59 protein-coding genes (1 of these 59 only partly in view) are annotated in these 55467 nt (G+C 60.9%); 33 read left to right on the top strand and 26 right to left on the bottom strand.

The window, feature by feature from the left end:
- Positions 1-83 carry the end of an ATP-binding protein gene (locus BFP90_RS22985; RefSeq protein ID WP_065898053.1) on the top strand. 808 nt of this gene lie to the left of the window's left edge, so 83 of the gene's 891 nt are visible here — the last part of the coding sequence; the start codon falls outside the window, past its left edge; the stop codon is at positions 81-83.
- Positions 80-562, top strand: a complete 483-nt coding sequence (locus tag BFP90_RS22980; protein WP_065894712.1) for a GAF domain-containing protein — start codon at positions 80-82, stop codon at positions 560-562. Before BFP90_RS22985 ends, BFP90_RS22980 begins: the two co-directional genes overlap by 4 nt.
- A gap of 150 nt (positions 563-712) precedes the next feature.
- Here BFP90_RS22980 and BFP90_RS22975 read toward each other — a convergent pair whose 3' ends face one another.
- The 7 genes from BFP90_RS22975 to BFP90_RS22945 all read right to left on the bottom strand — a co-directional run bounded on the left by BFP90_RS22975 (position 713) and on the right by BFP90_RS22945 (position 8344).
- Positions 713-4348: a transporter substrate-binding domain-containing protein gene (locus tag BFP90_RS22975; protein ID WP_065898052.1), complete on the bottom strand. Its 3636-nt coding sequence runs from the start codon at positions 4346-4348 to the stop codon at positions 713-715.
- An 8-nt stretch (positions 4349-4356) separates the two neighbouring features.
- A complete protein-coding gene (locus tag BFP90_RS22970; RefSeq protein ID WP_065885160.1) occupies positions 4357-4983 on the bottom strand; it encodes a response regulator transcription factor in 627 nt (208 codons plus the stop codon).
- Positions 4984-5247: 264 nt separating this feature from the next.
- Positions 5248-5634: a response regulator gene (locus BFP90_RS22965; RefSeq protein ID WP_065894808.1), complete on the bottom strand. Its 387-nt coding sequence runs from the start codon at positions 5632-5634 to the stop codon at positions 5248-5250.
- Between the two features lie 166 nt (positions 5635-5800).
- Positions 5801-7132, bottom strand: coding sequence for a deoxyguanosinetriphosphate triphosphohydrolase (locus BFP90_RS22960; protein WP_065885161.1), 1332 nt, complete (start codon positions 7130-7132; stop codon positions 5801-5803).
- Positions 7133-7300: 168 nt separating this feature from the next.
- Complete coding sequence (locus BFP90_RS22955; protein WP_065885162.1) at positions 7301-7639, bottom strand: hypothetical protein; 339 nt, start codon at positions 7637-7639, stop codon at positions 7301-7303.
- Positions 7636-8025 (bottom strand): phage holin family protein, encoded by a 390-nt coding sequence (locus BFP90_RS22950; RefSeq protein ID WP_057722765.1) that lies wholly within the window; start codon positions 8023-8025, stop codon positions 7636-7638. Before BFP90_RS22950 ends, BFP90_RS22955 begins: the two co-directional genes overlap by 4 nt.
- 4 nt (positions 8026-8029) lie before the next feature.
- Complete coding sequence (locus BFP90_RS22945) at positions 8030-8344, bottom strand: DUF883 family protein (RefSeq protein WP_065885163.1); 315 nt, start codon at positions 8342-8344, stop codon at positions 8030-8032.
- 314 nt (positions 8345-8658) lie between these two features.
- On the opposite strand from BFP90_RS22945, the gene BFP90_RS22935 reads away from it, so the two are divergent.
- The 3 genes from BFP90_RS22935 (at position 8659) to BFP90_RS22925 (ending at position 10270) form a co-directional block, all read left to right on the top strand.
- On the top strand, positions 8659-8895 hold the full coding sequence (locus tag BFP90_RS22935) for a glutaredoxin family protein (RefSeq protein ID WP_065885165.1): 237 nt from the start codon (positions 8659-8661) through the stop codon (positions 8893-8895).
- Positions 8896-8969: 74 nt separating this feature from the next.
- A complete protein-coding gene (locus tag BFP90_RS22930) occupies positions 8970-9305 on the top strand; it encodes a transcriptional regulator (protein WP_065898050.1) in 336 nt (111 codons plus the stop codon).
- A 74-nt stretch (positions 9306-9379) separates the two neighbouring features.
- On the top strand, positions 9380-10270 hold the full coding sequence (locus tag BFP90_RS22925) for a pseudouridine synthase (protein WP_065898049.1): 891 nt from the start codon (positions 9380-9382) through the stop codon (positions 10268-10270).
- Positions 10271-10325: 55 nt separating this feature from the next.
- Here BFP90_RS22925 and BFP90_RS22920 read toward each other — a convergent pair whose 3' ends face one another.
- Together BFP90_RS22920 and mobA are read right to left on the bottom strand one after the other, a co-directional pair.
- On the bottom strand, positions 10326-10547 hold the full coding sequence (locus BFP90_RS22920; RefSeq protein WP_005786486.1) for a YgdI/YgdR family lipoprotein: 222 nt from the start codon (positions 10545-10547) through the stop codon (positions 10326-10328).
- 79 nt (positions 10548-10626) lie between these two features.
- A complete protein-coding gene (mobA, locus tag BFP90_RS22915) occupies positions 10627-11229 on the bottom strand; it encodes a molybdenum cofactor guanylyltransferase MobA (protein WP_065898075.1) in 603 nt (200 codons plus the stop codon).
- A gap of 76 nt (positions 11230-11305) precedes the next feature.
- Between mobA and moaB the strand changes: the two genes are divergently transcribed.
- On the top strand, positions 11306-11845 hold the full coding sequence (gene moaB / locus BFP90_RS22910) for a molybdenum cofactor biosynthesis protein B (RefSeq protein WP_065885168.1): 540 nt from the start codon (positions 11306-11308) through the stop codon (positions 11843-11845).
- Positions 11829-13055, top strand: a complete 1227-nt coding sequence (glp, locus tag BFP90_RS22905; protein WP_065898048.1) for a molybdopterin molybdotransferase MoeA — start codon at positions 11829-11831, stop codon at positions 13053-13055. Before moaB ends, glp begins: the two co-directional genes overlap by 17 nt.
- Before the next feature lie 183 nt (positions 13056-13238).
- Here the strand turns inward: glp and BFP90_RS22900 are convergent, their stop codons facing one another.
- Both BFP90_RS22900 and BFP90_RS22895 read right to left on the bottom strand, forming a co-directional pair.
- Positions 13239-13568 carry an EscU/YscU/HrcU family type III secretion system export apparatus switch protein gene (locus BFP90_RS22900; RefSeq protein ID WP_065885171.1) on the bottom strand — a complete coding sequence of 110 codons (330 nt, stop codon included), beginning with the start codon at positions 13566-13568 and terminating at the stop codon, positions 13239-13241.
- Positions 13565-15142 (bottom strand): flagellar hook-length control protein FliK, encoded by a 1578-nt coding sequence (locus BFP90_RS22895; protein WP_065898074.1) that lies wholly within the window; start codon positions 15140-15142, stop codon positions 13565-13567. Before BFP90_RS22895 ends, BFP90_RS22900 begins: the two co-directional genes overlap by 4 nt.
- A gap of 200 nt (positions 15143-15342) precedes the next feature.
- Between BFP90_RS22895 and ccmA the strand changes: the two genes are divergently transcribed.
- From ccmA to BFP90_RS22845, 10 genes are all read left to right on the top strand, one after another.
- On the top strand, positions 15343-15978 hold the full coding sequence (ccmA, locus tag BFP90_RS22890; protein WP_065885172.1) for a cytochrome c biogenesis heme-transporting ATPase CcmA: 636 nt from the start codon (positions 15343-15345) through the stop codon (positions 15976-15978).
- The gene (gene ccmB / locus BFP90_RS22885; RefSeq protein WP_065885198.1) at positions 15975-16643 is read left to right on the top strand and encodes a heme exporter protein CcmB; all 669 of its coding nucleotides are present in this window, start codon (positions 15975-15977) and stop codon (positions 16641-16643) included. Before ccmA ends, ccmB begins: the two co-directional genes overlap by 4 nt.
- A gap of 84 nt (positions 16644-16727) precedes the next feature.
- A complete protein-coding gene (locus BFP90_RS22880) occupies positions 16728-17483 on the top strand; it encodes a heme ABC transporter permease (protein WP_065898047.1) in 756 nt (251 codons plus the stop codon).
- Positions 17480-17656 (top strand): heme exporter protein CcmD, encoded by a 177-nt coding sequence (ccmD, locus tag BFP90_RS22875; protein WP_065885174.1) that lies wholly within the window; start codon positions 17480-17482, stop codon positions 17654-17656. The genes BFP90_RS22880 and ccmD overlap by 4 nt, the downstream gene beginning before the upstream one ends.
- Complete coding sequence (gene ccmE, locus BFP90_RS22870) at positions 17653-18108, top strand: cytochrome c maturation protein CcmE (protein ID WP_065894757.1); 456 nt, start codon at positions 17653-17655, stop codon at positions 18106-18108. Before ccmD ends, ccmE begins: the two co-directional genes overlap by 4 nt.
- A 3-nt stretch (positions 18109-18111) precedes the next feature.
- Positions 18112-20097: a heme lyase CcmF/NrfE family subunit gene (locus BFP90_RS22865; RefSeq protein WP_065894758.1), complete on the top strand. Its 1986-nt coding sequence runs from the start codon at positions 18112-18114 to the stop codon at positions 20095-20097.
- Positions 20094-20630 carry a DsbE family thiol:disulfide interchange protein gene (locus BFP90_RS22860; protein WP_065885177.1) on the top strand — a complete coding sequence of 179 codons (537 nt, stop codon included), beginning with the start codon at positions 20094-20096 and terminating at the stop codon, positions 20628-20630. Before BFP90_RS22865 ends, BFP90_RS22860 begins: the two co-directional genes overlap by 4 nt.
- Positions 20627-21100: a cytochrome c-type biogenesis protein gene (locus BFP90_RS22855; RefSeq protein WP_057722736.1), complete on the top strand. Its 474-nt coding sequence runs from the start codon at positions 20627-20629 to the stop codon at positions 21098-21100. Before BFP90_RS22860 ends, BFP90_RS22855 begins: the two co-directional genes overlap by 4 nt.
- A complete protein-coding gene (ccmI, locus tag BFP90_RS22850; RefSeq protein WP_065898046.1) occupies positions 21093-22277 on the top strand; it encodes a c-type cytochrome biogenesis protein CcmI in 1185 nt (394 codons plus the stop codon). Before BFP90_RS22855 ends, ccmI begins: the two co-directional genes overlap by 8 nt.
- 15 nt (positions 22278-22292) lie before the next feature.
- On the top strand, positions 22293-22688 hold the full coding sequence (locus tag BFP90_RS22845; RefSeq protein ID WP_065898045.1) for a hypothetical protein: 396 nt from the start codon (positions 22293-22295) through the stop codon (positions 22686-22688).
- 164 nt (positions 22689-22852) lie between these two features.
- On the opposite strand, the gene BFP90_RS22840 is transcribed toward BFP90_RS22845, so the two are convergent.
- Positions 22853-23128, bottom strand: coding sequence for a DUF6124 family protein (locus tag BFP90_RS22840; protein ID WP_065898044.1), 276 nt, complete (start codon positions 23126-23128; stop codon positions 22853-22855).
- A 622-nt stretch (positions 23129-23750) separates the two neighbouring features.
- Here BFP90_RS22840 and phnN point away from each other — a divergent pair.
- The 3 genes from phnN (at position 23751) to BFP90_RS22825 (ending at position 25050) form a co-directional block, all read left to right on the top strand.
- The gene (gene phnN, locus BFP90_RS22835) at positions 23751-24317 is read left to right on the top strand and encodes a phosphonate metabolism protein/1,5-bisphosphokinase (PRPP-forming) PhnN (RefSeq protein ID WP_065898043.1); all 567 of its coding nucleotides are present in this window, start codon (positions 23751-23753) and stop codon (positions 24315-24317) included.
- A 128-nt stretch (positions 24318-24445) separates the two neighbouring features.
- Complete coding sequence (locus tag BFP90_RS22830) at positions 24446-24634, top strand: type II toxin-antitoxin system HicA family toxin (protein WP_065894764.1); 189 nt, start codon at positions 24446-24448, stop codon at positions 24632-24634.
- 11 nt (positions 24635-24645) lie between these two features.
- Positions 24646-25050 carry a type II toxin-antitoxin system HicB family antitoxin gene (locus BFP90_RS22825; RefSeq protein ID WP_065894766.1) on the top strand — a complete coding sequence of 135 codons (405 nt, stop codon included), beginning with the start codon at positions 24646-24648 and terminating at the stop codon, positions 25048-25050.
- Here BFP90_RS22825 and BFP90_RS22820 read toward each other — a convergent pair.
- The 9 genes from BFP90_RS22820 to gcl all read right to left on the bottom strand — a co-directional run bounded on the left by BFP90_RS22820 (position 25047) and on the right by gcl (position 35821).
- A complete protein-coding gene (locus BFP90_RS22820) occupies positions 25047-26243 on the bottom strand; it encodes an MFS transporter (RefSeq protein ID WP_065894768.1) in 1197 nt (398 codons plus the stop codon). The two genes, BFP90_RS22825 and BFP90_RS22820, sit on opposite strands and share 4 nt — an antisense overlap.
- Positions 26244-26417: 174 nt before the next feature.
- A complete protein-coding gene (locus tag BFP90_RS22815) occupies positions 26418-27422 on the bottom strand; it encodes a sulfate ABC transporter substrate-binding protein (RefSeq protein WP_065898042.1) in 1005 nt (334 codons plus the stop codon).
- A gap of 96 nt (positions 27423-27518) precedes the next feature.
- Positions 27519-28343 carry an ion transporter gene (locus tag BFP90_RS22810; RefSeq protein WP_065885187.1) on the bottom strand — a complete coding sequence of 275 codons (825 nt, stop codon included), beginning with the start codon at positions 28341-28343 and terminating at the stop codon, positions 27519-27521.
- A 31-nt stretch (positions 28344-28374) separates the two neighbouring features.
- Positions 28375-29250 (bottom strand): urea transporter, encoded by an 876-nt coding sequence (locus BFP90_RS22805; RefSeq protein ID WP_065898041.1) that lies wholly within the window; start codon positions 29248-29250, stop codon positions 28375-28377.
- 138 nt (positions 29251-29388) lie between these two features.
- Entirely contained in the window at positions 29389-30804 is a 1416-nt protein-coding gene (gene pyk / locus BFP90_RS22800; RefSeq protein ID WP_065898040.1) for a pyruvate kinase, read from the bottom strand.
- Positions 30794-32074: a glycerate kinase type-2 family protein gene (locus BFP90_RS22795; protein WP_065898039.1), complete on the bottom strand. Its 1281-nt coding sequence runs from the start codon at positions 32072-32074 to the stop codon at positions 30794-30796. Before BFP90_RS22795 ends, pyk begins: the two co-directional genes overlap by 11 nt.
- Positions 32075-32189: 115 nt before the next feature.
- Positions 32190-33080, bottom strand: a complete 891-nt coding sequence (locus BFP90_RS22790; RefSeq protein ID WP_065894777.1) for a 2-hydroxy-3-oxopropionate reductase — start codon at positions 33078-33080, stop codon at positions 32190-32192.
- A gap of 172 nt (positions 33081-33252) precedes the next feature.
- Positions 33253-34035, bottom strand: a complete 783-nt coding sequence (hyi, locus tag BFP90_RS22785; protein WP_065898038.1) for a hydroxypyruvate isomerase — start codon at positions 34033-34035, stop codon at positions 33253-33255.
- A 10-nt stretch (positions 34036-34045) separates the two neighbouring features.
- Positions 34046-35821: a glyoxylate carboligase gene (gene gcl / locus BFP90_RS22780; RefSeq protein WP_065894779.1), complete on the bottom strand. Its 1776-nt coding sequence runs from the start codon at positions 35819-35821 to the stop codon at positions 34046-34048.
- Positions 35822-36078: 257 nt separating this feature from the next.
- On the opposite strand from gcl, the gene BFP90_RS22775 reads away from it, so the two are divergent.
- Complete coding sequence (locus BFP90_RS22775; protein WP_065898037.1) at positions 36079-36519, top strand: GlcG/HbpS family heme-binding protein; 441 nt, start codon at positions 36079-36081, stop codon at positions 36517-36519.
- 135 nt (positions 36520-36654) lie between these two features.
- Here BFP90_RS22775 and BFP90_RS22770 read toward each other — a convergent pair whose 3' ends face one another.
- On the bottom strand, positions 36655-37260 hold the full coding sequence (locus BFP90_RS22770; protein ID WP_065894780.1) for a TetR/AcrR family transcriptional regulator: 606 nt from the start codon (positions 37258-37260) through the stop codon (positions 36655-36657).
- Positions 37261-37395: 135 nt separating this feature from the next.
- On the opposite strand from BFP90_RS22770, the gene BFP90_RS22765 reads away from it, so the two are divergent.
- Positions 37396-38310, top strand: coding sequence for a DUF808 domain-containing protein (locus BFP90_RS22765; RefSeq protein ID WP_065898036.1), 915 nt, complete (start codon positions 37396-37398; stop codon positions 38308-38310).
- A 157-nt stretch (positions 38311-38467) separates the two neighbouring features.
- The gene (locus BFP90_RS22760; RefSeq protein WP_256097507.1) at positions 38468-38815 is read left to right on the top strand and encodes a DUF805 domain-containing protein; all 348 of its coding nucleotides are present in this window, start codon (positions 38468-38470) and stop codon (positions 38813-38815) included.
- 217 nt (positions 38816-39032) lie between these two features.
- Here BFP90_RS22760 and BFP90_RS22755 read toward each other — a convergent pair whose 3' ends face one another.
- Positions 39033-39821 (bottom strand): MlaA family lipoprotein, encoded by a 789-nt coding sequence (locus BFP90_RS22755; RefSeq protein WP_065898035.1) that lies wholly within the window; start codon positions 39819-39821, stop codon positions 39033-39035.
- The gene (locus tag BFP90_RS22750; RefSeq protein ID WP_057722697.1) at positions 39814-41112 is read right to left on the bottom strand and encodes a serine/threonine protein kinase; all 1299 of its coding nucleotides are present in this window, start codon (positions 41110-41112) and stop codon (positions 39814-39816) included. Before BFP90_RS22750 ends, BFP90_RS22755 begins: the two co-directional genes overlap by 8 nt.
- A gap of 235 nt (positions 41113-41347) precedes the next feature.
- Here BFP90_RS22750 and BFP90_RS22745 point away from each other — a divergent pair, with 235 nt between their 5' ends.
- A complete protein-coding gene (locus tag BFP90_RS22745) occupies positions 41348-41716 on the top strand; it encodes a hypothetical protein (protein WP_065898034.1) in 369 nt (122 codons plus the stop codon).
- A gap of 80 nt (positions 41717-41796) precedes the next feature.
- Here the strand turns inward: BFP90_RS22745 and BFP90_RS22740 are convergent, their stop codons facing one another.
- The gene (locus BFP90_RS22740; protein ID WP_065898033.1) at positions 41797-43350 is read right to left on the bottom strand and encodes a glycoside hydrolase family 17 protein; all 1554 of its coding nucleotides are present in this window, start codon (positions 43348-43350) and stop codon (positions 41797-41799) included.
- A gap of 332 nt (positions 43351-43682) precedes the next feature.
- Here BFP90_RS22740 and BFP90_RS22735 point away from each other — a divergent pair, with 332 nt between their 5' ends.
- The 3 genes from BFP90_RS22735 to BFP90_RS22725 all read left to right on the top strand — a co-directional run bounded on the left by BFP90_RS22735 (position 43683) and on the right by BFP90_RS22725 (position 46755).
- Positions 43683-44534, top strand: coding sequence for a glycine betaine ABC transporter substrate-binding protein (locus BFP90_RS22735; RefSeq protein WP_065894784.1), 852 nt, complete (start codon positions 43683-43685; stop codon positions 44532-44534).
- A gap of 254 nt (positions 44535-44788) precedes the next feature.
- The gene (locus BFP90_RS22730; RefSeq protein WP_057014105.1) at positions 44789-45100 is read left to right on the top strand and encodes a DUF485 domain-containing protein; all 312 of its coding nucleotides are present in this window, start codon (positions 44789-44791) and stop codon (positions 45098-45100) included.
- A complete protein-coding gene (locus tag BFP90_RS22725; protein ID WP_065898032.1) occupies positions 45097-46755 on the top strand; it encodes a cation acetate symporter in 1659 nt (552 codons plus the stop codon). Before BFP90_RS22730 ends, BFP90_RS22725 begins: the two co-directional genes overlap by 4 nt.
- 252 nt (positions 46756-47007) lie before the next feature.
- Here the strand turns inward: BFP90_RS22725 and gltA are convergent, their stop codons facing one another.
- Positions 47008-48297: a citrate synthase gene (gltA, locus tag BFP90_RS22720; protein ID WP_003233249.1), complete on the bottom strand. Its 1290-nt coding sequence runs from the start codon at positions 48295-48297 to the stop codon at positions 47008-47010.
- Between the two features lie 365 nt (positions 48298-48662).
- Here gltA and sdhC point away from each other — a divergent pair, with 365 nt between their 5' ends.
- The 6 genes from sdhC to BFP90_RS22690 all read left to right on the top strand — a co-directional run.
- On the top strand, positions 48663-49037 hold the full coding sequence (gene sdhC, locus BFP90_RS22715; protein WP_065884229.1) for a succinate dehydrogenase, cytochrome b556 subunit: 375 nt from the start codon (positions 48663-48665) through the stop codon (positions 49035-49037).
- The gene (sdhD, locus tag BFP90_RS22710) at positions 49031-49399 is read left to right on the top strand and encodes a succinate dehydrogenase, hydrophobic membrane anchor protein (protein WP_065884231.1); all 369 of its coding nucleotides are present in this window, start codon (positions 49031-49033) and stop codon (positions 49397-49399) included. The genes sdhC and sdhD overlap by 7 nt, the downstream gene beginning before the upstream one ends.
- Before the next feature lie 3 nt (positions 49400-49402).
- A complete protein-coding gene (sdhA, locus tag BFP90_RS22705) occupies positions 49403-51175 on the top strand; it encodes a succinate dehydrogenase flavoprotein subunit (RefSeq protein ID WP_065884233.1) in 1773 nt (590 codons plus the stop codon).
- An 11-nt stretch (positions 51176-51186) separates the two neighbouring features.
- Positions 51187-51891 (top strand): succinate dehydrogenase iron-sulfur subunit, encoded by a 705-nt coding sequence (locus BFP90_RS22700; protein ID WP_003172807.1) that lies wholly within the window; start codon positions 51187-51189, stop codon positions 51889-51891.
- A 261-nt stretch (positions 51892-52152) separates the two neighbouring features.
- Positions 52153-54984: a 2-oxoglutarate dehydrogenase E1 component gene (locus tag BFP90_RS22695; protein WP_065894785.1), complete on the top strand. Its 2832-nt coding sequence runs from the start codon at positions 52153-52155 to the stop codon at positions 54982-54984.
- A 44-nt stretch (positions 54985-55028) separates the two neighbouring features.
- A partial coding sequence (locus BFP90_RS22690) for an E3 binding domain-containing protein (protein WP_176718066.1) occupies positions 55029-55467 on the top strand: 439 nt, incomplete at its 3' end.

Genomic DNA, 55467 nt, shown 5'->3' with positions numbered 1-55467 from the left:
GCCGCGGTAACCGTAACGGCCGCTGTGCCTATCAGTTCGCCCGTTACTGGGTGGGTCTCAAATTGCTGGAGCGTCAACCATGATCGATTTGCAACAGACCGGCACCGGTCTGGATGGCTATGCGCTGCTGTGCGCGCAACTGGAATCGCTGCTGGCCGATGAGCGGGATTTCATCGCCAACAGTGCGCAATTCTCCGCGTTCCTGTTCAATCAACTGGACGACCTGAACTGGGCGGGTTTCTACCTCAATCGCAATGATGAGCTGGTGCTTGGCCCATTCCAGGGCCAGATTGCCTGTGTGCGGATCCCTTTCGGTCGTGGTGTGTGCGGCGCCGCCGCCGCGACCCGGCAGACCCAGCGAGTGGAAGACGTGCATGCGTTTGCCGGGCACATTGCCTGTGACAGCGCCTCAAACAGCGAATTGGTGGTGCCGCTGGTCAAGAACGGCCAATTGATTGGCGTCCTTGACCTCGACAGCCCGTCGCTGGCTCGTTTTACCCCCGAGGACCAGTTGGGTATCGAACAGCTGGCGGCTATTTTCCTGCGCTTGACCGATTGCTGAGCGAGCGAGGCGGGGAACGCCAGTCAGTTAAGCGTATACCGCCCTTGTAGGAGGGAGCTTGCTCGCGAAAAATGTCAACGATAACGCGTGCTTCCTGAATGAACGCGGTGCCTGTGAGTTTTTCGCGAGCAAGCTCGCTCCTACACTGACTTATTGGCTGTCCAGTTCATGCAGTTGAACTTGCAGCGCCCGTTCCAGCTCGAGCATGAGCTTTTCCAGGGATTTGATCCCCGCCTCGACCACTCGCCGATCATCGTCGCGGGAACAGGCTTGTTCCAGGGCTTCGCATTGCCCGGCCAGGGCATTGGCTTGGACGATGCGTGCGGCCCCCTTGATCTTGTGGGCTTGTTCGATGATGTCCATGGGCGACGCCTTGCGCTCCAGTAGCGCGGTGAGTGCCTGACGATCATGAACGCTGCTGGTCAGCAGTTCTTCGAGCAACCGTCGGCTCAATTGCGGATCGCCTCCCGTCAGCGCGTCCAGGCACGCCAGGTCCAGGCGCTGGCTCGTGGGCTGCGGTGTGATCTGCGCCAGTTGCCGCTCCAGTATCGTGAGACTGATGGGCTTGAACAGGCAGTCGTCCATGCCCGCTTCCAGGCAGCGTTGTCTTTCTTCCGGCTGGGCATTGGCGGTGAACCCCAGTACCACGCAGGGTGCCAACTGTTCGCGTTGCTCGTACTCACGAATGGAACGGCTTAACTCGTAGCCATTCATGATGGGCATGTTGCAGTCGGCGATCACCAGGTCGAACTGTTCCTGGCGCCAGGCCTGGAACCCGGCGGCACCGTGCTCGGCGGCGGTGAACTGATGGCCCAGGTAGCCCAGTTGCTGGCACATCAGCAGGCGGTTCGCCGGGTGGTCGTCTACCACCAGCACATTGAGTACCGGGGTAGAGGCCGGCTTGGCGGGTGCATGCTCGCCCACGGTCGTCACCGGGTGCAGGCGCGGCATTTTCAGGTTGACGTGCACCTGGGTGCCGACCATGGGCACGCTGCTCAAGCTTAACTGGCCGCCCATCATTGCGCAGAGGCTGCGGCAGATCACCAGGCCCAGGCCGGCGCCACTTCTGGCCAGATGCCCGGAGTTGTCGGCCTGGGCGAATGGCTCGAACAGGCGCTGCTGGTCTTCCCGGTTGATGCCTATGCCGGTGTCCTCCACCACCAGCTTCAGTTCGACCTGTTCCGGTGTCTGGCTCGGTTGCACCTCAACCTTGATCTTCACCTGCCCATGTTCGGTGAACTTGATGGCGTTGCTCACGAGGTTGGACAGCACTTGCTTGAAGCGCAGCGGGTCGATCAAGACTTCGATGTCGCTCGGATCGGGCTTGAATTCCAATAGCAGGCTGAGGGTTTTCTGGCGGGCAAGCCCATCGAAGACACGCACCACCGACTCAATCACCTCCCGCAGATTGACGCGCTCCGGGGCCAGGCTTAGGCGCCCGGACTCAATACGCGCGATATCGAGAATATCGCCGATCAGCTCCAGTAGATCCTTGGCCGAGTTGTACGCGACTTCTATCGCCGGACGGTCGAGATGGCCCTGGTCGGCGCGCTTGAGCGTCAGTTCCAGCATGCCGATCACCGCGTTCATCGGCGTGCGTATCTCGTGGCTCATGGTGGCAAGAAAGGTGCTTTTGGCGCGGTTGGCCTCATCGGCGCGTTCTTTGGCGGCACGCAGTTCATCAAACAACTGGCGCCGTTCACTGATGTCGATCCAGCCGCCAATGATGCCCTGGACTTCGCCGATGGAGTCGCGGTAGGGCAGGATCCAGTGGTAGATCGTCAGCTTCCTTTCATGGATATGCAGGGTGCGGTCCAGGATCAAGGGCGTGCCCTCGGCCACCACCCGCAGGTAATCGGCATGGTACTGCGCCGCTTCGGGCGCCAGGGCCATGTTCATCTGGGTCACGCTTTTGCCGATCACCTCCTCTCGCTTGACGTCGAATGTCTGCAGGTAGCTGTCATTGCAGGTTTGCAGCAAGCCGTTACGATCGCGTACATAGATGGGGTGTGGCGTTTCGTTGACCAGCGCGCGCATGAACTCGAACTGGTCGTTGAGGGCGCGCTCGGCCATTTTTCGTTGCCTGATCTGGCGGCGCATGTAGGCATTCCAGGTCAGCGAAACCAAAAGCAACAACCCGGTTCCGATGACGATCCTGGCAATCAACTGGTTGTAATTGCGCCAATAGCTGTCGGACTCGACGGTGTAGCCGCGCCAGCGGCTGTTGATCACGCCCATTTCATCCGGGGCGATACTGAGCAGCGCTTTGTCGAGGATCGAGCTCAATTCGGTGGCATGGCGGGATGTGGCCAGGGCGAACGTCGCCGGGCTGGTGCCGATGGTGGTAGTGATCTGCAACTTGTCCCGGAAAACCTTCGAGGACAGGAAGTAGTTGGCGATCAGCAGCGTGTTCACAGCGCCGTCCACTTGCCCTTGTGCGAGCAACTCGGATGCCCTGAAGGTATCGCCGGTTTCCACCAGTTGAATCCGGGGATAGTCCTTGCGCAAGGTATCGGCCAGTGGGGTACCTTGGGTCACCGCCAGGCGCTTGCCCGTCATCTGCTCCAGGTTCAGGGGCGCTCCAGGCTCTTTGCGGGTCAGCAGCACATAGGAGTTTTCCAGGTAGGGGCGGCTGAAACTCAACTGCGCCTCCCGTTGGTTACTCGGCACGATGGCCCCGATGATGTCGATATTCTGTGCGGCGACCTGCTCGATCATATCGTCGACCTCACGCCCGCGCTGAACCGCGAAACGCAAGCCCGTCCGCAAGCGAATGAGTTCTAGGAGGTCGGCGGTGATACCGCGAAAGTTGCCCTCTGCGTCGAAGAAGGTGAGGGGGGCAAAGGTTTCATTGACGACAACCTTCACAACCGGATTGGCCTTCAACCAGCGTTCTTCGCGCGGAGTCAGTTGCAGTTTCTTGTCGGTCAGCAGGATATCGCTGCCGGCGCTCCAGCGCTTGGCGATGCTGTCGCGTTCGTTGATGGGCACAGCCGCCAGCACCGTGTCGACAATGCTCAAGAGAATCAGGTTGTCGTGGCGCAGGGCGAAGCTGAAACCGTAAGCCTCATGCTTGCCGAAATTGGCCATGCGAATGTTCTTGAGGTAGCCCTTGTTAATCATGAAATGGGTGGAAATGGTGTCGCCCAGAAACACATCTGCCTGGTCGAATGCCACGGCATTCAGCGCATTCTGATAAGAGGGATAGGGGCGGATATCTGCCTTGGGGTACAGCTTCTCCACCTCGTCGAGGGGCAGGTAATGGTAAACCAGGCTCAAGCGCAACCCTTCCAGGCCATTGCCGAGACTGCGGGTTTCTCCTTCGCGAGTGACCAGTACCGGCTGGTCCACGGCATAAGGGGCCGACAGTGTGAGATGGGGGTTTGCGGCCTCAAAGCCATTGGAGGAGCCCAGCAAGTCAATGTCGCCGGCTTCAAGGGCTTCAATGGCGGACAAACGGGAAGGGTAACGCAGGACCTTGACCGGTATGGCGAGCGCCTTGGCCAGTAGACCCGCATAATCTGCCGTGAGCCCCTCGTAGTCGCGGCCACTGGAGGTGAGGTCGAACGGCGGGTAGTCAGGCGCAGCAGTACCCAGTACCAGCTCGCGCTTGTACTGCAGCCACTGGCGCTGGGTTCTGTCCAGTCGAGTGTCCAGTTGAACGGTTCCCGCGCGACTCAATAAGGTGAAGTGCTGTGGGGGGATGGAGGAGTCCGCGAGCACGGCAGTGCTGAAGTACAAGCTGGCACTCAATATGATCAAATAGTCCTTGATACGGCTGGGCATCCGTTTTCTCACACTAGCGCGTTTCGTTTTGCCATCTCGATGAGCTCAACTAAAGATTGAGCTTTTAGTTTTTGCATTAAACGCTTTTTATAGGTGCTGACTGTTTTATTGCTCAGGAACATGCCTTTGGCTATTTCCTTATTAGTGCGACCTTGTGCAAAAAGTTGCAGGACCATGAGTTCCCGGTCGTTAACGGCTTTGAACAGTTCCAGCTCCTGAGTGTCCGCGCCTTCGGTTCCATTTGCATTTAATGCCTGGCTGGGGAAGTAGTTGTAACCGGAAAGTACGGCACGAATGGCGCTCAGCAGTTCGGTCAGGTCGCCTTCCTTGCAGACATAACCGTCAGCGCCGGAACGCATGCAGCGCGTGGCAAACAGGGTTGGGCACTGGGCCGTGAGCACCAGGGTTTTCATCGAAGTGTTCATGGCGTTGAATCGGCAGAGCACTTCGAGGCCGTCAAGTTTCGGGATGCTGATATCCAGGACTACCAGGTCGGGCAGGCATTCGCGGACCATTTGTATGGCATCGCATCCGTTATCCGTTTCTCCAACGACTTTGTAGCCTTCGTGTTCCAGTAACATTCTGATGGCAAGCCGTATAACGGGGTGGTCGTCGATAATAAAAACGGTGTTCATAATCAAATTCCATGCAGGTGCAAATAAAGCGGTCACATTAGCTCAGAAGAAGCGGCAGCAGCATGAAGCGAGGGGTGAACAAGTACAAAACAGGAAGTTTCCTACGTCAAAAAAGGTAGAATCCTACAAGTCGATCGGTAATTGTGAAACTTGATGTTTGGGCTTTCAGGGTGTCTGGCATGGCCAGCGGTCAAAAGCGTTTTGCGACGATGATTACGTTATTTTTCGCAGTTGATAAGGTTAAAGTTCTTACTTTGACAGGGGTTAAGTCAAGACCATTAAACTTGCAAGTTCATCTCTGTTTAACGGTTTTGACAAACAGCCCAGCAGTGGAAGGTTGCGCTGCGCAGCTTGTGTGGTCAGTTTGAGCAGTTCCGTCGCTGGGAGACTGCTCAATAGAATCGCACTGGTAATAAATTGACCGCGGCTGGCGATTTCCACCAGTTCCAGACCGGGCAGGTCAGGCAGGCATTGGTCGCATAACATCAAGTCGTAAGAGAACTTGCACTGAGTCATTGTGCGTATGGCCTGCTCCGCATTTTCCACGGGGGTGAGCTGGTCGAAACCAAAGCTTCTCAGCAGGCACTGGGTGGCCAGGAGTTGAAAGGGATGATCCTCCACCAGAAGAATACGAAGGGGGTGTCTGGGCATAAAGAGCACACAGTAAGTCAAGCATCGATGGGAGCGTGGGGGTTGCTCGTCTGGTTCACGGCGGCGTGCGTGATTATTCCTCGGGAATATGTACGAATTCGATCAGGCCGCTCTGTTCCCATCGTAGGGCAATTCCTTTAGGGCGCAGGGCGGCGTGGTCAGGACGTTATTGAGGACTGGAGCGCCCGGTCATTTCCCGCGCCATCTCGGTGGCATAGCTGTCGGTCATGCCGGCGATGAAGTCGATCATGCGCAGGAACGAGGCATGTAACGACCAGGCGGGGTCCGGCGCGCTGTTGCCCAGCAAGTCGAGGATGCGCCGGTTCTTGAACGACGGCGTGCGCCCGCCGTGTTGCTCCAGGGCCGCACCGCAAAATGCGTTCAGCAGAATCTCCAGGGTGGTGTAGGCGCCGATTTCATGCAGGGTCTTGCGCTTGTCCTGGAAGATTTTCTTGCGCGCCATGTCCTTGGCATCCAGTACGCAACGCTTTGCCGGACCGTGCATGTGTTCCACCAGATCGCCAGGCAGGGTGCCGGCAAGCAGCGCGTCCTGCTGTTCGACGAAGGCACGCGCCGCCGCGTTGGTCAGGTGCTCAATGGCCTTGCCGCGCAGGATTGCCAACTTGCGACGGCGGGAGTCCGACGCGCCTAATTGTCGATACGTCTGCGGCAGGTCATCACCCACCAGGTCGAGCAGCAGTGACTCGACTTCGGCGTACTCGAGCAACTCCATTTCCAGGCCATCTTCCAGGTCGATCAACGCATAGCAGATGTCGTCGGCGGCCTCCATCAAGTACACCAGCGGGTGGCGCGCCCAGCGTTGTTCCTCCAGTTGAGGCAGGCCGAGTTTTTGCGCGATCTGCTCCAGAATCGGCAACTCACTCTGGTAGCAGCCGAACTTGTGTTTCTTGTAGCCCAACGAGTCCGCGTGGCGGGCAGTCCAGGGGTACTTGAGGTAGGTGCCCAAGGTGGCATAGGTCAGCCGCGTGCCGCCGTCGAATTGATGATACTCAAGCTGGGTCAGTACGCGGAAACCCTGGGCATTGCCTTCGAAGTTGAGGAAGTCATTGCGCTCGGCACCGCTCATGTCATCCAGCCAGCCGCGCCCGGCGGCCTGCTGGAACCAGTGGCGAATCGCGTCTTCGCCGGAGTGCCCGAAGGGCGGATTGCCGATGTCATGGGCCAGGCAGGCCGATTGCACCACCATGCCCAGATCGCTCGGATCGCACCAGTCGGGGAGGGCACCGCGCAGCGTTTCGCCGACGCGCATGCCAAGGGAGCGCCCCACACAACTGACTTCCAGCGAGTGGGTCAGGCGCGTGTGGATATGGTCGTTGCTCGTCACCGGATGCACTTGGGTCTTGCGGCCCAGGCGCCGGAAAGCGCCAGAGAAAATAATGCGGTCATGGTCTTTGTGGAAAGGGCTGCGGCCCAGTTCTTCAGGGCTGTGCAGCGGCTTGCCAAGACGTTCGCGGGTCAACAGGGTGGGCCAATCCAAGGCGGGTACGCTCCGTACGGTAAATGACAGTTGCAGCTTCCCGTTTCCACGCAGGCGGGGCAAGCGCAAATGTTGAAGTCGATTGTTTCGATAGCGATGAACAACAAGTCCCGGCCGCCGTTGCGCAAATGGCCCGGCGGTCAGGACGTGGTGTTGAACGAGCGGGGCTTATCGTTTGCGCGAGGCGCCTTGCATGGCCAGCTTGATCAGCGGAATCAACCCGGCCCCCAGCCGTACCAGGCGCGTTACGCTGCTGATACTGCCGCCCTTGGCGCCTTTGCCGGTAAAGAACCCCATCAGGGTCACCGCCGCCACGCCCCACAGCGGCGCGTGCTTGATGCCCAGGCTGTCCTGCCAGTTGTGACGCATGTCGCGCACTCTGTGCAGGGGCGCCATGAGTTGCTGGGATTCATGACGGATTTCCTGACGGTGCATTTCCATGCGCAGGCGAATCAACGCCTTGCGCATTTCCCGACGGGACGTGTTTTGCGGTTCAGGCAGGCTCATGGCAACAGGCGCTCCCGGTCATTGGCCAGTTCTTCGAGGGTGGCATGGAAAGGCGTGGACTCATCGAACACCGCCGCTTTCAAGCGTACCCCGCAGAACGCTGCGGCCAGGGTGTAGAACACACACAGACAGATGATGCCGGTGAGGCGGTAGCCGGTGTCCCACACCAGGATCATCACCAGTGTCGATAACCCTACCAACAGCAGCAGGGCAAACACCAACGCAAGGCCGGCGAACAGCAGCAGGCTGACAGTGCGTGCCTTCTGCTCCTGCAACTCGATGCCGAAGAGTTCGACATGGCTGTGCAATAAGCCGAGGACGGCAGCGCCCAGTCGGCGGGAAGTGGTACCTGCGCCCTTTGACGAGCTGGATTCGTCGATAGCCATGATATTAGCGCCTGGTAGCCAGCAGACCGATCAAAAAGCCTACGCCGGCAGCGATGCCGACGGACTGCCACGGGTTGGCCTGCACGTAGTCTTCCGTTGCAGTGATAGCCGCCTGGCCGCGCTCACGCAGAGAGTCTTCGGTCAACTGCAGGGTTTCGCGAGCCTTGAGCAGGCTTTCATGGATCCTGGTACGCAGCTCATCGGCCTGGTCACCGGCCAGGACGGCGGTGTCGTCGAGCAACCTTTCGGTATCGGCGACGAGGGTCTGAAAATCCGCCATCAGTATTTCTTGAGCAGTCTTTGCTGATTTACCGGCCATGGTTATCTCCGTGTGGCTGTTCTGTACGTGTGGTTTCGAGTCGCGGGGTTTGCCGAAGGTTCACTGCGATTGTGTGGTACCGCTTTTGCTTTGCCCTGGTGCGCACGCCCTGGGGCTGCGCTCAATCCGGGCGGTCGCGGCGCAAGCCTTGAAAAACCTTACCCTAATTAACTCAAACTCGCGCAAATAGGTACCGCCTTTGGCGTCGCCGTCGCGCTGGTCGGCGGCCTGCGGGTATATGGCGTGATCAAGCGCCTTTGCGGGCCGCGTTGGGCTTAGAATGGTGAGGTGTTTTCCATCCGAGTGCATTTGCCATGCTTGCTGAATGCCAGCTGTTCGGCACCCTGGGTTGCCATCTGTGTGAAATTGCCGAAGCCGAAATCATGCCGCTCGTCGAGCACGGGTTGCTCGTGGAGCTGGTGGATATCACCGATCCCGACGACCTGACCGAGGTCTACGGCCTGCGGATTCCGGTGCTCAGGCGGGTGGACACGGGGGCTGAGTTGGACTGGCCGTTCGACACCGAGCAGGTGGTTGCCTTCCTGCGCTGACGTTTATGCGATGGCGAGTTTCCGAATATTACGTTACTGTATGTTTGTACAGCGATTGAATAGAGGGAACGCCCGTGGTGAATGTCGAACAACTGAAAAGCAGCGTCAATCGCATGTCCGCCGACATCGTGCGCGATGCGGTGAACGAGCTGCGCCTCGATGGCCTGGTCACGGAAGGCAAGACGCCCTTCAACAAGGTGCATTTCAACACCTGTTTCGCGGAAATCGAAGCGCTGTTCCAGCGTGCCGGTTATCACAAGCAGCTGGATGTGGTGGGCTATCAGGGCCTGCTCTACGCACTCTACGACCCGGGCCGTTGGGAGGCCGTGGACGTACTGCGCTGGCTCAAGGAGTTTACCGAGGCGGCGAGCGCTTCACCGGTTTTGCGCGTGCAACTGGCCAAGGCCTGAGATCTCTCCTAGGCTCAATCCCGCGCCATGCGGGATAATGCCCGCCTGTTTATTTCCAGGCCTTGAGCATCTGCATGTCCACTTCCGGTTTTTCCCCGTCACAGCACCAAGCCAGCACCTTGTACCTGCCGCCTGGTCCGTGGGCAACGGTGCTCGATTGCCTGTGCGAGCATTTCCCGGCGATTGCCCGTGAACAATGGCTGGACCGCATTGCCCGTGGCCGGGTGCTCGATGGCAATGGGCAGCCCATCAGCCTGGGTCTGGCTTACAAGGAAGGCCTGTGCATCCATTACTTTCGTGAAGTGCCCAACGAGAAAGTGATTCCCGTAGAGGAAACCATCCTGTACGCCGATGAGCATCTGGTGGTGGCCGACAAGCCGCATTTCCTGCCGGTGACCCCTGCGGGCGAGTATGTCGAGCAGACGCTGTTGCGCCGTTTGATCCGGCGCCTGGACAACCCCGCCCTGGTGCCCCTGCATCGCATTGACCGGCATACCGCAGGGCTGGTGCTGTTCTCGGCCAATCCCGCCACCCGCGCGGCTTATCAGCAACTGTTTCCCACGCGGCGTATCGATAAATTCTACGAAGCCATTGCCCCGGCCTTGCCTGACCTGACGTTCCCGCTGGTGCACAAGAGCCGGCTGGTGGACGGTGAGCCTTTCTTCCGCATGCAGGAAGGCCCCGGTGCCAGCAATACCGAAACGGCGGTGCAGGTGCGCGAAAAACACGGCGATCTATGGCGCTATGGCCTGTTCCCGGTCACCGGCAAGAAGCACCAGTTGCGTGTGCACATGACCGCGCTCGGCGCGAGTATCTGCAATGACCCGTTCTATCCCGAGGTGATCAAGGACGCCAGGGACGATTACGCCAACCCGCTCAAGTTGCTGGCCCAGGGCGTGCGTTTCATCGACCCGGTCAGCGGCCAGGAACGCAGCTTTCGCAGTGAACTCAGCCTGGACTGGTAAGCGCCGCAAACGACAAGGCCCGCGCGAGGCGGGCCTTGTGGGCAAGCGGTAAGGCTTACAGGTCTTTAACGGTGCGAACCTGATCCTTGTTGATGCGGGTGCGCTTGCCGTCAAGCTGTTGGAATTCATAGAAGCCCGAATCTTCGTCAAATTTCGGGGTGTCGACGGCCTGGATTTCGCGACCGTCATTCAGGGTGATCACTGTCGGCGAGGCGCAACCGGCGAGGGTGGCGAGGCCCAGTGCAAGCATGAGAGCGGCGATGGTCCGTTGAGTCATGAGTTTGTCTCCGAGAGAATGCTTTTAAAATGCTGACCTTGTGACGTGTGCAACGCCGGCAAAGTTCCTGATGCAAGACTCATTCTGACACGCCAGGCCTTGTGTGCAACAGGTCCGGTGTATTGAGGTTGGCCAGGCGTGGGTCATCGGCCGCGCATTCCAGGCCCACGGCGCCCAGCTGCAGCAGGATTTTACGCGGGCTGCGTTCGCCAGCTTGCCAGGCCTGCTCCACCTGATCCTTCAAGGCGACAGGGATGATGCACAGCAAGGGTTCCCAGAACTCGCCATGGCGGACCATCACCGGAACCTGCCGGTTGAGTCGTGCTGTCGCACGCAGGTCGGCCAGCAATCGCCCATCGATGTGCGGCACATCGCAGGGCAGGATCAGCAGATACCCATGGCGTGCGGCGAAGAGTCCCGCGCGGATACCGGCAAGTGGTCCGGGAAAATCCGCGCTGTCGTCGCTCACTAACTGATCGGCATAGGCGGCATACCGCTCATGATTGCGGTTGCACGAGATGATCAGGTCGTCCGTGAGCGGCCGTGCCAGGCGTTGCAGGTGCGCAATCAAGGGCTGGCCGTGCCACTGCAGCAGGCCTTTGTCCTGGCCGCCCATGCGCTGGCCACGACCGCCGGCCAGCAACAGAATCGAGCAGGGCAGGGGTAAGGATTCAAGGGGCATGAGGGTTCCGCTGCGGCAGGTAAACAGAGGCTTGTGATATAACATCGGGCTGTTCCTTCGACAACCGGACCGTGCCATGAAAGCCAAGGCTGATGCGCCTTTCGTACCTCTGAATATCGCTGTATTGACCGTCAGCGACACCCGCACCCTGGACACAGACACCTCGGGCCAGGTCTTCGTCGACCGCCTGACCGCCGCCGGCCATACCCTGGCCGAGCGCGTGCTGCTCAAGGACGACCTTTACAAAATCCGCGCCCAGGTCGCCCACTGGATCGCCGAAGACGTGGTGCAGGTGGTGCTCATCACCGGCGGCACCGGCTTTACCGGCCGCGACAGCACACCCGAAGCGGTGAGCTGCCTGTTGGACAAGCAGGTCGATGGGTTTGGCGAGCTGTTCCGCCAGATCTCGGTGGCCGATATCGGCACCTCCACCGTGCAATCGCGCGCCCTGGCCGGCCTGGCCAATGGCACCCTGGTGTGCTGCCTGCCGGGCTCCACCAATGCCGTGCGCACCGGTTGGGACGGTATTCTGGCTGAACAATTGGACAACCGTCATCGGCCGTGCAATTTCGTGCCGCACCTGAAGCAGGCCCAGCCCTGTGAAACCCGTGGATAAGCCCGGCAAAACCGGCGCCTTGATGCCGGTGGAAGCGGCTTTGCAGCGTTTGCTGGACATGGCCGACGCCGCGCCGATCCGCGAGCACGAAACCGTGCGCCTGGCCGAGTGCGATGGCCGCGTATTGGCACAGGACCTGGTCTCCACCCTCGACCTGCCACCCTGGCCCAACAGTGCCATGGATGGCTATGCCCTGCGCGTCGCGGACTGGGCCGGCGCGCCGTTGCCGGTCAGCCAGCGTATTTTCGCCGGCACTGCGCCTGAGCCGTTGGCGCCCGGCACCTGTGCGCGCATCTTTACCGGGGCGCCGGTGCCTCCGGGCGCGGACTGCGTCGAAATGCAGGAAAACGCAACCGTTCACAGCGACGAGTGCGTTAGTTTCAGCGAGCCGTTGCAAGCGGGTCAGAACATCCGCCCGCAAGGCCAGGAAACCACGGTCGGCGAGTTGGTACTGGCCGCAGGTACGCGCCTGGGCCCGATCGAGCTGGGCCTGGCTGCTTCGCTTGGGCGTGATCGCCTCGAGGTGGTGCGACGTGCGCGGGTGGCGGTGCTGTCGACCGGCGATGAGCTGATCGAGCCTGGATTGCCCCTGGGGCCGGGCCAGATCTACAACAGCAACCGCCGCGTGCTGTGCAGTTGGCTGACGCGCATGGGCTGCGAAGTGATCGATGCTGGCATCCTGCCGGACGACCTGGAACAGACCCGCACGCGGTTGGCCGGACTGGGCAGCGTCGACTTGATTCTGTCCACGGGCGGAGTGTCGGTGGGCGAGGCGGATTTTTTGGGCATTGCCCTGCGTGAAGAGGGCGAGCTGGCGCTGTGGAAACTGGCGATCAAGCCGGGCAAGCCGCTGACCTTCGGGCATTTTCGTGGCGTGCCGGTGATCGGCCTGCCCGGTAACCCCGCGTCGACCCTGGTGACGTTTTCGTTGTTGGCTCGGCCTTACCTGCTGCGCCGCCTGGGTGTGGAGGATGTGCAGCCATTGCGTTTCGACGTGCCGGCCGGGTTCGTCTGGGCCAGGCCCGGCAACCGTCGCGAGTACTTGCGCGGGCGCATCGAGCAGGGCAAGGCGATCATCTACCACAACCAGAGCTCCGGTGTGCTGCGCAGCGCGGCGTGGGCTGAAGGGTTTGTGGAAGTGGTGGAAGGGACCACGTTGGCCGTCGGCGACCGGGTCAATTTCATTCCCCTGAGCGAAGTTCTGAACTGACCTGGATCTGAATGTGGGAGGGGGCTTGCCTTAAGGCTTTTTGTAGGAGCGAGCTTGCTCGCGAAAAACTCACAGGCGCTGCGTTCATTCAGAAAGCACGCGTTATCGTTGAGGTTTTTCGCGAGCAAGCTCGCTCCTACAGACGGCGATGTACGCTTGACTGGCTGGTAGCTTGTGGATTACTCAGTAATCATCCCCACGCTCGGTGACATCGCGCTCCACCGGCCCCGCATCCGGGTCGTACCCCACCGGGAACTTGCCCTTCAGCGTCCACGCGAACGCAATGATCTCCGCCACTGTGCGGTACAACTCCTCTGGAATACTGTCGCCCAGCTCCATGCGCGCCAGCAGCTTCACCAACTCGGCATTTTCATAGATGGGCACTTCGTTTTCCCGCGCCAGCTTGAGGATCGCTTCAGCCAGGGCCTCGTCGCCCTTGGCGGTCAGGGTGGGCGCTTGTTGGCCATCGTACTTGAGGGCAATCGCCTGGCGGGGAGGGGCAGCGTTCTTCATGCGGTTTCATCCACCCAGCGTTGTTCCAGTCCGGTTTTTGGCCCGCGCGGCGGGCTGCCGAGGTGGCAATCCAGGTCGCCGACGTTGAGCCCGGATGCCACCAGGCGCTCGCGTAGGCTGCCCAGGTGATTTTCGATCAGGCTGGCGGTGAAGGCACGGGTGGCCCACAACTGGCTGGAGAGTTTGCCCTGGGTCAATTGCGCCTGCACCTGCAACGGCCCCAGCGGTTCCATATCGAACGCCAGTTCGACGCGCCAGAGCATGTGTTTGGCGTCTTTGCGGTCTTTGTGCTCGGGCTGCTCCTTGTCGGGCGCCGGCTCCTCGCGCTGGAACTTCACCTGCAATGGGACGATGTCCTGCAGGCTGCGCATCGGGATTTCCAGTTGCCAGGTGGTTTGCAGGCGGCCGTCGGCGGTGGTGCCGGTCTGTTCCAGGCTCGACAGCTGATGGCTCTGCAATCGGGCAATCGCCCCGGCGGCCAGGCGCAGCAGGTTTTCCAGGTCGCCTTCGCCTTCAAGCTTGGCCATCAGCCGCTCGGGCAGTGGAAAGCTGACCGGGGCCTGCCGCGCGCTGACCTGGCCCAGCGTGTTCAGTGGGCTGCGCACAAAGTTGGGCAATACATGGGCCAGCGTGTTGGCCGCAAGAATGGCGTTCAGGTTGGTACTGGCGGGCAGGGCGGGCAGTAAGTCCGCGACAAGGCGCAGCAGTGCGCCCTTCATATCCAGAGGCGGTATCTGGGGATTCTGCCCTGCGAGTAATCTGGCTTCCAGAAAGGCACCGCTGTTCTGGATCACTTGAGCCAGGACTTTGGGGTTACTGACCTGTGCCAGGTCGGGCAACGCAGCGAGCAGACGGTCGGCGGCGGCGCGCAGGTCGGCGGACGTGCTGTCGCCACGGGGCAGGTTTTGCAGGGCAGTGAAGACCGCATCCAGGGAGCCCTGGCGACTTTGCTGGGTCGACAGTTGCTGGGTGACCGCCAATTGGTCCTTGAGCCCGCTCAGCGGCACGAAATTGAGGGTCTGCGCGTTCTGCACCACTGCGCTGAGCAAACTGCCCACGCGCAGCGGTTGTGGGCTTTCCACCGTCAGTGTCGCGCCGGCCAGGGCGTTATTCAGCACCGTCACCAACGAACGATAGATCGCCGGTTGCGCCGTGCCCTGGGGCAGCATCTGGGTGGTCAGTACCTTGGCTTGCAACAGCGTACCTTCCGGGACCTTGGCCGTATCGATGCGGGTGAGGGCGGCGATGTTGGCACTCAAGGCCTGTTGCAGGCTGAGGGTCAGGTTGCCCGCCGGCGTCTGGCTCACCGCCACATTGCTGCCCAAGGGCAAGGGCTGGGCGCTGCTGGCCTGCACCAGTGTCTGGCGGCCGCCGTCCAGGGTCAGCTTGAGCAGCAACTGAAAGGCTTCACCGCCTTGTTTAAGGGCAATGACTTCCGCATTCGCGGTTTTCCCAGGGTCAATCAGCCCGACCTGCGGCTCCAGCAGTTTGAGCAGTGCCCCAGGCGCAGGCGCAGGGCTTTGCCCGGCTGACGGGGTGGGAGGAAGCGTAGGAAGGTTGATCTCGCCGGTCATGGTGCGCATCGTCTCTGGGGAAATTGCTCTCTTTAGCGTAAGGCATCGCATGTATAATGCCGCCCGTCTGCAAAGAGAGCGCTAAAAACCTCACAACTATTTGATCCAGCTCTCTAAAATCGGTCGCCAAAGCCGTTATTGTGCTCCTTTCTATAACGGCCGCTGCACCGCCGACTTGAACCGTAAAGGCCCGCGATCTCTTGACCAGCCCTCTTCTTGAAGCCGTAGCGCTCTCCTGTGAACGCGACCTGCGCCTGCTGTTCGAGCACCTCGACCTGCGCCTGGCGGGCGGTGACATGGTGCAGGTCAGCGGGCCCAACGGCAGCGGCAAGACCAGCCTGTTGCGCTTGCTGGCCGGGCTGATGCAGCCGACGGCCGGGGTTGTGCGCCTCAACGGCAAGCCTCTCGCCGAACAACGCACAGAACTGGCGCGCAGCCTTGTCTGGATCGGTCATGCCGCCGGTATCAAGGACGTGCTCACGGCCGAAGAAAACCTCAGTTGGCTCAGCGCCCTGCATCACCGCGCCAGCCGTGACGCCATTTGGCAGGCCCTGGCTGCCGTGGGCCTGAAGGGCTTTGAAGATGTTCCCTGCCACACCCTGTCCGCGGGCCAGCAGCGCCGGGTGGCCCTGGCCCGTTTGTACCTGCCGGGCGCGCCGCTGTGGATCCTCGACGAACCCTTCACCGCGCTCGATAAACACGGTGTCGCCCAGCTCGAGGAGCACCTGGCGAGGCACTGTGAGCAGGGCGGTACGGTGCTGCTCACCACCCACCACAGCCTGACGCGCCTGCCCGCCGGTTACCGTGAGCTGGACCTGGGGCGGTGGTCGGCATGAGCGTATTCGCCCTGTTGGTTGCCCGCGAAGCACGCCTGTTGTGTCGTCGCCCGGCCGAACTGGCCAACCCGCTGGTGTTCTTTGCCATCGTGATCGCCTTGTTCCCGTTGGCGGTCGGTCCCGAGACTAAACTGTTGCAAACCTTGTCCCCGGGACTGGTGTGGGTCGCGGCGCTTTTATCCGTGTTGCTCTCGCTGGACGGGCTGTTTCGCAGTGATTTCGAGGACGGCTCCCTGGAACAGTGGGTCCTTTCGTCGCACCCGTTGCCACTTCTGGTACTGGCCAAGGTGCTGGCACACTGGGCTTTTTCCGGCCTCGCGCTGGTCTTGCTTTCGCCGCTGCTGGCGCTGATGCTGGGCTTGCCCGTCGAATGCTTGCCGGTGCTGCTCCTGTCCTTGTTGCTCGGTACGCCGGTGCTCAGCCTGTTGGGGGCGGTGGGCGCAGCGTTGACCGTCGGTTTGAAGCGCGGTGGCCTGTTACTGGCCCTGCTGATTCTGCCTTTGTACATCCCGGTTCTGATCCTCGGCAGCGGTGCATTGCAGGCCGCGCTGATGGGGATGCCGGTAACCGGTTACCTCCTGTGGCTTGGCAGCCTGGCCGCCCTGGCGGTAACCCTGACACCCTTTGCCATAGCGGCCGGCCTGAAGATCAGCGTCGGCGAATAATGAGGTCTGGCCAGGCGTTACACGCTTGGCCAGTAAAGACCCTACGCTTCTTGCCATGACAAGAAGCAACCGTGAGAAACAGCAATGAACTGGACCTGGTTTCACAAGCTCGGCTCGCCCAAATGGTTCTATGGCATCAGCGGCAAACTGCTGCCGTGGTTGAGCGTCGCCGCGGTGCTGCTGATCGGCATCGGCCTGGTCTGGGGCCTGGCCTTTGCGCCACCGGACTATCAGCAGGGCAACAGCTTTCGCATCATTTATATCCATGTGCCCGCCGCCATGCTGGCGCAGTCCTGCTATGTGATGCTGGCGGTATGCGGCATCGTCGGCCTGGTGTGGAAGATGAAGCTTGCCGACGTCGCCCTGCAATGCGCTGCACCCATCGGGGCGTGGATGACCGCCGTGGCGCTGGTCACCGGCGCGATCTGGGGCAAACCCACCTGGGGTTCGTGGTGGGTGTGGGATGCGCGGCTCACGTCGATGTTGATCCTGCTGTTCCTGTACTTCGGCCTGATCGCCCTGGGCAATGCGATCAGCAACCGCGACAGCGCCGCCAAGGCCTGCGCGGTGCTGGCGATTGTCGGCGTGATCAACATCCCGATCATCAAATACTCGGTCGAGTGGTGGAACACCCTGCACCAGGGCGCCACCTTCACCCTCACCGAAAAACCGGCAATGCCGGTGGAGATGTGGGCGCCGCTGCTGCTGATGGTGCTGGGCTTCTACTGCTTCTTCGGCGCCGTGCTGCTGATGCGCATGCGCCTCGAAGTGCTCAAGCGTGAAGCCCGCGCCAGTTGGGTCAAGGCCCACGTGCAAGCCTGCCTGGGAGCGCGCGGATGAGTTTTGCTTCTTTCAGTGATTTTCTCGCCATGGGCCATCACGGCCTGTATGTCTGGACGGCCTATGGCATCTGCCTGGCGGTGCTGGCCCTCAACGTCGCCGCGCCGCTGCTGGCGCGCAAGCGTTACCTGCAACAAGAGGCGCGTCGTCTGCGCCGGGAGACCGAAAAGTGAATCCGCTGCGTAGAAAGCGTCTGTTGATCATTCTCGCCATCATGGCCGGCGTCGGCATTGCCGTGGGTCTGGCCTTGAGTGCCTTGCAGCAGAACATCAACCTGTTCTACACCCCGACCCAGATCGCCAATGGCGAAGCGCCGGTCGATACGCGCATCCGCGCCGGCGGCATGGTCGAAAAGGGCTCCTTGAAGCGTTCCGCAGACTCCCTGGATGTGAGTTTCGTGGTCACCGACTTCAGCAAATCCGTGACCATCACCTACCGTGGCATCCTCCCGGACCTGTTCCGCGAAGGCCAGGGCATCGTCGCCCTGGGCAAGCTCAACGCCAGTGGCGTGGTGGTGGCCGATGAAGTGCTGGCCAAGCACGATGAAAAATACATGCCGCCGGAGGTGACCAAAGCCCTCAAGGACAGCGGCCAATCCGCCCCAACCCCTGCCAAGGAGGGCTGAGTCATGAACGCCGCTTTGTTTATTCCCGAACTCGGCCAGTTGGCGATGATCCTCGCCCTGTGCTTTGCCATCGTCCAGGCCGTGGTGCCGTTGCTCGGTGCCTGGCGCGGTGACCGCCTGTGGATGAGCCTGGCGCAGCCGGCCGCTTGGGGGCAGTTCGCGTTCCTGCTGTTCGCCTTCGGTTGCCTGACCTACGCATTCATGACCGACGACTTTTCCGTCGCCTATGTCGCCAATAACTCCAACAGTGCACTGCCCTGGTACTACAAGTTCAGCGCCGTGTGGGGCGCCCACGAAGGTTCGCTGCTGCTGTGGGCGCTGATCCTCGGTGGCTGGACCTTCGCCGTGTCGGTGTTCTCCCGCCAGTTGCCGCAGGTCATGCTGGCGCGGGTGCTGGCGGTGATGGGCATGATCAGCATCGGTTTTTTGCTGTTCCTGATCATGACGTCCAACCCGTTCAGCCGCATCCTGCCGCAGATCCCCGTGGACGGGCATGACCTCAACCCACTGCTGCAAGACATCGGTCTGATCGTGCACCCGCCGATGCTCTACATGGGCTATGTCGGCTTTTCCGTGGCCTTTGCCTTCGCCATCGCCGCCTTGCTCGGCGGGCGTCTCGATGCGGCCTGGGCGCGCTGGTCGCGGCCATGGACCATCGTCGCCTGGGCCTTCCTCGGCATTGGTATCACCCTCGGTTCATGGTGGGCTTATTACGAGCTCGGCTGGGGCGGCTGGTGGTTCTGGGACCCGGTGGAAAACGCCTCCTTCATGCCCTGGCTGGTCGGCACCGCGCTGATTCATTCGCTGGCCGTCACCGAAAAACGCGGCGTGTTCAAGAGCTGGACCGTGTTGCTGGCCATCGCGGCATTTTCCCTCAGCCTGCTCGGCACGTTCCTGGTGCGTTCGGGCGTACTGACGTCGGTGCATGCGTTTGCTTCCGACCCTGCGCGCGGCGTATTCATCCTGATCTTCCTGCTGTTTGTCGTCGGCGGTTCGCTGACCCTGTTCGCCCTGCGCGCGCCAGTGGTCAAGAGCCAGGTCGGCTTTAATCTGTGGTCGCGGGAAACCTTGCTGCTGGGTAACAACCTGGTGCTGGTGGTGGCGGCGTCGATGATTCTGCTCGGCACCCTCTACCCCCTGGTGCTGGATGCCTTGAGCGGCGCCAAGCTGTCCGTCGGCCCGCCGTACTTCAACGCCTTGTTCATTCCGTTGATGGGCCTGTTGATGGTGGTGATGGCGGTCGGTGTGCTGGTGCGCTGGAAAGACACCCCGGTGAAATGGCTGGCCGGCATGCTGATGCCGGTGCTGCTGGGCAGTGTGGCCCTGGCTGTGATCGCCGGGGTTGCCTACGGCGACTTCAACTGGGCGGTGCTCGCCACCTTCCTGCTCGCCGCCTGGGTGTTGCTGGCCGGCGTGCGCGATATCGCCGACAAGACCCGCCACAAGGGCCTGATCAAAGGCCTGCCGACCCTGACCCGCAGCTACTGGGGCATGCAGATCGCCCATATCGGCATCGCCGTCTGCGCCCTGGGCGTGGTGTTGTCGAGCCAGAACAGCGCCGAGCGCGACCTGCGCCTGGCGCCCGGCGAGTCCATGGACCTGGGCGGTTACCAGTTCATCTTCGAAGGCGCCAGGCACTTTGAAGGACCGAATTTCACGTCAGACAAAGGCACCGTACGCGTGGTGCGCAACGGTAAGGAAATCGCCGTGCTGCACCCGGAAAAACGCCTGTACACCGTGCAGAGTTCGATGATGACCGAGGCGGGCATCGATGCCGGTTTCACCCGTGACCTGTACGTGGCGTTGGGTGAACCCCTGGGCGATGGCGCCTGGGCAGTGCGCGTACATGTCAAACCGTTCGTGCGCTGGATCTGGTTCGGCGGCTTGCTGACCGGGTTGGGTGGTTTGCTCGCAGCGCTGGACCGGCGGTATCGGGTCAAGGTCAAGAGCCGGGTGCGTGAAGCCCTCGGCATGGGAGCGGCGGTATGAAGCGTGGATTGATGGTGTTGCCGCTGGCAGCGTTCCTGGTGGTGGCAGTGTTCCTCTATCGCGGCTTGTACCTGGACCCGGCCGAGTTGCCGTCGGCCATGATCGGCAAGCCGTTCCCGGAATTCTCGCTGCCCACGGTGCAGGGCGACAAGCAACTGACCCGCGCCGACCTGCTGGGCAAGCCGGCGCTGGTCAACGTGTGGGGCACCTGGTGCATCTCCTGCCGCGTCGAACACCCGGTGTTGAACAAACTCGCTGAGAAAGGCGTGGTGATCTATGGCATCAACTACAAGGACGACAATGCAGCAGCCTTGAAGTGGCTGGCCGAATTTCACAACCCGTACCAGCTGGATATTCGCGATGAAGACGGCAACCTCGGCCTGAACCTCGGCGTCTATGGCGCTCCGGAAACCTTCTTTATCGACGCTAAAGGCGTGATCCGCGACAAGTACGTCGGCGTGATCGACGAGGTGGTGTGGCGCGAGCAACTGGCTGCCAAGTACCAGGCGCTGGTCGACGAGGCCAAACCATGAAGCGTCTGTTAGTCGCAGCTGTACTGGCGCTGGGCCTGGCCGGTGTGGCCCACGCCGCCATCGACACCTACGAATTTGCCAATGACGGTGATCGCGAGCGTTTCCGCGAGCTGACCAAGGAACTGCGCTGCCCCAAATGCCAGAACCAGGACATCGCCGACTCCAACGCGCCCATCGCCGCCGACCTGCGCAAGGAAATCTTCCGCATGCTGGGGGAGGGCAAGGACAACCAGCAGATCATCGACTTCATGGTCGACCGCTACGGTGATTTTGTGCGCTATAAACCGGCGCTTACCGGCAAGACCGCGCTGCTCTGGTTCGGCCCCGCCGGGCTGCTGCTGACCGGCGTGGTGGTGATGGCCGTCATTGTGCGTCGTCGCCGCGCCGCACCTGCCGATGGCAGCGACGCGCTGTCCCCCGAAGAGCGTAAACGCCTCGACCAACTGCTGGACACCAAGACCGATGATTGATTTCTGGCTCGCAGCCGGCCTGCTGCTGTTGATTGCCCTGAGTTTCCTGTTGATCCCTGTGCTGCGCGGCCGTCGTGCCCAGCGCGAGGAGGATCGCACCGCGCTGAACGTGGCGCTGTACCAAGAGCGCGTCGCCGAACTGCAAGTGCAGCGCGACGACGGCGTCCTGGATGCGGCGCAACTCGATACCGGCCGCGCCGAAGCTGCACGTGAGTTGCTGGCCGATACCGAAGGCGTGGGCAAACCGCGCGAATCACGCCTGGGCAAACCTCTGCCAGTGTTGGCGGCGTTTCTCGTGCCGGTGCTGGGCGTTGCGCTGTACCTGCATTACGGGGCGAGCGACAAGGTCGAGCTGACCCGCGAGTTTTCCCAGCCGCCGGTGTCGATGGCCGACATGACGCAGCGCCTGGAACGTGCCGCAGTGGCCCAACCGGATTCAGCTGAGGGCCTGTACTTCCTGGGCCGTGCCTACATGGCCCAGGATCGCTCCGCCGATGCCGCCAAGGTGTTTGAACGCAGCGTTGCCTTGGCCGGTCGCCAGCCCGAGTTGCTCGGGCAGTGGGCCCAGGCGCAGTATTTTGCCGACAACAAACAGTGGTCGCCCAAGGTTCAGGCGCTGACCGACGAAGCCCTGAAGCTCGATCCAAAGGAAGTCACCAGCCTCGGCCTGCTCGGTATTGCCGCCTTTGAAGGCCAGCGCTATCAGGAGGCTATCGACTACTGGAATCGTCTGTTGGCGCAACTGCCGCCCGACGACAATTCCCGTGTGGCGCTGCAAGGCGGTATCGATCGCGCTGCGCAAAAGCTCCGGGAGAGCGGCGGCACTGTTGCGCAAAAGGCGGTGCTGAAAGTGCGCGTGGACCTGTCCGCCGACGTGAAAGCCAAGGCCCTGCCGGGTGACAGCGTGTTTATCTTCGCCCGCGCCGTCAGCGGCCCGCCTGCGCCGCTCGCGGCCAAACGGGTCACCGTTGCCGAACTGCCTGTCACCGTGGAACTGAGCGATGCCGACGCGATGATGCCGCAGTTGAAACTGTCCAACTTCCCTGAAGTCCAACTGGTTGCGCGCATATCCCGGGCAGGTGTTCCAACCGCTGGCGAGTGGATCGGCCGCAGCCAACCCTTGGCCAGCAGCATGACTGCGCTGCAGCAGCTGACCATCGACAGTCCGGATAAGTAATTGGAGGAAAGGCCCATGAACGCATTTGCACGTATGACCCTGCTCAGCCTCGTCGTGGGGCTGAGCGCCTGTGCGGTTCACCGGCCACCTCCGGGCCCCACCGGCCCGACCATCCCGCCATCGGGCCCGTCGACCCAGCCCGACACCAAACCCTCCGGCCCGGTAACCCCGCCGCCAAAACCGCTGCCGAGCAAATCGCCGACCTTCGCCCCACCCCCAGGCGCCGCCAGCCACTGGGACGGCAAGATGCAGGTGTACGTCCTCGACGACCAGCCCGACACGTTCTACCGCCAGCGCACCTACTACCGCTGGAGCAACGGCTGGAGCCGCTCCATCAGCCCGAACGGGCCGTGGGAAGAGACCAGCGTGCAAGGCGTGCCGCCTGGATTGAGCAAGCAATACGCGCAATGACAAAAGGCGACCTTCGGGTCGCCTTTTTCTTGCCTCTGATTGATCGTTCCCACGCTCGGCGTGGGAATGCATCCCGTGACGCTCCGCGTCACCAGTGCGCAAAAAGCAGGACGCGGAGCGTCCAGAGCGGCATTCCCACGCGGAGCGTGGGAACGATCTTGTTATCAAGCTACAGGACACTCCCGGTTCAACGCCTCATTCACCAACAACTGTGCAATTTCCATCATCTGCACGACCGCCAGCACCTGCTTGCGGCCTGAGCCATCCAGATGCTCGGCGCAGTCGTACGCACAGACTGTCGCCGACTCCAGCATTTCGCTGGCATTGCTTAACGCCGCTTCGGTGCCGAGGCCGGGTCGGACGGTGAAGATGAGGTTGGGTGAGGTTTGTGAAAGGTCATCCGAGTGGAATGATGGGGGATTTGGCGTAACTTTTTTCATGCGGTCAGTCTCCATTCAGTTGGAGCTCACCACGTCCGCGACCAAGCAGAAGGGTGGCGAGCTGTACGCAGGTTGGTCGACCAGGGAATGGAAACCCGGCAGGGCCCTGAGCCCTCCCGCGCACAGCCCGCCATAACGCGAGCACAAGAATGCCGCTTGCGCGGCACTGTGCGCCATTCTAACCCAGGCGACCAAGCCTGATCGCTGATGAGCAGCGACTGCGAGAGGCTAACGGTGCGTTATAGCAACTGCAAGCCACGCAGATCGTAGGAAAGTTCCTGGCTGGCTCAAGCGTTGCGCCGTTTTGATCGTTCCCACGCTCCGCGTGGGAATGCATCCCGTGACGCTCCGCGTCACCAGTGCGCAAAAAGCAGGACGCGGAGCGTCCAGAGCGGCATTCCCACGCGGAGCGTGGGAACGATCCTGGCTGGCTCAGCCGTTGCGCCGTCTGAGTGCTGACGAGTAAGCAGCGCAGCCATCCACCGCTGTCACCGCTCACCCTTTCCCGGTAAGGTGACCACCGCCGGCCTGGTTGCCGGGCAATCGCTGGATATACTCTGCGGTACCAGGCAAACCGGGCCAGGGGCCAACCCATGCGAAAACAAGCAAAGAGAGTGGTGTGATGGCAGGCAGGTTGATCTATCTCATCGGACCTTCAGGTTCGGGCAAGGACAGCCTGCTGGATGCCGCGCGTCCACGGTTGGCCGAGCATGGCTGCCGCGTTGTGCGCCGCGTGATTACGCGCTCGGCGGAAGCGGTGGGCGAGGCGGCGCAAGGCGTGAGCCCGGCGCAGTTTGCAGCGATGCAGGCGGAGGGCGCGTTTGCCCTCAGTTGGCAGGCCAATGGGTTGTCCTACGGCATTCCCAAGGAGATTGACGAGTGGCTGGCGGCCGGGGAGGACGTGCTGGTCAATGGCTCCCGTGCGTATCTGGTGCAAACCCGCGAGCGTTACCCGACGCTGCGGGTACTGCTGCTGACCGTTGATCAAGCCGTACTGCGCCAGCGCCTGGTCGCGCGCGGGCGTGAGGCCCTGGCGGACATCGAGGAACGTCTGGCGCGCAACGCGCAGTTCACCGAGGCGCTGATCGCCGCCAATGGCGCGGGTTTGTTCGTGCTGGATAACTCCGGCCCGCTGGAACATACGGTCGCCCGTTTGCTGTGTTGCCTGGACCACGCGCACTCGGCTTGAGCCTGAAGCGGCGCCGAACCTCTCATCAATATCCGGTAAAACAACCGTCAGTCAGGCTTGGCCATTCTGTGCTTGAATAAATATAACTCTAGGGTTACTTTTATTCGGTCCGAGCCAAGGAGGCGACGGTGCAAAGCAGGCTATTGATCAAGGAGTTGCTGGAAGCGGGCTGGGTGTTGGATCGGGTTACCGGCAGCCATCACCTTTTCACCCACCGCTATAACCCGTACACGATACCGGTGCCGCATCCGAAGAAGGATCTGCCTATGGGCACCGTCAGAAGCATCAGGAAACGCGCCGGGCTGTTTCAGTTTTAAGGAGAGCATGCATGCAATACCCAATCTGTATCGAATGGGGCGATGACTTCACCGCCACCGGTATCCAGATCCCCGATATTCCGGGCGCCGTCACCGCCGGGGACAGTTTCGAAGAGGCCTACAACGCGGCCGTGGAAGTGGCGCACCTCATGCTGCAGGAGATTGCCGCAGAGGGCGGGGTGATTCCAATGCCAACCTCGGTTGCCACTCATCACGCCCATGAAGACTACGCCGGTATGGGCTGGGGCATGTTGGAGCTGGATATCTCGCCCTATCTGGGCAAGACCGAGAAGGTCAATGTGACCTTGCCCGGTTATGTGATCCAACGCATCGACCGTTACGTGCGTGAACACAACGTCAAAAGCCGCTCGTCATTTCTGGCGGATGCGGCTTTGGAGAAGTTGGTGCGTTCTTAAGCGTTGGCGACCGCTACCTGCCGCGACGCACTGAGGAACCGCAACAACGCCACCAGCGGGAATGCACTGCCCACCAGCATCACGCCCAGCCAACCGCCGTGTTCGTACACGCTGCTGGCAATCGCCGAGCCGAAGGCACCGCCAATGAAGATGCTGGTCATGTACAGCGCGTTCAGGCGGCTGCGACTATGGGCGTCGAGGGCGTAGACGGCACGCTGGCCGAGGACCATGTTCATCTGCACGCAGAAGTCCAGCACGACGCCCGTTACCGCCAGGCCGATCACGCTGTACAGCGGGTGCACGAAGGCCGGCAGGAAACTCAGCGCGCCCAGCAGCATCGCCAGCAACGAGGCGCGGTGAGTGTGACCGGCATCGGCCAGCCGCCCGGCGATAGGCGCGGCGATGGCACCGATGGCACCGACCAGGGCGAAGATCGCGATCTGGGTCTGGCTGAGGCCGTGGTTGCGCACCAGTTCCAGTGGCGCGGCGGTCCAGAACAGGCTGAACGCGGCAAACATGCAACCTTGATAAAACGCACGCTGGCGTAACACCGGCTGCTCACGCAGCAAGGTACCCAGCGAACCCAGCAACTGGCCGTAACTGGCGCTGTGCGTCGGTTGGCGCTTGGGAATGGTCAGCATCAACACCACACTGATAAACGCCATCAATGCCGCCGCCGCCATGAACATCGCCCGCCAGCCGAAGTGGTCCGCCACCACGCTGGACACCGGTCGCGCCAGCAGAATGCCCAGCAGCAGGCCGCCCATGATGCTGCCGACCACCCGGCCACGGGATTCGGCAGGCGCCAGGTGTGCGGCCAACGGGATCAGGATCTGCACCGACACCGAACTGAAGCCGATCAGCAGTGACACCAGCAAAAACAGGTTGGGCTGCTCGGTGAACGCGGCGCCCAACAGGCTGGCGATGGCAACCACCGTGGTGATGATCATCAGCCTGCGATTTTCCAGCAGGTCCCCCAGCGGCACCAGGAAGAACAGGCCCAGGGCGTAGCCGATCTGCGTGAGCGACACGATCAGGCTGGCCATTGCCGGCGTGAGGCCGATGTCCGGCGCGATCAGTTCGATAATCGGCTGCGCGTAGTAGATGTTGGCGACGATGGCGCCGCAGCAAAACGCAAACAGCATGACCATGCCTCGGGTCATGGTGCCGGCAGCGTGGGGGGTAGCATTCATGGGGTTCTCATGCAGGCGAAGGACGATGGGATGAGAGAGTAAAGACATCGGCCGGCGCTGAGTAGGCCGCTTGTGGTGATAACTGTCATGCCGCGAAATAATGATTCAATGCCAAACCAATGTGGGAGGGGGCCCCCTCCCACAGTTCTGACTGTGTTTATTCAGCCCGAACGTTTATTGGCCGGTGTAAATCTGGTCAAACACCCCGCCATCGTTGAAGTGGGTTTTCTGCACGGTGCGCCAGTCACCAAAGGTCTTCTCCACCGACAGGAAGTCGACTTTCGGGAAACGGTCGGTGTACTTGGCCAGCACGTTCGGGTCACGCGGGCGCAGGTAGTTGTTGGCGGCGATTTCCTGGCCTTCCGGCGACCACAGGTACTTCAGGTAGTCTTCGGCGGCGGCGCGGGTGCCTTTCTTCTCGACCACTTTGTCCACCACCGACACCGGCGGCTCGGCCTCGGCGGACACGCTTGGGTAGATCACTTCGAACTGATCACGACCGAATTCACGGGCGATCATTTCCGCTTCGTTCTCAAAGGTCACCAGCACGTCGCCGATCTGGTTGGTCATGAAGGTGGTCGTCGCGGCCCGGCCACCGGTGTCGAGTACCGGCGCTTGTTTGAACAGCTTGCCGACAAAGGCCTTGGCTTTTTCTTCGTCGCCGCCGTTCTTCAGCACATAGCCCCAGGCCGACAGGTAGGTGTAGCGGCCGTTACCCGAGGTCTTCGGGTTGGGTACGATCACTTGCACGCCGTCCTTGAGCAGATCCGGCCAATCTTTCAGGGCTTTCGGGTTGCCCTTGCGCACGATAAAGACAGTGGCCGAGGTGAACGGCGCACTGTTGTTCGGCAGGCGGGTGACCCAGTTGTCCGGTACGAGCTTGCCGTTGTCGGCCAGGGCGTTGATGTCGGTCGCCATGTTCATGGTAATCACGTCCGCCGGCAGGCCGTCGATCACCGAGCGCGCTTGTTTGCTGGAGCCGCCGAAGGACATCTGCAGGGTCAGCTTGTCATTCGGGTGCTCGGCGTCCCAATGCTTCTGGAAGGCGGCGTTGTAGTCTTTGTAGAAATCACGCATCACGTCGTAGGAGACGTTGAGCAGAGTGACCGGAGCCGCCTGGACGGCGCCGGCCAGGGCCAGGCCGGCGGCCAGGAGGGAGGCGCTGAGGATGTTTTTCACTGCTCATTCCTTGTTGTTCGAGAGGAGGGGGGAGGCACAATGCCAGCGACTATAGCCGGGGCTGCATAGTCGCTTAAAGATTAAAAAGAACTTTGCTTATTCCACTTTCTTAAACAGGTTGCTGCCACAGCGTGAACAAAACGCCGCATTCGGCTCGTGGCTGTTCTTCTTGCACACCGGACAATCGGTCTGCAGCTGTTCACCGCGCATGGCACTGGCCAGCTCGGCGGTGAATATCCCGGTCGGCACGGCAATAATCGAGTAGCCGGTAATCATCACCAGCGAGGAAATCACCTGGCCCAGCGGGGTCTTGGGCACGATATCGCCAAAGCCCACGGTGGTGAGTGTCACGATCGCCCAATAGATGCCCTTGGGAATGCTGGTAAACCCGTGCTCCGGGCCCTCGATCACGTACATCAGGGTGCCGAACACTGTCACCAGGGTGCACACGCTGACCAGGAACACCACGATCTTCTGTTTGCTGCCGCGCAGCGCCGCCATCAGGTAGTTGGCCTGCTTGAGGTACGGACTGAGCTTGAGGACGCGGAAGATCCTCAGCATGCGGATGATGCGGATAATCAGCAGGTACTGCGCGTCGCTGTAGTACAGCGCGAGGATGCCGGGCACGATCGCGAGCAGATCCACCAGGCCGTAAAAACTGAAGGCGTAGCGCAAGGGCTTGGGCGAGCAGTACAGGCGCAGGCCGTACTCGATGGCGAAGATCAGCGTGAAGCCCCACTCGATATAGGCCAGCACGTCAGCGTAGTTCTGGTGGATTTCGTCGATGCTGTCGAGCATCACGATCACCAGGCTGGCGAGGATGATCAACAACAGGATGCCGTCAAAGCGCCGCCCGGCGACGGTGTCGCTTTGGAAAACCATCACGTAGAGCCGCTGGCGCCAGTCGTTGTTGCTGTCCATAAATCCCGCTCGAATTGAATATCGGCAAAGCCTAGGGGGATTCGTACGGACTGTCCATGCGCGGCTTGCGCAGTATTCGCTGGCTGGCGCGCACCAGCCAGCAGGTCAGAATGAAGGGCGCCGTCAGCGCCGGCAGGTGCAGGGCGGCGAAGCCGGGGGTGAGCATGATTGCCAGGACGATGCCGATCAGCGGCAACCAGGGCTCGCGGCGCGCCTGGCTCAGTGCCAGGGCGGCGAGCGCCGGGTTATAGCTGTGCAGGCCGAGCAGGGCGCCGCTGGTTTCGCCCAGCAGCAAGGCGACCGGCACGCCGGCGATGGCGCCGCTGAGTGCCCATAAGGCGGCGCGCCGATCAGCCAGCAGCAGGCCGAGCGCAATCAAGGCTCCGGCCAGGGGCTGGTCCAACAGCATCACTTGCGCCAGGCCGGTGAATGGCGCAGCGATTACCGTCAGGGGCTCGGGCTCGCTCAGGGCCAAGGTCGCGGGCGCGATGTTGCCCAGCAACAACCAGCCCAGGCTGACAAAGGGTGTGGTGTAGGCGGGCAGATCCTGGGGGTGGGCGGCGTATTTCGACCACTGCCGCACCAGCATTGCGCTCAAGCCGCCACAGGCCAGGATCAGCGGCACCACCAGGGCCGACCAGGCGAGCTGCTGGCTGATCAACACACCCAGCAATACGCCGTTGTAGCTGTACAGCCCGGCCTGGCGTTCAGCCTTGGGGTAGCCCCGGCGCTGCGCCGTGAGCAAGCCTGCGACGCCACCCAGCAATGCGCCGCCGAGCAACCCCGGCGCGCCGATCAGGATCGCCAACAGGCACAGCAGGCCGCACAGCGGATGGCGCTGGAGAAAGATCTGGCTGAAGCCGTTGAGCAGGGCTTCGGCCCAGTCGGGGCAGGTTGGATTGTGCATTGGAGGGGCGTCAATGAGACCGAGTTGTGCCTATCGGGGGCAAGCCCCCTCCCACATTGGCCTGCATTCACAATCGCAACTATGTGAACCCAATCAAGTGTGGGAGGGGGCTTGCCCCCGATGAGGCCCGAACAGACGTTAAATCAGGGTTTCGATACGCAAGGAATTGGTCGACCCCAACTGCCCAAATGGCACCCCCGCAGTAATCACCAACGTATCCCCACGCTGCGCCATGCCCTGAGCCTGGGCGATCTCAAGCGCGGTGGAACACACCTCATCCACCTGCCGAAGCCGATCATTGACCACCGAGTGCACCCCCCACGCCACGCTCAGGCGCCGCGCCGTGGACAGGTTTGGCGTGAGCGTGAGGATCGGCGCCACCGGCCGCTCCCGTGCCGCGCGCAGGCTGGAGGCGCCCGACTCGCTGTAGTTCACCAGCACCGCCACCGGCAGGATGCTGCTGATGCGGCGGATCGCGCAGCTGATGGCGTCCGACACCGTGGCATCCGCCCCGGGCCGGCTGACATCCAGCTGGGCCTGGTAATCCGGGCCGTTTTCCACCTGGCGGATGATCTTGCTCATCATCTGCACGGCTTCCAGCGGGTATTCGCCCGAGGCCGTTTCGGCCGACAGCATCAGCGCATCCGCCCCTTCGGCCACCGCATTGGCCACGTCGGTGACTTCGGCGCGGGTCGGTGCCGGAGAGAAACGCATGGACTCAAGCATCTGGGTCGCCACCACCACCGGTTTACCCAGTTGGCGGCAGGTCTTGATGATGTCCTTCTGGATGTGCGGCACGCTTTCGGCCGGCACTTCCACGCCCAGGTCGCCACGGGCCACCATGATCGCGTCACTCAATTCGGCGATTTCGCGCAGTTGTTGCACCGCCGAGGGCTTCTCGATCTTGGCCATCAGGAATGCCCTGTCGCCGATCAGTGCGCGGGCTTCGCGGATATCTCCCGGGCGCTGCACGAACGACAGCGCCACCCAGTCCACGCCCAGCTCCAGGCCAAAGCTCAGGTCGCGACGGTCCTTGGCGGTCAGCGGGCTGAGTTGCAACAGTGCCTGGGGCACATTCACACCTTTGCGGTCGGACAGCTCGCCACCATTGAGCACGGTGGTGTCGATGGCGTCGGCGTGCCGGGTGATGACGCGCAGGCGCAGCTTGCCGTCGTCCAGCAACAGGTCCATGCCGGGCTCCAGTGCCGCGATGATTTCCGGGTGGGGCAGGTTGACCCGGCGTTGATCGCCCGGTGTTTCATCCAGGTCCAGGCGCAGCGCCTGGCCGCGCACCAGTTGCACCTTGCCCTCGGCAAAGCGCCCGACGCGCAGCTTGGGCCCTTGCAGGTCCATGAGGATGCCCAGCGGGTAATTCAGTTGGCGCTCTACCTGGCGAATCCACTGGTAACGCTGCGCGTGATCGGCGTGATCGCCGTGGCTGAAGTTGAGGCGAAAGATATTTACCCCGGCCTGCACCAGCTCGCGGATGTCATCGATTCCATCGGTGGCCGGGCCCAGGGTGGCGAGGATTTTGACCTTCTTGTCAGGCGTCATGTTTGGCGGTCTCAAGGATCAGGATGGCGCGGAAGTCGTTGACGTTGGTGCGGGTCGGCTCGGTGACGATCAAGTCGCCCAGGGCGGCGAAATAGCCGTAGCCGTTGTTGTTATCCAACTCGTCGCTGGCGCTCAGGCCCAGGGCTTCGGCACGGCGGTAGCTGCACGGGGTCATGAGCGCGCCGGCGTTGTCTTCCGAGCCGTCGATGCCGTCGGTGTCGCCGGCCAGGGCGTAGACGCCGGGCAGGCCCTTGAGGCTGTCGGTGAGGCTGAGCAAAAATTCCGCGTTGCGCCCGCCACGGCCATTGCCGCGCACGGTGACGGTGGTTTCGCCGCCGGAGAGGATCACGCACGGCGCCGCCAACGGCTGGCCGTGCTGCACGATTTGCCGGGCGATGCCGGCGTGCACCTTGGCCACCTCGCGCGCTTCACCTTCGAGGTCGCCGAGGATCAGCGGGCTGAAACCGGCCTGGCGCACTTTAACCGCCACCGCTTCCAGGGATTGCTGCGGCCGGGCGATCAATTGGAAGTGGCTGCGCGCCAGCAGCGGGTCGCCGGGCTTGACGGTTTCCGAGGCGGGGTCTTGCAGCCAACTGCGCACCGAGGCCGGGATGTCGATGCCGTAGCGCTTGAGGATCGCCAGGGCCTGTTGCGAGGTGCTGGGGTCACCGACGGTAGGGCCGGAAGCGATTACCGTGGCGAGGTCGCCCGGCACATCGGAAATCGCGTAGGTGTAGACCGTGGCGGGCCACGCGGCCTTCGCCAACCGTCCACCCTTGATCGCTGACAGGTGCTTGCGCACGCAATTCATCTCGCCAATGGTGGCGCCGGACTTGAGCAGGGCTTTGTTGAGGCTTTGCTTGTCGGCCAGGGTGATGCCGTCGGCGGGCAGGGCGAGCAAGGCGGAGCCGCCACCGGAGAGCAGGAAGATCACGCGATCGTGTTCGTTCAGGTCACTGATCAGGTCCAGCACGCGTTTGGCCACGGCCAGGCCGGCAGCGTCGGGCACGGGATGCGCGGCCTCTACCACTTCGATTTTCTTGCACGGTGCACCGTGGCCGTAGCGGGTGACGACCAGGCCGCTGACCTCACCCTGCCAGCAGTGCTCCACGACCAGCGCCATGGCGGCGGCGGCCTTGCCGGCGCCGATCACGATCACTCGGCCGCTGCGGTCGGCGGGCAGGTAAGGTTCAAGGACTTGCCGGGGGTGGGCGGCGTCGATGGCTGTGGCAAACAGCTCGCGAAGCAGGTGTTGCGGATCGACCGACATAAGCGGGCTCCGGGGAATCTTGTTATTAGGGATGCAACAGTCCAGCTATGAAATGAGGGGCAAATGTGGGAGGGGGCTTGCCCCCCTCCCACACGGATTTGCATTTCATTGCAGCTTATTTATCGCGAATCGAGAAATTCGCCATATGCTCCAGGCCCTTGATCAGCGCCGAATGGTCCCAGTTGCCGCCGCCAAGCGCGGCGCAGGTACTGAACACTTGCTGGGTGCCGGCGGTGTTAGGCAGGTTGATCCCCAACTCCTTGGCCCCGGCCAGGGCCAGGTTCAAGTCCTTCTGGTGCAGGTTGATGCGGAAACCCGGGTCGAAGGTGCCCTTGATCATGCGTTCGCCATGCACTTCGAGAATCTTCGACGACGCAAAACCGCCCATCAGCGCTTCACGCACCTTGGCCGGGTCCGCGCCATTTTTCGAGGCGAACAGCAGCGCTTCGGCCACCGCCTGGATATTCAGCGCGACAATGATCTGGTTGGCGACCTTGGCGGTCTGGCCATCGCCGTTGCCGCCGACCAGGGTGATGTTCTTGCCCATGGCCTGGAACAGCGGCAGGGCGCGCTCGAAGGTCTGCGGCTCGCCACCAATCATGATGCTCAGCGTGCCGGCCTTGGCGCCGACTTCACCACCGGACACCGGGGCATCCAGATACTGCGCGCCGGTCTCGTTGACCTTGGCCGCGAACGCCTTGGTGGCGGTGGGGGAGATCGAACTCATGTCGATCACCACTTTATGGGGCGACAGCCCGGCGGCCACGCCGTCAGCCCGGAACAGCACGTCTTCGACCTGAGGGGTGTCGGGCACCATCACGATAATGAACTCGGCTTCCTGGGCCACTTGCTGCGGGTTGGCCAGCGCCACCGCGCCGGCAGCGATCAGCTCGGCGGGCGCGTTGCCGTGATGCTCGGAAAGAAACAATTGATGACCTGCTTTCTGCAGGTTGGCGGCCATGGGTTGGCCCATGATGCCGGTGCCGATAAATCCGATTTTAGCCATTTATGAGGTCCTCTTTTTTATTCGGTAGGCAAACGTGTTTGAGGTCTGCCAGACACAGCGGTCCAATGTGGGAGGGGGCTTGCCCCCGATTGCGGTGTGTCAGGTGTAGATGATGTGACTGAACCACTGCTATCGGGGGCAAGCCCCCTCCCACATAAGCTGCCGGTGTCTGTTAGATGGCGTTATGGGTTTTGAGCCAACCCAAACCCGCTTCGGTAGTGGTCAGCGGCTTGTATTCGCAACCGACCCAACCCGTGTAGCCAATCCGATCCAAATGCTCGAACAGGAACCGGTAATTGATCTCCCCCGTCCCCGGCTCATTACGCCCCGGGTTGTCCGCCAGCTGGATATGGTTGATGACCTCCAGGTGCGTCGCCATGGTTCGGGCCAAATCGCCTTCCATGATTTGCATGTGATAGATGTCGTACTGCAGGAACAGATTGTCACTGCCCACCTGCTCGCGAATCGACAGGGCCTGGGCGGTGTTGTTCAGGTAGAACCCGGGGATGTCGCGGGTGTTGATCATCTCCATCACCAGCTTGATGCCCGCCGCCTGCAACGCGTTGGCGGCGTACTTGAGGTTGGCGACGAAAGTCTTTTCCACGGTTTCGTTATCCACGCCTTGCGGCGCAATACCCGCCAGGCAGTTGACCTGGGTATTGCCCAGGACCTGGGCGTAGGCGATGGCCAGCTTGACCCCGGCGCGGAATTCTTCGACCCGGTCGGCGTGGCAGGCCAGGCCGCGCTCGCCTTTGGCCCAGTCCCCGGCGGGCAGGTTGAACAGCACCTGGGTCAGGCCGTTGGCGTCGAGCTGCGCCTTGATGTCGGCTGAACTGAACTCATACGGGAACAGGTATTCCACACCTTCGAAGCCCGCATCGGCGGCCGCTTTGAAGCGGGCAAGGAATTCCTGTTCGGTAAACAGCATGGACAGGTTGGCGGCAAAGCGCGGCATAGGGTTCTCCTTAATCGAGCAGGGAAATGGCGGTCGGTGCGTCGTTGCCGACCAGGGCCAGGTCTTCGAATTCGTTGACGGCGTTGATCTCGGTGCCCATGGAAATATTGGTCACCCGTTCCAGAATAATCTCAACGATCACCGGCACCTTGAATTCTTCGATCATTTCCTGGGCGCGGCGCAGCGCCGGCTGGATCTGGCTCGGCTCGAACACACGCAGCGCCTTGCAACCCAGTCCCTCGGCGACGGCCACATGGTCGACGCCATAGCCGTTGAGTTCCGGGGCGTTGAGGTTGTCGAAAGACAACTGCACGCAGTAGTCCATTTCAAAACCGCGTTGTGCCTGGCGGATCAGCCCCAGATACGAGTTGTTCACCACCACGTGGATATACGGCAGCTTGAACTGCGCGCCGACGGCCAGCTCTTCGATCATGAACTGGAAGTCGTAGTCGCCAGAGAGCGCCACCACCTTGCGGCTCGGGTCGGCCTTGACCACCCCGAGCGCCGCCGGAATGGTCCAGCCCAGTGGGCCCGCCTGGCCGCAGTTGATCCAGTGGCGTGGTTTGTAGACGTGGAGGAACTGCGCGCCGGCAATTTGCGACAGGCCGATGGTGCTGACGTAGCAGGTGTCTTTGCCGAACACCTGGTTCATCTCTTCGTACACCCGTTGCGGCTTGACCGGTACGTTGTCGAAGTGAGTCTTGCGGTGCAGGGTGGCCTTGCGCTGCTGGCAGTCATGCAGCCAGGCGCTGCGGTCCTTGAGCTTGCCGGCGGCTTTCCACTCGCGGGCCACTTCGATGAACATCGTCAGCGCGGAACCGGCGTCGGACACGATGCCCAGGTCCGGGGTGAACACGCGGCCGATCTGCGTCGGTTCGATGTCGACGTGGATGAACTTGCGGCCTTCGGTATACACCTCCACCGAACCGGTGTGGCGGTTGGCCCAGCGGTTACCGATACCCAGGACCACGTCGGACTTGAGCATCGTCGCGTTGCCGTAACGATGGGACGTCTGCAGGCCGACCATGCCCACCATCAGCGGGTGATCGTCAGGGATAGTGCCCCAGCCCATCAGGGTCGGAATTACCGGGATGCCCGTCAGCTCGGCGAATTCCACCAGCAACTCGCTGGCGTCGGCGTTGATCACGCCACCGCCGCTGACCAGCAAAGGGCGCTCTGCCTGGTCGAGCAGGGCCAGGGCCTTCTCCACCTGGATGCGGGTAGCCAAAGGCTTGGCCAGGGGCAGCGGTTGGTAGGCGTCGATGTCGAATTCGATCTCGGCCATTTGTACGTCGAACGGCAAGTCGATCAAGACCGGGCCGGGGCGGCCGGAGCGCATCTCATAAAAAGCTTTTTGAAACGCGTAGGGCACCTGGCCGGGCTCCAGGACGGTGGTCGCCCACTTGGTCACCGGCTTGACGATGCTGGTGATGTCCACGGCCTGGAAATCTTCCTTGTGCATCCGGGCGCGCGGCGCTTGCCCGGTGATGCACAGGATCGGGATCGAATCGGCCGAGGCGCTGTACAGGCCGGTGACCATGTCGGTGCCTGCCGGGCCCGAGGTGCCGATGCACACGCCGATGTTGCCGGCCTTGGTGCGGGTGTAGCCCTCGGCCATGTGTGAGGCGCCTTCAACGTGGCGAGCAAGGACGTGATCGATGCCACCCACCTTCTGCAAGGCCGAATACAGCGGGTTGATTGCGGCGCCCGGGATACCGAAGGCGGTGTCCACCCCTTCACGGCGCATCACCAGGACGGCGGCTTCGATTGCTCTCATTTTGCTCATGGTTTTGGTGCCTCTTGCGTTTTGTAATTGTATACAAGTGGTGTCTGTACAAAGTGTATTCACGGCGAGCGGCGTAGGTCAATGCATTTCATAAACTGAGCTTTGCGTTCGTCTGAATCAATTTTTTCGACGTATGGAAGCTTTGTTTGGAAATATTGTATACAAAAACAAATATCATTGTGTTCTATTTGTTCGATCCGGCATCTGATCAAACAGACGCTCCAACGTATTCCCAATAACAAAAGAAGGACGGCACCATGAGCGCTTTAACCTTGAAGATTGCCACCCAACTGGCCAGCCAGGCCCTCGCTGCGGGCCGCACCATTGCCGCCGCGCCGTTGACCATCGCGGTGCTCGACAGTGGCGGGCACCTGGTCGCCCTGCAACGCGAAGACGGCGCGAGCCTGCTGCGCCCGCAGATCGCCATCGGCAAAGCCTGGGGCGCGATTGCCCTGGGCAAAGGCTCACGTCTGCTGGCGCTGGATGCGCAGCAGCGGCCGGCGTTCATCGCGGCGCTGAACAGCCTGGGGCAGGGCAGTGTGGTGCCGGCGCCGGGTGGGGTGTTGATTCGCAATCAGGACGGCGTGGTGCTGGGGGCGATCGGGGTCAGCGGGGATACGTCGGATATTGACGAGCAGTGCGCGATCACGGCGATCGAAGGGGTGGGGTTGATGGCGGATGCGGGGGTGTCAGCCTGATTCCTGGGTGATCCTAAAGACCGCATCGGGGGCAAGCCCCCTCCCACATTTGAATGTATTCACAAATGAAAATATGTGAACCCAATCAAGTGTGGGAGGGGGCTTGCCCCCGATTGGCACAGGCACTGCGGTCTATCAGTCCGGCTCACACCCCTTGAGCACCAACCGAATAATCGTCTGCGCCGCCGCTTCATAATCGGCCTCATCCAACTTGGCCTTGCCGGTCACCGCCGAGATCTGCCAGTCGAAATCCGCGTAGGTCTGGGTCGCTGCCCAGATACTGAACATCAGGTGATTAGGCTCGATCTTCGCGATGAGGCCGCGCTCCACCCAGCTCTGAATGCAGTCGATATTGTGCCTGGCCTGGGCATTGAGCTGTTCGACCTGTTCGGCGCTGAGGTGCGGCGCGCCGTGCATGATTTCACTGGCGAACACCTTGGAAGCAAACGGCAGGTCGCGGGAGATACGGATTTTCGAGCGGATATAGTTGCTCAACACTTCCTTGGGGTCGCCCTCGGGATTGAACGGCGTGGAAGCGGCCAGGATCGGCTCGATAATGCTCTCAAGCACCTCGCGGTAGAGGTTGTCCTTGGACTTGAAGTAATAGTAGACGTTGGGCTTGGGCAGCCCGGCCTTGGCGGCGATGTCGCTGGTTTTGGTCGCGGCGAAGCCCTTGTCGGCAAACTCCTCGCTCGCCGCCCGCAGGATCTTTTCTTTGTTGCGCTCGCGAATGCTGCTCATAAACCGGACGTTTCCTTGCCATGACAGGCGGTGGCGCATGGTAGCACCGGCCATCCGCGCGCCTCAACAATGTGCCCGCTCAGCAGTGCGCCGCGCTATGCTCGCCTCATCTCTCACTTAACGGATACCCGATTCATGGCAGGAAGCAGCTTGTTGGTTTTGCTCGACGATATCGCCGCGGTACTCGATGACGTTGCACTGATGACAAAAATGGCGGCGAAGAAGACTTCGGGTGTACTCGGCGATGACCTGGCGCTCAATGCCCAGCAAGTCTCCGGCGTGCGCGCCGAGCGGGAAATTCCCGTGGTGTGGGCGGTGGCCAAGGGCTCGTTCGTCAACAAGTTGATCCTGGTGCCGACCGCACTGTTGATCAGCGCCTTCGCCCCCTGGGCGGTGACACCGCTGTTGATGCTGGGCGGCGCCTACCTGTGTTTCGAAGGGTTCGAAAAACTTGCGCACAAATTTCTGCACAGCAAAGCTGAAGACCAGGCCGGACATGCGCAGTTGACCGAAGCGGTGGCCGACCCGGCGACCGACCTGGTGGCCTTCGAAAAGGACAAGATCAAGGGCGCGATCCGTACCGACTTCATTCTATCGGCCGAAATCATCGCCATCACCCTCGGCATCGTGGCCGATGCGGCGTTGACGCAGCAGGTGATCGTGCTGTCGGGCATCGCCATCGTCATGACCGCCGGCGTTTACGGGCTGGTGGCGGGTATCGTCAAACTCGATGACTTGGGGCTGTGGCTGACACAGAAACCGGGCCAAGTGGCACGCACTATCGGCGGCGCCATCCTCACTGCGGCGCCTTACATGATGAAGAGCCTGTCGGTGATCGGTACGGCGGCGATGTTCATGGTCGGCGGCGGCATCCTCACCCATGGCGTGCCGGTGGTGCATCACTGGATCGAAACCGTGAGCCAGAACAGCGGGGCGCTGGCGTGGTTGATGCCGACGTTGTTGAATGCGGTGGCGGGGATTATTGCAGGGGCTGTGGTGTTGGTCGTAGTTCAGGCACTTGGCAAGCTATGGCGAGTCGCCAAGCGCTGATTAGTTCGCATCGAGTACCGTTTGAAAAGCTGTTTAAGCTTAGTCCTACAGTTCGGTTTTCCAAGCATTTATAGGATGCGTCACGCTTTTTCATGTGAAGGGGCGCGATAAAATATGGATCGACAGGGGGTTAGGGATGAACTGGTGTTTTCAAGCGGTGAAAAACTATATCAAGTTCAGTGGGCGAGCCTGTAGAAGAGAGTACTGGGCGTTTGTAATGATGGACATCGTGGTGATGTGGGGCTCTATTTTGATAGCGTACCTGGCAGATGTTTCTTCGAGCCCTTGGTTTATCGTCTCATTTGGCTTTTATGTGCTCTTTATGATCCCCCCAGCGGTGTCAGTGACATTCCGGAGGCTTCATGATGTGAACATCACCGGGGCGTATGCACTTTGGCTTTTGATACCGGTCGTTGGTTTTATAATGGTGTCCATCCAGTTGTTCACTCAGGGCGATAAGGGGGATAACGATTACGGTGTGCCTCCTGGTAAAAATGTCAGCTGAGTAACTGAGTAAAGCCAGTGCAATAAAAAAGGCCATTCGATTGAATGGCCTTTTTTGTGGTCAGGAGATGATCGTTCCCTCGCTCCGCGTGGGAATGCATCCCGTGACGCTCCGCGTCACCATTGCGCAGATGCTGGGTTTTGCGCTGAAAGCGGGACGCGGAGCGTCCTGGTTGGCATTCCCACGCGGAGCGTGGGAACGATCTAAGGGGCGCTGTTTACTCGGCAATCTGCAACTTGCGCGACTCGGTGTAGATGTAGCGCACCTTCTCATACTCGAACGGCGAGTTCATCTGCCCATACCGGAAGCTGGTCTGGTAGCGCCTGTCGACCGCACGCAGGGCCCAGATTTCCGGGTGGTTGGAGCTGACTTCGGAGACGTTGAGGAAGTTGATCTGCGACTCGGCGGTGTAGTCCACCAGCAGGCCGCCGGTGTCGCGCAGGTTCGACGGGCCGAAGATCGGCAATACCACATAAGCGCCGCCGGGCACGCCGTAGAAGCCCAGGGTCTGACCGAAGTCTTCGCTCTGGCGCGGCAGGCCCATGGCGGTGGCCGGGTCCCACAGGCCGGCGATGCCGATGGTGGTGTTGACGAGCAGGCGTCCGGTGGTCTCCAGGGAGCGATGGCCCTTGAGTTGCAGCAGGCTGTTCAACAGGTTGGGCACGTCGCCCAGGTTGTTGAAGAAGTTGCTTACGCCGGTGCGCAGGAAGCTTGGGGTGACGTAGCGGTAACCGTCCACCACCGGCAGGAACACCCACTGGTCGAAGCGATAGTTGAAGTGGTAAACGCGGCGGTTCCACGACTCCAGCGGGTCATACACGTTGAGCGCGGTCAGCGACGAACGCTCGAATTCACGCTGGTCCAGGCCTGCGTTGAACTTGAGTTTGGTCAACGGCTCCTTGAAGCCGTCGGCATCGATCTTGACCGGTTCGTGGGCCTTGCTGTTGTCGGCATTGGCCACGCCTGCGCACATCAGTGCGGCAAGCAGCAGAAGATATTTAGCCACGGAAGAACTCCAGCATGGCGTCGGCGTTGACGCGGTAATTGAGGTTGCCGCAGTGGCCGCCCAGCGGGTAGACGGTCAAGCGATCGCCGAAGGTTTTACGCAGGAAACCCAGGTCGCCCGGGCCAAGGATCACGTCGTCGGCGTTGTGCATCACGGCGATCTTCGGGCTGGCATGCAGGTAGTCCTTGAGCGCATACAGGCTCACCTGGTCCACCAGTTGCAGCAGACTGCCGCCGTCGGAACGGGCGCGCCACATCGGGATTACCTGTTCGGTGAGGTAGCAGTCAAAGTCGCACTGCAGGGCACGCTTGAGGAACGGCGTGAGGCTGGTGCCTTCGGTGATCGGGTATTTGGGCGGGATGATCAGGCCGCGGCGGTTGATCAGGTCCGAGGTAAAGGCGATATCGGCAGCCGAGAAGCGGAACGAGGTGCCGATCAGCATGGCCATCTGTTCGTTGGTCAGGTGCTGCTTGGACTGTTGGAAGTCGTAGAGCAGGGCGTCATTGAGGTCAATGTAGCCCTTTTGCTGGAAGTAGCGGGTCAGCTTGCTCAACACCAGTTCATAGAAGGTGGTGGTGTTGTTGATGCCCTTGACCTCGGTCTGGACCAGCTTGTCGAGGTTGGTGATCGACGTGTAGAGGTTGACCGGAGGGTTGAGCAGCAGCACTTTCTTGAAGTTGAAGCTGCGACGGGTTTCGTCGAGCTTGCTGACAAAGGCAGCATCCAGGGCGCCCAGGCTGTACCCGGTGAGGTAGAAATCAGTCACCGGCAACGAAGCGTTCTGCGCACGCACGGCCTGCATCACGCGGTACATGTCTTCGGCGTCTTCCTGTGTGATACCCGGAGTGGCGAAGCGCGATGCGGCGCTGATGAAGTCGAAGCTGGTCGGCGATGACAGCTGCACCACGTGGTAGCCGGCCTGGTAATACAGCTTCTTGAGGTATTCGTTGATGCTGCTGTCGAAGCGCGCACCGGTACCGGCGATCAGAAAGATCAATGGCGCGGCGCGGTCCTGCTTGGCGATGCGGTAGGTGAGTTTCTTCACCGCCCAGAAATTGTCCGGCAGGCTGAACTCGCGCTCGGGACGCATGTTCAAGGTGTAATCGGATTGATTGATCTCGTCGTCGGTCGGCAACGTGGGCCGAAGATCGGGTGGAGTGGTGGCAATGGTCGCTTCGAACGGGTTCGTCAAAGGGTAGCCATAGCTGGCCTGGTCGATATCGACGGCCAGTGCTGACGCACTCAAAAAAAGGCTGCCCAGCAAGGCAGCACAGCGCAAGGAACGGAGCATGACTTAATCCCTAAGAGGAAAGGTGCTGAATGAAATTCGCAGGCTATGACCACCGCGTTGCCACCGAAGTGCCAGCCTTCGGCACGAAAAGTCGGAAAAAAACGTCGGAATCGGAGTAATAGCTGGCAGACGATACACTTTGCCACGCATTGATGAACAGATATCTGCGCAGACACCTTGCTAACGGCCGCCGGGGGATTAAGCTGAGCGCCGTTTTTGCCTATCGGAGTGCCCTATGTCCCGTCGTTTGCCATTGATCCTGCTGCTTATCGCCCTGCCATTATGGTTGGCGGCCAGTTATGCCGCGCGGTATGGCTTTATGGAGGATGGGCAGTGGGTCGGCATTTGTGCTGATGAAGCCAGCCGCTGGGAATGCCAGGTGCGTTCGAACCTGGGGTTGATGATTCATTTCAAGGTGCTGGGTTGGGCGGCGTTGATCACGTCGGTGCTGGGGTTTTGCGTGCCGGACCGTGCGGGGTGGGGCCTGGCGGTGTTGGGGTTGGTGTTCGGGGTGCCGGCGTTGGCGTTGTACAACACTACGTTTGCGGTGTTTGCGGTGGTGATTGCGGGGTTGCGGTTGGTCAGGAAGCCTCGCGCCGTCTGACAGGGCCAATCGGGGGCAAGCCCCCTCCCACAGGGGAACGCATTCCAAATGTGGGAGGGGGCTTGCCCCCGATGGCGGTGTTAGGCCTTGCGCACCCGCAAACAACGGCACAAAGCCACAACCATAAGCACGCTCACCACCGCCCACCCCCAAGCCTGCTGATTCAACAAGCCTTCACGGTACAACTGCGGCGCAATGCCGGCACCGATGATAAAGGCCAGCAGCGCAATCTCCCGACGCGGCCCGGTGACCGGGCGCACCAGGTACACCAGGGCCGGCAGTACCAGCGCCGCGCTTGGGAAGCTGCGATAACGCGGATCGAACACCAACGCGAGCATCATCACAGCGCCGGCAAACCCGGCAATCGCCACCAGCCAGCCCGCCCGTTGCTCCAGCCAGTTGAATGCCCGCTCACGCCAGCCATCACGGGCGCCGAGCGCCAGTGCGGCGTGGGCCAGTACCAGCAGGTTCAATACCAGCAGCAAGCCGGCCCACACCCACTCATCATTAAAACGAGCAGTCACGCGGGTCAGTTCAGCCCAGGTGCCGATGGAGCACGCCGCGATCGCGCCGAGCCATGGCAGTGCAAGGGCTGCGCGGGTTGTACGGACTCGTCCGCCCAGTACCAACGTCCCCAACAGAATCATCCCGCCGACGCCCAGCCATAGCGGCCAGTACGGCACATTGGTCACCGGCCCTGCGAGGATGCCCTTGTCCTGACGGTCTGCATCGAACAGCCCCCAATAACCGCCCACGGCCCCTTCACTGGCGCGTTTCCACGGCTGGTCAAAGGCTTCGATCAGGTTGTAGCGCCAGCCATTGGCTTCGGCCATGGCGACAAAGCCACGCATGAACCTGGCTTCATTGACCCGGCTCGGCACGGCGGTTTCGCGCTGGCGTCCTTCACTGGGCCAGCCGGTTTCGCCGATCAGAATGTCCTTGGGCGCAAACTTATGGCCGAAGGTCTGGCGTACATCGCCTACATGCTTGAGCGCCTGGTCGATGCCGGATGGCTCATCTTCCCAGTACGGCAGCAGGTGGATGGTCAGGAAGTCCACCGCCGGGGCGATTTCCGGGTGCTGCAGCCAGAATTCCCACACATCGGCGTAGGTGACCGGTTGCTTGATCTGGCGCTTGACGGTCTGGATCAGCGTCACCAGCTGTTTAGCGGTGACCTCTTTGCGCAACAGCGCTTCGTTGCCGACGATAACCGAGGTCACCACGTCCGGGTTGGCATTGGCGGCCGTGATCAACTCGTCGATTTCCTTTTGAGTCGCCACCGGGTCGCTGCTCACCCAGGCCCCGGCCATCACCTTCAGGCCATGCTTGCGCGCCATCTGCGGCAACGCTTCGAGGCCGGTCATGGAGTACGTGCGAATGCATTCAAAGCGTGTGGCCAGCAGGGCCAGGTCGGCGTCCATGCGCTCGGGACGCAGCTGGAAGGGCTGGTCGAACGGCGATTGGTCCTTGTCGAACGGCGTATAGGACGCACATTGCAGCTTGTGGCTGGCGCTCGCCACATCCGGCAGCACCACCGGCCGGCCGAGGCCATACCAGTAGCCGACAAGGGCGAGCACACCCAGGATCAAAGCAAGAAAATAGGGCAGGGCGGGGAAGCGGGCAGTCGCGGGCATGGTTGGCTTATCTGGGAGAGCAAAGGCGCGCATCTTACCCGGATTTGGCGCGTGCCAGTGCGGCTGCATAATTTTGACATGCAAACTTCGGGCGTGATTCTGACGATAACTCCTACAAAACGTCCTGCTGGCGATGTGATGTCGTTTCCTGCTCAACCAAGGTCGCTGACAGAGCAGGGTAAAGGCCTCGGCAGGTTGATGATAAAACCGTCAGTACTCCACTGATGCCTCAGCGACCGGATCGATGCGCGTGAAGGGGGCGCGGTGCACCGTATAACAACAGGTTGACGTCGCTCGGCATTCGTCGGGCGCAGCACTTTCGGGGAAGTAATATGAAGATGCGACGACTCTTGGGCGCAGCTGCCACTCTGGTAGTTGCGATGGGCTCCACACTGGCCAGTGCCGACAGCAAAACCCTGAGCATCGGCTATGTGGATGGCTGGTCCGACAGCGTGGCCACCACCCATGTGGCGGCTGAAGTGATCAAGCAAAAGCTCGGCTATGACGTGAAGCTGCAAGCGGTCGCCACCGGGATCATGTGGCAGGGTGTGGCCACCGGCAAGCTCGATGCCATGCTGTCCGCCTGGCTGCCGGTGACCCACGGCGAATACTGGACCAAGAACAAGGACAAGGTGGTCGACTACGGCCCCAACTTCAAGGATGCGAAAATTGGCTTGATCGTGCCGGAGTACGTCAAGGCCAAGTCCATCGAAGACCTCAAGACCGACACCACCTTCAAAAACAAAATCGTCGGCATCGACGCCGGTTCAGGCGTGATGCTCAAGACCGACGAGGCCATCAAGCAATACGGGCTCGACTACAAACTGCAAGCCAGCTCGGGCGCCGCAATGATCGCCGAACTGACCCGCGCCGAAGACAAGCAGGATTCCATTGCGGTCACCGGTTGGGTGCCGCACTGGATGTTCGCCAAGTGGAAACTGCGTTTCCTGGATGACCCAAAAGGCGTTTATGGTGCTGCTGAAACCGTCAACAGCATCGGCAGCAAGGGCCTGGAGGCGAAAGCGCCGGAAGTGGCGGCTTTCCTGAAGAAATTCCAGTGGGCCTCCAAGGATGAAATCGGTGAAGTCATGCTGGCGATCCAGGAAGGTGCCAAGCCGGACGCAGCGGCCAAGGATTGGGTCGCCAAGCACCCTGAGCGCGTCGCCGAGTGGCTCGCTAAGTAAATTCCCCGATGTACCTTGTGGGAGGGGGCTTGCCCCCGATGGCGGCATGTCAGTCACAGCTATTTTGACTGACCCACCGCTATCGGGGGCAAGCCCCCTCCCACATTGATTTTTGTCCCCCGCAAATCTTCCTGTGTTCTCACAATCCCTCGCTACACTCGATCTAAGACTAAGGTCGTCTGGAACCTGTTCCGCAGCCGCATACAGTGGCCATGTTCCAATAATAAAAAAGCTGTGCTGCGAGGATAAAAACAATGAACGACAGCATTTACCTCTCGATTCAAAACAGCCCGCGTTTCAAGGAGCTGGTCAGGAAAAGGGAAAGGTTCGCCTGGATTCTCTCGGCGATCATGCTAGGGCTTTACTCCGGATTCATCCTGTTGATCGCCTACGGGCCCCAAGTGCTGGGGGCCAAGCTCAGCCCTGGTTCATCCATCACCTGGGGCATCCCCATCGGGGTCGGGCTGATTGTCTCGGCCTTCATCCTCACCGGCATCTATGTACGACGCGCCAACGGCGAATTCGACGACCTGAACAATGCGATTCTCAAGGAGGCTGCGCAATGATCCGTCGTCTATTGGCTGTATTCGGCGCTTCAGTCTTTGCGCCCGCCGTTTGGGCGGCCGATGCATTGACCGGTGAAGTGCACAAGCAACCGCTGAATATTGCAGCGATCCTGATGTTCGTGGCCTTTGTCGGCGCGACGTTGTGCATCACCTACTGGGCCTCCAAGCGCAACAACTCGGCGGCCGACTACTATGCGGCCGGCGGCAAGATCACCGGTTTCCAGAACGGCCTGGCGATTGCCGGCGACTATATGTCGGCCGCGTCCTTCCTGGGGATTTCCGCGCTGGTGTTCACCTCCGGCTATGACGGCCTGATCTACTCGATCGGCTTCCTGGTGGGCTGGCCGATCATTCTGTTCCTGATCGCCGAGCGCCTGCGTAATCTGGGCAAGTACACCTTTGCCGACGTGGCGTCCTATCGCCTGGGCCAAACCCAGATCCGCAGCCTGTCGGCCTGTGGCTCGCTGGTGGTGGTGGCTTTCTATTTGATTGCGCAGATGGTCGGCGCAGGCAAGTTGATCCAGCTGCTGTTCGGCCTCGATTACCATGTGGCGGTGATCCTGGTGGGCATCCTGATGTGCCTGTACGTGCTGTTCGGCGGCATGCTGGCGACCACCTGGGTACAGATCATCAAGGCAGTGCTGCTGCTGTCCGGCGCCTCGTTCATGGCGCTGATGGTGATGAAGCACGTCAACTTCGACTTCAACATGCTGTTCTCCGAGGCGATCAAGGTTCACCCTAAAGGTGAAGCGATCATGAGCCCCGGCGGCCTGGTGAAAGACCCGATCTCGGCGTTCTCCCTGGGGCTTGCCCTGATGTTCGGGACTGCGGGCCTGCCGCACATCCTGATGCGCTTCTTCACCGTGAGTGACGCCAAGGAAGCGCGTAAGAGCGTGCTGTATGCCACCGGCTTTATCGGTTACTTCTATATCCTGACGTTCATCATCGGTTTTGGCGCGATCCTGCTGGTCAGCACCAACCCGGCGTTCAAGGACGCGGCCGGTGCTCTGCTCGGCGGCAACAACATGGCGGCGGTGCACCTGGCCAACGCGGTGGGCGGCAGTATCTTCCTGGGCTTCATCTCGGCCGTGGCCTTCGCCACCATCCTTGCGGTGGTTGCCGGCTTGACGCTCGCAGGTGCCTCGGCGGTGTCCCACGACCTGTACGCCAGCGTGATCAAGAAAGGCAAGGCCAACGAGAAGGACGAGATTCGCGTGTCGAAGATCACCACCATCGCCCTGGCGGTGTTGGCTATCGGCCTGGGGATTCTGTTCGAAAGCCAGAACATTGCGTTCATGGTCGGCCTGGCGTTCTCGATTGCCGCCAGCTGTAATTTCCCGGTACTGCTGCTTTCCATGTACTGGAAAAACCTCACCACCCGTGGCGCCATGATTGGTGGCTGGCTGGGCCTGGTCAGTGCCGTGGGCCTGATGGTGCTGGGTCCGACCATCTGGGTCTCGATCCTGCACCATGAAAAAGCCATCTTCCCGTACGAGTACCCGGCGCTGTTCTCGATGATCATTGCGTTCGTCGGTATCTGGGTCTTCTCCATCACCGACAAGTCGGCGGCGGCGGAGAAAGAGCGTGCGCTGTACTTCCCGCAGTTTGTGCGTTCGCAGACGGGGCTGGGGGCGAGTGGGGCGGTTAACCACTAAGCTTTTAGAGGGATAAGAAATGCCCCGGTCGAAAGGCTGGGGTATTTTTTTTGTCTGGGGGTTTGTGGTGTCTGGTCTGGCCTCATCGGGGGCAAGCCCCCTCCCACATTTGACTGTATTCACACGTTCAGATGTGTGAACCCACTCCAGTGTGGGAGGGGGCTTGCCCCCGATGAGGCCAGCTCAGACGACACAAATAAAAACGGCCTCCACTAAGGGAGGCCGTTCTCAGTACAGCGTGCAGCTAAATGCTTACTTGCGATCTTCCAGCTTGGTGATATCACGCGACTCGTAGCCGGTGTACAACTGGCGCGGGCGGCCAATCTTGTACGGGCTCGAGAGCATTTCCTTCCAGTGGGAGATCCAGCCCACGGTCCGCGCCAGGGCGAAGATCACGGTGAACATGCTGGTGGGAATGCCGATCGCCTTGAGGATGATCCCCGAGTAGAAGTCGACGTTCGGGTACAGCGAGCGTTCGATGAAGTACGGGTCGGTCAGGGCGATCTCTTCCAGGCGCATGGCCAGTTCGAGTTGCGGATCGTTCTTGATGCCCAGTTCCTTCAACACTTCGTCGCAGGTCTGCTTCATGACTGTGGCGCGCGGGTCGCGGTTCTTGTAGACCCGGTGACCGAAGCCCATCAACTTGAACGGGTCGTTCTTGTCCTTGGCCTTGGCGATGAATGTGTCGATGTTCGAGACATCGCCGATTTCATCGAGCATGGTCAATACGGCTTCGTTCGCACCGCCGTGGGCAGGGCCCCACAGTGCGGCGATACCGGCGGCGATACAGGCGAACGGGTTGGCACCCGAAGAGCCCGCCAGACGTACGGTAGAGGTGGAGGCGTTCTGTTCGTGGTCGGCGTGAAGGATGAAGATCCGGTCCATGGCCTTGGCCAGCACCGGGCTGATCGGTTTGATCTCGCACGGCGTGTTGAACATCATGTGCAGGAAGTTTTCCGCGTACGTCAGGTCGTTGCGCGGGTACATCATGGGTTGGCCCATGGAGTACTTGTAAACCATTGCGGCCAGGGTCGGCATCTTGGCAACCAGGCGGATCGCGGAAATTTCGCGATGCTGCGGGTTATTGATGTCCAGGGAGTCGTGATAGAAGGCCGACAGGGCGCCGACCACGCCGCACATGACGGCCATCGGGTGGGCGTCGCGACGGAAGCCGTTGAAGAAGGTCTTCAGCTGCTCGTGAACCATGGTGTGGTTCTTCACGGTGCTGACGAACTGGGCTTTCTGCTCGGCTGTTGGCAATTCGCCATTTAGCAGCAGGTAGCAGGTTTCCAGATAGTCCGACTGTTCGGCGAGTTGCTCGATCGGGTAGCCGCGGTGAAGCAGAATGCCATTATCGCCATCGATATAGGTGATCTTCGACTCGCAAGAGGCGGTCGACATGAAGCCTGGGTCGAAAGTGAAACGGCCCGTGGCCGTCAGGCCCCGTACGTCGATAACATCGGGACCAACGGTGCCGGTTAAAATGGGCAGCTCGACGGGGGCTGCGCCCTCGATGATCAACTGCGCTTTTTTGTCAGCCATGTGGCCTCCTATTTATGCTTCAAATCATCAGACAGGCCCCCCACGCAGGGCCCGCACCACTATAGTGAGATAAATTCAGATGTCAATTTGCCTAAAGTCTTGCTCCAGAAGGCTTTAACCGTACTTTTTCGTCGAAATTGCCTGCCATTTACGCCTTTTATCCCGTCAGCGCAATCAGCTATTAGGGTGAGGTGTGCGCGTTGTCATTAGTAACCTAACTGTCTATACTCGGCCACCGACCGCCAAGGGCTTTTGGGCTTGCTTTCATTGGGGGTCGCACTCCCTGGGTGGTGCTTACCTGACCAGTCGCACTCCCCAACAACTTTGCCCTGATTGTTAGGGGCTCTTCAGTGTGAAAAAAAGCCGTGAATAGCCAACGACCTGTAAACCTAGACCTAAGGACCATCAAACTCCCCATCACCGGCGTTACGTCGTTCCTGCACCGTGTTTCCGGCATCATCCTGTTCCTGGGCCTGGGCATCATGCTTTACGCATTGAGCAAATCCCTGGGTTCCGAGGAAGGTTTTGCCGAGGTGAAGGCAACCTTGACCAGCCCGCTGGCCAAGTTCGTAGCATGGGGCCTCCTGTCCGCTCTGCTGTATCACCTGGTAGCCGGCGTGCGCCACTTGATCATGGATGCGGGTATCGGTGAGACGCTCGAAGGCGGCCGCCTGGGCTCGAAAATCATCATCGCCATTTCCGTGGTGCTGATCGTTCTGGCAGGAGTTTGGATATGGTAACCAGCGTAACGAATCTGTCGCGTTCGGGCCTCTATGACTGGATGGCACAGCGTGTGTCTGCGGTCGTTCTCGCGGCTTATTTCATTTTCCTGATCGGATACCTCGTCGCAAACCCGGGCATCGGCTTTGAGCAGTGGCACGGCCTGTTCGCCCACAATGCGATGCGAATCTTCAGCCTGCTGGCCCTTGTCGCCCTGGGCGCTCACGCCTGGGTCGGCATGTGGACCATCGCGACCGACTACCTGACGCCAATGGCGCTGGGCAAGTCCGCGACCGCAGTCCGTTTCCTCTTCCAGGCAGTATGCGGCATTGCGATGTTCGCTTACTTCGTCTGGGGTGTGCAGATTCTTTGGGGTATCTGATTCATGGCTAACATTCCAACTATTTCATTCGACGCCATCATTATTGGTGGCGGCGGTGCCGGCATGCGCGCTGCGCTGCAGCTGGCCCAGGGTGGCCACAAGACCGCCGTGATCACCAAGGTGTTCCCGACGCGTTCGCACACTGTATCGGCCCAGGGTGGCATCACCTGCGCCATCGCCTCCGCCGATCCGAACGATGACTGGCGCTGGCACATGTACGATACCGTCAAGGGTTCCGACTACATCGGTGACCAGGACGCTATCGAATACATGTGTCAGGAAGGCCCGGCTGCGGTGTTCGAGCTGGACCACATGGGTCTGCCGTTCTCCCGTACCGAGCAAGGCCGTATCTACCAGCGTCCATTCGGCGGCCAGTCGAAGGATTACGGTAAAGGCGGGCAGGCTGCCCGTACCTGCGCCGCGTCCGACCGTACCGGTCACGCGCTGCTGCACACCCTTTATCAGGGCAACCTGAAAGCCGGTACCACGTTCCTGAACGAGTACTACGCTGTCGATCTGGTGAAGAACGGCAAGGGCGAGTTCGTCGGCGTCATCGCCATTTGCATCGAAACCGGTGAAACCACCTACATCCGCGCCAAGGCTACCGTGCTGGCGACCGGCGGTGCAGGCCGTATCTACGCGTCCACCACCAATGCCCTGATCAACACCGGTGACGGCGTCGGCATGGCCCTGCGTGCAGGCGTGCCGGTACAGGACATCGAAATGTGGCAGTTCCACCCGACCGGCATCGCCGGCGCCGGTGTACTGGTGACCGAAGGTTGCCGTGGTGAAGGTGGCTACCTGATCAACAAGCACGGCGAGCGTTTCATGGAGCGTTATGCTCCGAACGCGAAAGACCTTGCCGGTCGCGACGTTGTGGCCCGTTCGATGGTTAAAGAGATCATCGCCGGCAACGGCTGTGGCCCGAACGGCGACCACGTACTGCTCAAGCTCGATCACCTGGGCGAAGAAGTGCTGCACAGCCGTCTGCCAGGTATCTGCGAGCTGTCCAAGACCTTTGCTCACGTTGACCCGGTGGTTGCTCCGGTTCCGGTGGTTCCGACCTGCCACTATATGATGGGCGGCGTGCCGACCAACATTCATGGCCAGGCCATCACCCAGAATGCCGAAGGCGTGGACGAGATCATTCACGGCCTGTTCGCAGTAGGCGAAGTGGCTTGCGTATCGGTTCACGGTGCCAACCGCCTGGGCGGCAACTCGCTGCTCGACCTGGTGGTATTCGGCCGCGCTGCCGGCCTGCACCTGGAAAAAGCCCTGACCGACGGCATCGAATACGATGACGCCACCGACGCCAACATCGAAGCCGCCCTGGCGCGCCTGAACGCTCTGAACGAGCGCACTGACGGCGAAGACGTGGCAACCCTGCGTCGCGAGCTGCAAAGCTGCATGCAGAACTACTTCGGTGTGTTCCGTACCGGCGAATACATGCAGAAGGGTATCGCCCAGTTGGCCGACCTGCGCGCACGCATCGCCAACGTCAAGATCAACGACAAGAGCCAGGCGTTCAACACCGCTCGGATCGAAGCCCTTGAGCTGCAGAACCTGCTGGAAGTGGCTGAAGCGACGGCGATCGCCGCCGAGGTTCGCAAGGAATCCCGTGGTGCTCACGCCCGTGAAGACTTTGAAGACCGCGACGACGAGAACTGGTTGTGCCACACCCTGTACTTCCCGGGTGACAAGCGCGTGACCAAGCGTGCCGTGAACTTCTCGCCGAAGACGGTGCCGACGTTTGAACCGAAGATTCGGACTTACTAAGGGTGGCTGCCATGTTGAAAGTCAGTGTTTATCGCTACAACCCTGATCAGGACGCCGCGCCGTTCATGCAGGAATTCCAGGTCGATACCGGCGGTAAAGACCTGATGGTGCTGGATGTATTGGCACTGATCAAAGAGCAGGACGAAGGTTTCTCCTATCGTCGCTCTTGCCGTGAAGGTGTGTGCGGTTCCGACGGCATGAACATCAACGGCAAAAACGGCCTGGCGTGCATCACGCCGCTGTCGGCCGTGGTCAAGGGCAACAAGCTGATCGTTCGTCCACTGCCAGGTTTGCCGGTTATCCGTGACCTGGTCGTCGATATGAGCATCTTCTACAAGCAATACGAGAAAGTTAAGCCGTTCCTGCAGAACGACACGCCGGCTCCGGCCATCGAGCGTCTGCAGTCCCCGGAAGAGCGCGAAAAACTCGACGGCCTGTACGAGTGCATCCTGTGCGCTTGCTGCTCGACGTCGTGCCCGTCCTTCTGGTGGAACCCGGACAAGTTCCTGGGCCCGGCTGCGCTGCTGCAAGCCTACCGCTTCCTGGCAGACAGCCGTGACACCAAGACGTCCGAGCGTCTGGCTTCGCTGGATGACCCGTTCAGCGTATTCCGCTGCCGCGGGATCATGAACTGCGTCAACGTATGTCCCAAAGGCCTGAACCCGACTAAGGCCATTGGTCACATCCGTAACATGCTGCTGCAGAGCGGCGTGTAACTGACGTTGCAGTAAAAGCAGGACCGTTGTGCCCGTAAATGCTGCGGCGCAGGCTTCAACCGGCGCCGTAGTTTTAACTTGAGCAGCGACTTACAAAGCCGCGGCTCTTATTTTGAAGAAATGAGACAAGCAGGGGCATTCGGGTTGGTACCCGAACTATCAGCGTGATCCTAGTGGCTTGTTCTGGTCGCTGCACTTGGCCTTTTGCAAGCAAACTCGGTGTTTTCGCCGGTGGTGTCCCCAAATCGAGGGTGACCAAGCATGCAAGAAAGCGTGATGCAGCGCATGTGGAACAGCGGCTATCTTTCAGGTGGTAACGCTGCCTATGTGGAAGAGCTTTATGAGCTCTACCTGCACGACCCTAACGCTGTGCCAGAAGAATGGCGCACCAAATTTCAGACGTTGTCTTCAGACGGCAACGCTGCCACCGATGTATCGCATGCTGCGATTCGCGATCATTTCGTGTTGCTGGCAAAGAACCAGCGCCGCGCCCAACCGGTTTCCGCCGGCAGCGTGAGCAGTGAGCACGAGAAGAAGCAAGTTGAAGTACTGCGACTGATCCAGGCTTACCGGATGCGCGGCCACCAGGCGGCCCAGCTTGACCCGCTGGGGCTCTGGCAGCGTCCTGCACCTGCTGACCTGTCGATCAATCATTACGGCTTGACCAATGCCGATCTTGATACGACCTTCCGTGCCGGCGACCTGTTCATCGGCAAAGAGGAAGCGAGCCTACGCGAAATTCACGAAGCGTTGCAGCAGACATATTGCCGCACCATCGGCGCCGAGTTCACGCACATCACCGATTCCGAGCAGCGTCATTGGTTCCAGCATCGCCTGGAAGGCGTGCGTGGCCGTCCGGTCTTGTCTGCCGATGTGCGCAGCCATCTGCTTGAGCGCGTGACCGCCGCTGAAGGTCTCGAAAAATACCTGGGTACCAAATACCCGGGCACCAAGCGTTTCGGCCTGGAAGGCGGCGAGAGCCTGATTCCGATGCTCGATGAGCTGATCCAGCGTTCCGGTTCCTATGGCACTAAGGAAGTCGTGATCGGCATGGCTCACCGTGGTCGCCTGAACGTGTTGGTCAACACCTTCGGCAAGAACCCGCGCGAGTTGTTCGACGAGTTCGAAGGCAAGAAGAAGGTCGAGCTGGGTTCCGGTGACGTTAAATATCACCAGGGCTTCTCGTCCAACGTGATGACCACCGGCGGTGAAGTTCACCTGGCCATGGCATTCAACCCATCCCACCTGGAAATCGTTTCCCCGGTGGTCGAGGGGTCGGTGCGTGCGCGCCAGGATCGTCGTAACGACGCTACCGGCGAGAAGGTCCTGCCGATTTCCATCCACGGTGACGCGGCATTCGCCGGTCAAGGCGTGGTCCTGGAAACGTTCCAGATGTCGCAGACCCGCGGCTTCAAGACCGGCGGCACGGTTCATATCGTCATCAACAACCAGGTTGGCTTCACCATCAGCAACCCGCTGGATGCGCGCTCTACCGAGTACGCTACCGACGTTGCCAAGATGATCCAGGCGCCGATCCTGCACGTGAATGGCGATGATCCGGAAGCCGTACTGTTCGTGACCCAACTGGCTGTCGACTACCGCATGCAATTCAAGCGTGACGTGGTCATCGACCTGGTGTGCTACCGCCGTCGCGGTCACAACGAAGCGGACGAGCCAAGCGGCACCCAGCCGTTGATGTACCAGCAGATCACCAAGCAGCGCACCACCCGTGAGCTGTACGCCGAAAGCCTGACCAAGGCCGGCGTGCTGGATGACGCGCGCGTCCAGGCGAAGATCGACGAATACCGCAATGCGCTGGATAACGGCCTGCATGTGGTGAAGAGCCTGGTCAAGGAACCGAACAAAGAGCTGTTCGTTGACTGGCGTCCGTACCTGGGCCACACCTGGACTGCGCGCCATGACACCAGCTTCGACTTGAAGACGTTGCAGGAGTTGTCTGCCAAGTTGCTGGAAATTCCTGAAGGGTTTGTGGTTCAGCGCCAGGTTGCGAAGATCTACGAAGACCGTCAGAAAATGCAAGCCGGCGGCCTGCCGATCAACTGGGGTTACGCCGAAACCATGGCGTACGCGACCCTGGCGTTCGAAGGTCACCCGATCCGCATGACCGGCCAGGACATCGGCCGCGGTACGTTCTCGCACCGTCATGCTGTATTGCACAACCAGAAAGACGCGGGCACCTACATCCCGTTGCAGAACCTGTACGAAGGCCAGCCACGTTTCGACCTGTACGATTCGTTCCTGTCCGAAGAAGCCGTGCTGGCGTTCGAATACGGCTATTCCACCACCACGCCTAACGCGCTGGTGATCTGGGAAGCCCAGTTCGGCGACTTCGCCAACGGTGCCCAGGTGGTTATCGACCAGTTCATCACCAGCGGCGAGCACAAGTGGGGCCGTCTGTGCGGTCTGACCATGCTGCTGCCACACGGTTATGAAGGTCAGGGCCCCGAGCACTCCTCGGCCCGTCTGGAGCGTTACCTGCAGCTGTGCGCCGAGCACAACATCCAGGTGTGCGTGCCGACGACCCCGGCGCAGATCTACCACTTGCTGCGTCGCCAGGTGATCCGCCCGCTGCGCAAGCCACTGGTCGTGCTGACTCCGAAATCGCTGTTGCGTCACAAACTGGCCGTTTCGACCCTGGAAGATCTGGCCGAAGGTTCGTTCCAGACCGTTATTCCGGAAATCGATACGCTGGACGCCGCCAAGGTCACTCGCCTGATCCTGTGCAGCGGCAAGGTCTATTACGATCTGCTGGAAAAACGCCGTGCCGAAGGCCGCGAAGACATCGCCATCGTGCGTATCGAGCAGCTTTACCCGTTCCCGGAAGATGACCTCATGGAGATCATCGCGCCTTACACCAACCTCACGAATGTGGTGTGGTGTCAGGAAGAACCGATGAACCAGGGCGCGTGGTACAGCAGCCAGCATCACTTGCGTCGCAGCATCGGCAACCACAACAAGGCCCTGGGCCTGGAGTATGCCGGTCGTGATGCGTCTGCTGCACCTGCCTGTGGTTATGCGTCGATGCACGCCGAGCAGCAGGAAAAACTGCTGCAAGCTGCTTTCACTGTTTAACGCCTTCGCGCTGACTGAAACCGAATTTTAAGGACCTACAGATAATGGCTATCGAAATCAAAGCCCCGTCATTCCCGGAATCGGTTGCCGATGGCACCGTTGCCACCTGGCACAAGAAACCAGGCGAGGCCGTCAAGCGTGACGACCTGATCGTCGACATCGAGACTGACAAAGTCGTGCTGGAAGTGCTGGCCGAAGCCGACGGCGTGCTGGGCGCAATCGTGGCCGAAGAGGGCGCTACCGTCCTGTCGAACCAGGTACTGGGCTCGATCGAAGAGGGCAGCGCTGCTGCTCCTGCTCCTGCCGCCGCCGCTGCACCGGCTGCCGCTTCCGCACCTGCCGCCGCTCCGGCTGCGGGTGGCGAAGATCCAATCGCTGCACCGGCTGCTCGCCAGCTGGCTGAAGAAAACGGTATCAACCTGGCGTCCATCAAGGGCACCGGCAAAGACGGCCGTGTCACCAAGGAAGACGTGGTGGCTGCGG

Origin of the sequence: Pseudomonas sp. 24 E 13 (assembly GCF_900004715.1) — a bacterium.
GTDB classification, from domain to species: domain Bacteria; phylum Pseudomonadota; class Gammaproteobacteria; order Pseudomonadales; family Pseudomonadaceae; genus Aquipseudomonas; species Aquipseudomonas orientalis_A.
This window is presented reverse-complemented; position numbering and strand designations above follow the sequence as displayed.

Bases quoted from the DNA above. Each gene is read 5' to 3' on its own strand.
- BFP90_RS22950 (WP_057722765.1), bottom strand. From the start codon at position 8,025: ATGGCTATCGACGAATCCAGCTCGTCAAAGGGCGCAGGTACCACTTCC.
- BFP90_RS22805 (WP_065898041.1), bottom strand. From the start codon at position 29,250: ATGCACAATCCAACCTGCCCCGACTGGGCCGAAGCCCTGCTCAACGGC.
- sdhA (WP_065884233.1), top strand. From the start codon at position 49,403: ATGGCTAACATTCCAACTATTTCATTCGACGCCATCATTATTGGTGGC.
- ccmB (WP_065885198.1), top strand. From the start codon at position 15,975: ATGAGCGTATTCGCCCTGTTGGTTGCCCGCGAAGCACGCCTGTTGTGT.
- moaB (WP_065885168.1), top strand. From the start codon at position 11,306: ATGAAAGCCAAGGCTGATGCGCCTTTCGTACCTCTGAATATCGCTGTA.
- hyi (WP_065898038.1), bottom strand. From the start codon at position 34,035: ATGCCGCGCTTTGCCGCCAACCTGTCCATGCTGTTTACCGAACAGGAA.
- BFP90_RS22925 (WP_065898049.1), top strand. From the start codon at position 9,380: ATGTCCACTTCCGGTTTTTCCCCGTCACAGCACCAAGCCAGCACCTTG.
- BFP90_RS22750 (WP_057722697.1), bottom strand. From the start codon at position 41,112: ATGCTCCGTTCCTTGCGCTGTGCTGCCTTGCTGGGCAGCCTTTTTTTG.
- BFP90_RS22730 (WP_057014105.1), top strand. From the start codon at position 44,789: ATGAACGACAGCATTTACCTCTCGATTCAAAACAGCCCGCGTTTCAAG.
- gltA (WP_003233249.1), bottom strand. From the start codon at position 48,297: ATGGCTGACAAAAAAGCGCAGTTGATCATCGAGGGCGCAGCCCCCGTC.
- BFP90_RS22825 (WP_065894766.1), top strand. From the start codon at position 24,646: ATGCAATACCCAATCTGTATCGAATGGGGCGATGACTTCACCGCCACC.
- BFP90_RS22840 (WP_065898044.1), bottom strand. From the start codon at position 23,128: ATGAAAAAAGTTACGCCAAATCCCCCATCATTCCACTCGGATGACCTT.
- BFP90_RS22810 (WP_065885187.1), bottom strand. From the start codon at position 28,343: ATGGACAGCAACAACGACTGGCGCCAGCGGCTCTACGTGATGGTTTTC.
- BFP90_RS22725 (WP_065898032.1), top strand. From the start codon at position 45,097: ATGATCCGTCGTCTATTGGCTGTATTCGGCGCTTCAGTCTTTGCGCCC.
- sdhD (WP_065884231.1), top strand. From the start codon at position 49,031: ATGGTAACCAGCGTAACGAATCTGTCGCGTTCGGGCCTCTATGACTGG.
- BFP90_RS22820 (WP_065894768.1), bottom strand. From the start codon at position 26,243: ATGAATGCTACCCCCCACGCTGCCGGCACCATGACCCGAGGCATGGTC.
- ccmD (WP_065885174.1), top strand. From the start codon at position 17,480: ATGAGTTTTGCTTCTTTCAGTGATTTTCTCGCCATGGGCCATCACGGC.
- BFP90_RS22955 (WP_065885162.1), bottom strand. From the start codon at position 7,639: ATGAGCCTGCCTGAACCGCAAAACACGTCCCGTCGGGAAATGCGCAAG.
- BFP90_RS22765 (WP_065898036.1), top strand. From the start codon at position 37,396: ATGGCAGGAAGCAGCTTGTTGGTTTTGCTCGACGATATCGCCGCGGTA.
- BFP90_RS22845 (WP_065898045.1), top strand. From the start codon at position 22,293: ATGAACGCATTTGCACGTATGACCCTGCTCAGCCTCGTCGTGGGGCTG.
- BFP90_RS22935 (WP_065885165.1), top strand. From the start codon at position 8,659: ATGCTTGCTGAATGCCAGCTGTTCGGCACCCTGGGTTGCCATCTGTGT.
- BFP90_RS22795 (WP_065898039.1), bottom strand. From the start codon at position 32,074: ATGTCGGTCGATCCGCAACACCTGCTTCGCGAGCTGTTTGCCACAGCC.
- BFP90_RS22980 (WP_065894712.1), top strand. From the start codon at position 80: ATGATCGATTTGCAACAGACCGGCACCGGTCTGGATGGCTATGCGCTG.
- BFP90_RS22900 (WP_065885171.1), bottom strand. From the start codon at position 13,568: ATGAAGAACGCTGCCCCTCCCCGCCAGGCGATTGCCCTCAAGTACGAT.
- BFP90_RS22700 (WP_003172807.1), top strand. From the start codon at position 51,187: ATGTTGAAAGTCAGTGTTTATCGCTACAACCCTGATCAGGACGCCGCG.
- BFP90_RS22880 (WP_065898047.1), top strand. From the start codon at position 16,728: ATGAACTGGACCTGGTTTCACAAGCTCGGCTCGCCCAAATGGTTCTAT.
- BFP90_RS22865 (WP_065894758.1), top strand. From the start codon at position 18,112: ATGAACGCCGCTTTGTTTATTCCCGAACTCGGCCAGTTGGCGATGATC.
- ccmI (WP_065898046.1), top strand. From the start codon at position 21,093: ATGATTGATTTCTGGCTCGCAGCCGGCCTGCTGCTGTTGATTGCCCTG.
- BFP90_RS22735 (WP_065894784.1), top strand. From the start codon at position 43,683: ATGAAGATGCGACGACTCTTGGGCGCAGCTGCCACTCTGGTAGTTGCG.
- BFP90_RS22970 (WP_065885160.1), bottom strand. From the start codon at position 4,983: ATGAACACCGTTTTTATTATCGACGACCACCCCGTTATACGGCTTGCC.
- BFP90_RS22855 (WP_057722736.1), top strand. From the start codon at position 20,627: ATGAAGCGTCTGTTAGTCGCAGCTGTACTGGCGCTGGGCCTGGCCGGT.
- BFP90_RS22975 (WP_065898052.1), bottom strand. From the start codon at position 4,348: ATGCCCAGCCGTATCAAGGACTATTTGATCATATTGAGTGCCAGCTTG.
- BFP90_RS22770 (WP_065894780.1), bottom strand. From the start codon at position 37,260: ATGAGCAGCATTCGCGAGCGCAACAAAGAAAAGATCCTGCGGGCGGCG.
- BFP90_RS22740 (WP_065898033.1), bottom strand. From the start codon at position 43,350: ATGCCCGCGACTGCCCGCTTCCCCGCCCTGCCCTATTTTCTTGCTTTG.
- phnN (WP_065898043.1), top strand. From the start codon at position 23,751: ATGGCAGGCAGGTTGATCTATCTCATCGGACCTTCAGGTTCGGGCAAG.
- BFP90_RS22860 (WP_065885177.1), top strand. From the start codon at position 20,094: ATGAAGCGTGGATTGATGGTGTTGCCGCTGGCAGCGTTCCTGGTGGTG.
- BFP90_RS22695 (WP_065894785.1), top strand. From the start codon at position 52,153: ATGCAAGAAAGCGTGATGCAGCGCATGTGGAACAGCGGCTATCTTTCA.
- BFP90_RS22895 (WP_065898074.1), bottom strand. From the start codon at position 15,142: ATGACCGGCGAGATCAACCTTCCTACGCTTCCTCCCACCCCGTCAGCC.
- BFP90_RS22965 (WP_065894808.1), bottom strand. From the start codon at position 5,634: ATGCCCAGACACCCCCTTCGTATTCTTCTGGTGGAGGATCATCCCTTT.
- BFP90_RS22945 (WP_065885163.1), bottom strand. From the start codon at position 8,344: ATGGCCGGTAAATCAGCAAAGACTGCTCAAGAAATACTGATGGCGGAT.
- mobA (WP_065898075.1), bottom strand. From the start codon at position 11,229: ATGCCCCTTGAATCCTTACCCCTGCCCTGCTCGATTCTGTTGCTGGCC.
- BFP90_RS22775 (WP_065898037.1), top strand. From the start codon at position 36,079: ATGAGCGCTTTAACCTTGAAGATTGCCACCCAACTGGCCAGCCAGGCC.
- BFP90_RS22745 (WP_065898034.1), top strand. From the start codon at position 41,348: ATGTCCCGTCGTTTGCCATTGATCCTGCTGCTTATCGCCCTGCCATTA.
- gcl (WP_065894779.1), bottom strand. From the start codon at position 35,821: ATGAGCAAAATGAGAGCAATCGAAGCCGCCGTCCTGGTGATGCGCCGT.
- pyk (WP_065898040.1), bottom strand. From the start codon at position 30,804: ATGACGCCTGACAAGAAGGTCAAAATCCTCGCCACCCTGGGCCCGGCC.
- BFP90_RS22920 (WP_005786486.1), bottom strand. From the start codon at position 10,547: ATGACTCAACGGACCATCGCCGCTCTCATGCTTGCACTGGGCCTCGCC.
- BFP90_RS22790 (WP_065894777.1), bottom strand. From the start codon at position 33,080: ATGGCTAAAATCGGATTTATCGGCACCGGCATCATGGGCCAACCCATG.